55 protein-coding genes (1 of these 55 only partly in view) are annotated in these 55,646 nt (G+C 68.6%); 21 read left to right on the forward strand and 34 right to left on the reverse strand.

All coding sequences use genetic code 11. The features are described 5' to 3' along the window. Positions 1-240: 240 nt before the first annotated feature. The 3 genes from rpsN to rpmB are packed head-to-tail and all read right to left on the reverse strand — an operon-like array spanning position 241 to position 954. Complete coding sequence (rpsN, locus tag AR539_RS00805) at positions 241-546, reverse strand: 30S ribosomal protein S14 (RefSeq protein WP_026266887.1); 306 nt, start codon at positions 544-546, stop codon at positions 241-243. A gap of 4 nt (positions 547-550) precedes the next feature. Continuing rightward, positions 551-718: a 50S ribosomal protein L33 gene (gene rpmG, locus AR539_RS00810; RefSeq protein ID WP_011693743.1), complete on the reverse strand. Its 168-nt coding sequence runs from the start codon at positions 716-718 to the stop codon at positions 551-553. After that, positions 718-954, reverse strand: a complete 237-nt coding sequence (gene rpmB, locus AR539_RS00815) for a 50S ribosomal protein L28 (RefSeq protein ID WP_011693744.1) — start codon at positions 952-954, stop codon at positions 718-720. Before rpmB ends, rpmG begins: the two co-directional genes overlap by 1 nt. Before the next feature lie 471 nt (positions 955-1,425). On the opposite strand from rpmB, the gene AR539_RS00820 reads away from it, so the two are divergent. The 3 genes from AR539_RS00820 (at position 1,426) to AR539_RS00830 (ending at position 4,167) form a co-directional block, all read left to right on the forward strand. Then, complete coding sequence (locus tag AR539_RS00820) at positions 1,426-2,679, forward strand: ferredoxin reductase family protein (protein WP_231728441.1); 1,254 nt, start codon at positions 1,426-1,428, stop codon at positions 2,677-2,679. 170 nt (positions 2,680-2,849) lie between these two features. Then, positions 2,850-3,320, forward strand: coding sequence for an FMN-binding protein (locus AR539_RS00825; protein ID WP_066431387.1), 471 nt, complete (start codon positions 2,850-2,852; stop codon positions 3,318-3,320). Continuing rightward, entirely contained in the window at positions 3,304-4,167 is an 864-nt protein-coding gene (locus AR539_RS00830) for an FAD:protein FMN transferase (RefSeq protein ID WP_442854384.1), read from the forward strand. Before AR539_RS00825 ends, AR539_RS00830 begins: the two co-directional genes overlap by 17 nt. Here the strand turns inward: AR539_RS00830 and AR539_RS00835 are convergent. The 3 genes from AR539_RS00835 to AR539_RS00845 are packed head-to-tail and all read right to left on the reverse strand — an operon-like array spanning position 4,154 to position 7,329. Further along, a complete protein-coding gene (locus AR539_RS00835; RefSeq protein WP_066431399.1) occupies positions 4,154-4,915 on the reverse strand; it encodes an SGNH/GDSL hydrolase family protein in 762 nt (253 codons plus the stop codon). The two genes, AR539_RS00830 and AR539_RS00835, sit on opposite strands and share 14 nt — an antisense overlap. A 47-nt stretch (positions 4,916-4,962) precedes the next feature. Beyond that, a complete protein-coding gene (gene glsA / locus AR539_RS00840) occupies positions 4,963-6,780 on the reverse strand; it encodes a glutaminase A (protein ID WP_066431403.1) in 1,818 nt (605 codons plus the stop codon). A gap of 54 nt (positions 6,781-6,834) precedes the next feature. Beyond that, positions 6,835-7,329: a MarR family winged helix-turn-helix transcriptional regulator gene (locus AR539_RS00845; protein ID WP_066431406.1), complete on the reverse strand. Its 495-nt coding sequence runs from the start codon at positions 7,327-7,329 to the stop codon at positions 6,835-6,837. A gap of 102 nt (positions 7,330-7,431) precedes the next feature. On the opposite strand from AR539_RS00845, the gene AR539_RS00850 reads away from it, so the two are divergent. After that, positions 7,432-7,719, forward strand: a complete 288-nt coding sequence (locus tag AR539_RS00850) for a YciI family protein (RefSeq protein ID WP_066431408.1) — start codon at positions 7,432-7,434, stop codon at positions 7,717-7,719. Between the two features lie 26 nt (positions 7,720-7,745). Here AR539_RS00850 and AR539_RS00855 read toward each other — a convergent pair whose 3' ends face one another. The 6 genes from AR539_RS00855 to AR539_RS00880 form a co-directional block, all read right to left on the reverse strand. Then, positions 7,746-8,582: an SGNH/GDSL hydrolase family protein gene (locus AR539_RS00855; RefSeq protein WP_066431410.1), complete on the reverse strand. Its 837-nt coding sequence runs from the start codon at positions 8,580-8,582 to the stop codon at positions 7,746-7,748. A gap of 396 nt (positions 8,583-8,978) precedes the next feature. Further along, complete coding sequence (locus tag AR539_RS00860; protein ID WP_066431413.1) at positions 8,979-10,040, reverse strand: siderophore-interacting protein; 1,062 nt, start codon at positions 10,038-10,040, stop codon at positions 8,979-8,981. Then, entirely contained in the window at positions 10,037-10,873 is an 837-nt protein-coding gene (locus AR539_RS00865; RefSeq protein ID WP_066431415.1) for an ABC transporter ATP-binding protein, read from the reverse strand. Before AR539_RS00865 ends, AR539_RS00860 begins: the two co-directional genes overlap by 4 nt. A gap of 1 nt (position 10,874) precedes the next feature. Continuing rightward, the gene (locus AR539_RS00870) at positions 10,875-11,930 is read right to left on the reverse strand and encodes a FecCD family ABC transporter permease (RefSeq protein WP_066431628.1); all 1,056 of its coding nucleotides are present in this window, start codon (positions 11,928-11,930) and stop codon (positions 10,875-10,877) included. A 77-nt stretch (positions 11,931-12,007) separates the two neighbouring features. Beyond that, positions 12,008-13,093 carry a FecCD family ABC transporter permease gene (locus tag AR539_RS00875; protein WP_066431418.1) on the reverse strand — a complete coding sequence of 362 codons (1,086 nt, stop codon included), beginning with the start codon at positions 13,091-13,093 and terminating at the stop codon, positions 12,008-12,010. 28 nt (positions 13,094-13,121) lie between these two features. Further along, the gene (locus AR539_RS00880; RefSeq protein ID WP_066431420.1) at positions 13,122-14,210 is read right to left on the reverse strand and encodes an iron-siderophore ABC transporter substrate-binding protein; all 1,089 of its coding nucleotides are present in this window, start codon (positions 14,208-14,210) and stop codon (positions 13,122-13,124) included. Between the two features lie 476 nt (positions 14,211-14,686). Here AR539_RS00880 and AR539_RS00885 point away from each other — a divergent pair, with 476 nt between their 5' ends. Then, a complete protein-coding gene (locus AR539_RS00885; protein WP_066431421.1) occupies positions 14,687-15,181 on the forward strand; it encodes an FBP domain-containing protein in 495 nt (164 codons plus the stop codon). Between the two features lie 24 nt (positions 15,182-15,205). Here the strand turns inward: AR539_RS00885 and AR539_RS00890 are convergent, their stop codons facing one another. From AR539_RS00890 to AR539_RS00900, 3 genes are read right to left on the reverse strand one after another with little or no spacing between them, the layout of a single operon-like run. After that, positions 15,206-18,718: an ATP-binding protein gene (locus tag AR539_RS00890; RefSeq protein ID WP_066431425.1), complete on the reverse strand. Its 3,513-nt coding sequence runs from the start codon at positions 18,716-18,718 to the stop codon at positions 15,206-15,208. After that, on the reverse strand, positions 18,715-19,599 hold the full coding sequence (locus AR539_RS00895; RefSeq protein ID WP_066431427.1) for a DUF4194 domain-containing protein: 885 nt from the start codon (positions 19,597-19,599) through the stop codon (positions 18,715-18,717). Before AR539_RS00895 ends, AR539_RS00890 begins: the two co-directional genes overlap by 4 nt. A gap of 2 nt (positions 19,600-19,601) precedes the next feature. Continuing rightward, on the reverse strand, positions 19,602-21,050 hold the full coding sequence (locus tag AR539_RS00900; RefSeq protein ID WP_066431428.1) for a DUF3375 family protein: 1,449 nt from the start codon (positions 21,048-21,050) through the stop codon (positions 19,602-19,604). A gap of 260 nt (positions 21,051-21,310) precedes the next feature. On the opposite strand from AR539_RS00900, the gene AR539_RS00905 reads away from it, so the two are divergent. The 3 genes from AR539_RS00905 to AR539_RS00915 all read left to right on the forward strand — a co-directional run bounded on the left by AR539_RS00905 (position 21,311) and on the right by AR539_RS00915 (position 24,644). Beyond that, complete coding sequence (locus tag AR539_RS00905; protein WP_066431430.1) at positions 21,311-21,637, forward strand: hypothetical protein; 327 nt, start codon at positions 21,311-21,313, stop codon at positions 21,635-21,637. Between the two features lie 64 nt (positions 21,638-21,701). Beyond that, complete coding sequence (locus AR539_RS00910; RefSeq protein WP_066431432.1) at positions 21,702-23,726, forward strand: acyl-CoA dehydrogenase family protein; 2,025 nt, start codon at positions 21,702-21,704, stop codon at positions 23,724-23,726. Between the two features lie 78 nt (positions 23,727-23,804). Next, positions 23,805-24,644, forward strand: a complete 840-nt coding sequence (locus tag AR539_RS00915) for a TIGR04086 family membrane protein (RefSeq protein WP_066431434.1) — start codon at positions 23,805-23,807, stop codon at positions 24,642-24,644. Here AR539_RS00915 and AR539_RS00920 read toward each other — a convergent pair. Then, the gene (locus AR539_RS00920; RefSeq protein ID WP_066431436.1) at positions 24,641-25,075 is read right to left on the reverse strand and encodes a YchJ family protein; all 435 of its coding nucleotides are present in this window, start codon (positions 25,073-25,075) and stop codon (positions 24,641-24,643) included. The genes AR539_RS00915 and AR539_RS00920 overlap by 4 nt on opposite strands. 223 nt (positions 25,076-25,298) lie before the next feature. On the opposite strand from AR539_RS00920, the gene AR539_RS00925 reads away from it, so the two are divergent. From AR539_RS00925 to AR539_RS00940, 4 genes are all read left to right on the forward strand, one after another. Beyond that, positions 25,299-25,937 carry a hypothetical protein gene (locus tag AR539_RS00925; protein WP_066431438.1) on the forward strand — a complete coding sequence of 213 codons (639 nt, stop codon included), beginning with the start codon at positions 25,299-25,301 and terminating at the stop codon, positions 25,935-25,937. 40 nt (positions 25,938-25,977) lie between these two features. After that, the gene (locus tag AR539_RS00930) at positions 25,978-26,982 is read left to right on the forward strand and encodes an aldo/keto reductase family protein (RefSeq protein ID WP_066431440.1); all 1,005 of its coding nucleotides are present in this window, start codon (positions 25,978-25,980) and stop codon (positions 26,980-26,982) included. Between the two features lie 3 nt (positions 26,983-26,985). Continuing rightward, positions 26,986-27,840: an SDR family oxidoreductase gene (locus AR539_RS00935; protein WP_066431443.1), complete on the forward strand. Its 855-nt coding sequence runs from the start codon at positions 26,986-26,988 to the stop codon at positions 27,838-27,840. Positions 27,841-27,982: 142 nt separating this feature from the next. After that, entirely contained in the window at positions 27,983-29,101 is a 1,119-nt protein-coding gene (locus AR539_RS00940) for a sulfite oxidase (protein ID WP_066431631.1), read from the forward strand. A 6-nt stretch (positions 29,102-29,107) separates the two neighbouring features. Here AR539_RS00940 and AR539_RS00945 read toward each other — a convergent pair whose 3' ends face one another. From AR539_RS00945 to AR539_RS00960, 4 genes are read right to left on the reverse strand one after another with little or no spacing between them, the layout of a single operon-like run. Beyond that, complete coding sequence (locus AR539_RS00945; RefSeq protein ID WP_066431447.1) at positions 29,108-29,584, reverse strand: RpiB/LacA/LacB family sugar-phosphate isomerase; 477 nt, start codon at positions 29,582-29,584, stop codon at positions 29,108-29,110. Continuing rightward, entirely contained in the window at positions 29,581-31,323 is a 1,743-nt protein-coding gene (locus tag AR539_RS00950; protein ID WP_066431450.1) for a dihydroxyacetone kinase family protein, read from the reverse strand. The genes AR539_RS00945 and AR539_RS00950 overlap by 4 nt, the downstream gene beginning before the upstream one ends. Positions 31,324-31,351: 28 nt before the next feature. Next, positions 31,352-32,128 carry an SDR family NAD(P)-dependent oxidoreductase gene (locus AR539_RS00955; protein ID WP_066431453.1) on the reverse strand — a complete coding sequence of 259 codons (777 nt, stop codon included), beginning with the start codon at positions 32,126-32,128 and terminating at the stop codon, positions 31,352-31,354. A gap of 38 nt (positions 32,129-32,166) precedes the next feature. Further along, positions 32,167-32,991 carry a sugar phosphate isomerase/epimerase family protein gene (locus tag AR539_RS00960; RefSeq protein ID WP_066431454.1) on the reverse strand — a complete coding sequence of 275 codons (825 nt, stop codon included), beginning with the start codon at positions 32,989-32,991 and terminating at the stop codon, positions 32,167-32,169. Between the two features lie 223 nt (positions 32,992-33,214). Between AR539_RS00960 and AR539_RS00965 the strand changes: the two genes are divergently transcribed. The 4 genes from AR539_RS00965 to AR539_RS00980 all read left to right on the forward strand — a co-directional run bounded on the left by AR539_RS00965 (position 33,215) and on the right by AR539_RS00980 (position 37,259). Further along, positions 33,215-34,552: an MFS transporter gene (locus tag AR539_RS00965; protein WP_066431455.1), complete on the forward strand. Its 1,338-nt coding sequence runs from the start codon at positions 33,215-33,217 to the stop codon at positions 34,550-34,552. Beyond that, on the forward strand, positions 34,552-35,454 hold the full coding sequence (locus AR539_RS00970) for a transketolase (protein ID WP_066431465.1): 903 nt from the start codon (positions 34,552-34,554) through the stop codon (positions 35,452-35,454). The genes AR539_RS00965 and AR539_RS00970 overlap by 1 nt, the downstream gene beginning before the upstream one ends. After that, on the forward strand, positions 35,451-36,470 hold the full coding sequence (locus AR539_RS00975; protein WP_066431467.1) for a transketolase family protein: 1,020 nt from the start codon (positions 35,451-35,453) through the stop codon (positions 36,468-36,470). Before AR539_RS00970 ends, AR539_RS00975 begins: the two co-directional genes overlap by 4 nt. A 129-nt stretch (positions 36,471-36,599) precedes the next feature. Next, complete coding sequence (locus tag AR539_RS00980; RefSeq protein ID WP_066431469.1) at positions 36,600-37,259, forward strand: GntR family transcriptional regulator; 660 nt, start codon at positions 36,600-36,602, stop codon at positions 37,257-37,259. A gap of 19 nt (positions 37,260-37,278) precedes the next feature. On the opposite strand, the gene AR539_RS00985 is transcribed toward AR539_RS00980, so the two are convergent. From AR539_RS00985 to AR539_RS01025, 9 genes are all read right to left on the reverse strand, one after another. Continuing rightward, positions 37,279-38,058: an SDR family NAD(P)-dependent oxidoreductase gene (locus AR539_RS00985; protein ID WP_066431472.1), complete on the reverse strand. Its 780-nt coding sequence runs from the start codon at positions 38,056-38,058 to the stop codon at positions 37,279-37,281. A 102-nt stretch (positions 38,059-38,160) separates the two neighbouring features. Then, a complete protein-coding gene (locus AR539_RS00990; RefSeq protein WP_066431474.1) occupies positions 38,161-38,967 on the reverse strand; it encodes an anti-sigma factor in 807 nt (268 codons plus the stop codon). Continuing rightward, on the reverse strand, positions 38,954-39,580 hold the full coding sequence (locus AR539_RS00995; protein WP_082699137.1) for a sigma-70 family RNA polymerase sigma factor: 627 nt from the start codon (positions 39,578-39,580) through the stop codon (positions 38,954-38,956). The genes AR539_RS00990 and AR539_RS00995 overlap by 14 nt, the downstream gene beginning before the upstream one ends. Next, positions 39,580-40,341 carry a class F sortase gene (locus tag AR539_RS01000; RefSeq protein WP_066431475.1) on the reverse strand — a complete coding sequence of 254 codons (762 nt, stop codon included), beginning with the start codon at positions 40,339-40,341 and terminating at the stop codon, positions 39,580-39,582. Before AR539_RS01000 ends, AR539_RS00995 begins: the two co-directional genes overlap by 1 nt. Before the next feature lie 78 nt (positions 40,342-40,419). Beyond that, positions 40,420-41,256 carry a DUF4397 domain-containing protein gene (locus AR539_RS01005; RefSeq protein ID WP_066431476.1) on the reverse strand — a complete coding sequence of 279 codons (837 nt, stop codon included), beginning with the start codon at positions 41,254-41,256 and terminating at the stop codon, positions 40,420-40,422. 191 nt (positions 41,257-41,447) lie between these two features. Continuing rightward, positions 41,448-43,259, reverse strand: a complete 1,812-nt coding sequence (locus AR539_RS01010; protein WP_231728443.1) for a DUF4389 domain-containing protein — start codon at positions 43,257-43,259, stop codon at positions 41,448-41,450. 79 nt (positions 43,260-43,338) lie between these two features. Further along, the gene (locus tag AR539_RS01015; RefSeq protein WP_066431478.1) at positions 43,339-43,785 is read right to left on the reverse strand and encodes a flavodoxin family protein; all 447 of its coding nucleotides are present in this window, start codon (positions 43,783-43,785) and stop codon (positions 43,339-43,341) included. Then, entirely contained in the window at positions 43,782-44,837 is a 1,056-nt protein-coding gene (locus tag AR539_RS01020) for a zinc-dependent alcohol dehydrogenase family protein (protein ID WP_066431481.1), read from the reverse strand. The genes AR539_RS01015 and AR539_RS01020 overlap by 4 nt, the downstream gene beginning before the upstream one ends. Further along, on the reverse strand, positions 44,834-45,205 hold the full coding sequence (locus AR539_RS01025; RefSeq protein WP_066431485.1) for a hypothetical protein: 372 nt from the start codon (positions 45,203-45,205) through the stop codon (positions 44,834-44,836). The genes AR539_RS01020 and AR539_RS01025 overlap by 4 nt, the downstream gene beginning before the upstream one ends. A 329-nt stretch (positions 45,206-45,534) precedes the next feature. Between AR539_RS01025 and AR539_RS01030 the strand changes: the two genes are divergently transcribed. Then, positions 45,535-47,037 (forward strand): amidohydrolase, encoded by a 1,503-nt coding sequence (locus tag AR539_RS01030; protein WP_066431492.1) that lies wholly within the window; start codon positions 45,535-45,537, stop codon positions 47,035-47,037. A 7-nt stretch (positions 47,038-47,044) separates the two neighbouring features. On the opposite strand, the gene AR539_RS01035 is transcribed toward AR539_RS01030, so the two are convergent. Then, on the reverse strand, positions 47,045-47,554 hold the full coding sequence (locus AR539_RS01035) for a hypothetical protein (RefSeq protein WP_066431494.1): 510 nt from the start codon (positions 47,552-47,554) through the stop codon (positions 47,045-47,047). A 98-nt stretch (positions 47,555-47,652) separates the two neighbouring features. On the opposite strand from AR539_RS01035, the gene AR539_RS01040 reads away from it, so the two are divergent. Then, on the forward strand, positions 47,653-49,269 hold the full coding sequence (locus AR539_RS01040) for an HNH endonuclease signature motif containing protein (protein WP_082699126.1): 1,617 nt from the start codon (positions 47,653-47,655) through the stop codon (positions 49,267-49,269). Here the strand turns inward: AR539_RS01040 and AR539_RS01045 are convergent. From AR539_RS01045 to AR539_RS01060, 4 genes are all read right to left on the reverse strand, one after another. Then, positions 49,218-51,350 (reverse strand): beta-glucosidase family protein, encoded by a 2,133-nt coding sequence (locus AR539_RS01045; RefSeq protein ID WP_197410520.1) that lies wholly within the window; start codon positions 51,348-51,350, stop codon positions 49,218-49,220. The genes AR539_RS01040 and AR539_RS01045 overlap by 52 nt on opposite strands. Positions 51,351-51,581: 231 nt before the next feature. Continuing rightward, positions 51,582-52,271, reverse strand: a complete 690-nt coding sequence (locus AR539_RS01050) for a hypothetical protein (RefSeq protein ID WP_066431498.1) — start codon at positions 52,269-52,271, stop codon at positions 51,582-51,584. Continuing rightward, positions 52,268-53,200: an ABC transporter ATP-binding protein gene (locus AR539_RS01055; RefSeq protein WP_066431500.1), complete on the reverse strand. Its 933-nt coding sequence runs from the start codon at positions 53,198-53,200 to the stop codon at positions 52,268-52,270. The genes AR539_RS01050 and AR539_RS01055 overlap by 4 nt, the downstream gene beginning before the upstream one ends. 2 nt (positions 53,201-53,202) lie before the next feature. Then, positions 53,203-53,601, reverse strand: coding sequence for a GntR family transcriptional regulator (locus tag AR539_RS01060; RefSeq protein WP_231728444.1), 399 nt, complete (start codon positions 53,599-53,601; stop codon positions 53,203-53,205). Between the two features lie 204 nt (positions 53,602-53,805). Between AR539_RS01060 and AR539_RS01065 the strand changes: the two genes are divergently transcribed. The 3 genes from AR539_RS01065 to AR539_RS01075 form a co-directional block, all read left to right on the forward strand. Beyond that, positions 53,806-54,423, forward strand: coding sequence for a uracil-DNA glycosylase (locus AR539_RS01065; protein WP_066431506.1), 618 nt, complete (start codon positions 53,806-53,808; stop codon positions 54,421-54,423). Positions 54,424-54,590: 167 nt separating this feature from the next. Then, a complete protein-coding gene (locus AR539_RS01070; RefSeq protein ID WP_066431511.1) occupies positions 54,591-55,334 on the forward strand; it encodes a glucose 1-dehydrogenase in 744 nt (247 codons plus the stop codon). Between the two features lie 17 nt (positions 55,335-55,351). Continuing rightward, positions 55,352-55,646 carry the start of an L-lactate dehydrogenase gene (locus AR539_RS01075; RefSeq protein WP_066431514.1) on the forward strand. 662 nt of this gene lie beyond the right edge of the window, so 295 of the gene's 957 nt are visible here — the first part of the coding sequence; it begins with the start codon at positions 55,352-55,354; its stop codon lies beyond the right edge, outside the window.

A 55,646-nucleotide genomic window follows, 5' to 3' on the forward strand; every position in this document is an offset into this window, starting at 1 on the left:
CCCACACCCCCAAAAACCCCGCCAACACGCGGGATCCCACCACAACAACCGCCCACCCGGACCGAAAACCCCTCCACCCCGGTTCTGTGCCGTGCATCACCCCATGGGACGCCAGCCCGCCGCGCGTCAGTCCATCCCGCAGGGGCGGGCTGCCGCCGTCGGGCGTTAAACGCAGAAAGGGCCGGCAACCATAATGGTTGCCGGCCCTTTCCCTAAGCCACTGGCTTCAGGAGTACTGAATTACCAGGAAGACTTCGTGATGCCCGGGAGCTCACCGCGGTGAGCCATGTCGCGGAAGCGAACACGGGAGATACCGAACTTCTGGAAGGTACCGCGCGGGCGGCCATCGATGATGTCGCGGTTACGCAGACGTACCGGTGAGGCGTTGCGGGGCAGCTTCTGCAGGCCGAGGCGTGCGGCTTCGCGAACTTCGTCGGTCGAGTTGGGGTCAACCAGAGCCTTCTTGAGTTCGAGACGCTTCGCGGCGTAGCGCTCGACGATGACTTTACGCTGTTCGTTCTTAGCGATCATTGACTTCTTAGCCATGTGTTTAGCGCTCCTCTCGGAATTCGACGTGCTTGCGGATGCGGGGGTCGTACTTCTTCAGAACCATACGGTCCGGGTCGTTACGACGGTTCTTGCGCGTCACGTAGGTGTAACCCGTGCCCGCGGTCGACTTGAGCTTGATGATCGGACGTACGTCCTTGTCCTTTGCCACTAGAGCTTCACTCCTCGTGCAAGGATGGCGGCGACGACTACGTCGATGCCGCGTACGTCGATGGTCTTGATGCCACGTGCAGAGACCTGCAGCGTGACGTTACGGCGCAGGGACGGAACCCAGTAGCGCTTCTTCTGGATGTTCGGGTCGAACCGGCGCTTGTTGCGACGGTGCGAGTGCGAAATGCTGTGTCCAAAGCCCGGCTCGGCTCCGGTCACCTGGCAGTGTGCTGCCATGACGACTCTCCTCAAAAAATAAACGAAACGGTTGCAGAGTTCCCGCAGACCGTGCGGCAGGCGGCGTCCGCATCCAGCACCCACAGGCAGGTCCGTAACGATCGGACAGACGGCGTGAACCGGCTGCATTTCACATTTCGGCGAAGATTGTGGGCCACGGTTGCCGGGCGGCTGGACCTTTCGGAGAGCCACTGCAAAGCACCGGGATGCTGGGCGAATACAGGAGTGCACGCAACTTGAGCCCCTAACTACCGGCCTTTGGGGCTGTCATATTGCAGACAGATCCCGCCAACCGGAGCAATTGCACACGCTCCGCGCCACCTAGCGCCTACCAAGTCTACGAGCTTGACGAATTAAAGGCCAATCCGGTAACTGGGAGTCCGTTGCCGGCGCCCGCGTCCGGCACCAAGTCACATCGGCACCCCAGCCCATTCACAGCCAATTGATAGGCCACGGGCGGACGGTGGAGCCATGAACTCTTCATCCCGGCTAACCATGCCGGCCACCACCCGGCGGACGCCCGTAGAAGGGTTCCGTTCGCAGGCCCGGAGCCGCTTGCTGCGCGCGGATCTGCTGACGGTGCTCGCATGGTCCTCGGTGTCCTTGGCCGTGGCGCTCTGGCTGGCCGACGGCGGCGCCTCCGGGTTCTCGACACTCGCCGGCTCGTTCACCGCCCTCGGCATCGTGGCGGGACTGGCAGGCATGGACCTGGTGCTGCTGATGCTGCTCCTGGCGGCACGCATCCCGTTGATCGACGGCGCTGTGGGCCATGACCGGGCCCTCGGGTTCCACCGGAAACTCGGCAAACCCTCGCTGTACCTGCTGCTGGCTCACGGAATCCTGCTCGCCATCGGATACGGCATGGCCGAGGGGCTGAACCCGGTGGCTGAGCTTGTGGCCCTGTGGGTCCAGGTGCCCGATATGTGGCTCGCCATCGTGTCCCTGGGGCTGTTCGTCGCCGTCGTGGCCACGTCTCTGGTTGCCGTCCGACGGCGGCTCCCTTACGAGTTCTGGTACGCAGTCCACCTGCTCACGTACGCCGCCGTATTGACTGCGATCCCGCACCAGTTCAGCGCCGGCGGTCTCTTCGCCGAGGGCACCTGGCAGCGCTGGTACTGGCTGGCCATCTGCATTTTCACCGGTGCAGCGCTGGTCCACTACCGCGTCCTGGAGCCGCTGGTGGCCACGTTCCGGCACCAGCTGAGCGTGAGCCGCGTCGTCCCGGTGGCTCCCGGCGTCGTCAGCATTGAACTGGCCGGCCGCCACGTCGACGAACTGTCCGGACACGGCGGGAGGTTTTTCATCTGGAGGTTCCTGTCCCCGGGCGCGTGGTGGCATCCGCACCCCTTCAGCCTCTCCGCGGAACCGGCATGGTCCGACGCCTCGGGACACGGCACGCTGCGGATCACCGTGCGCAACCTCGGCCGGGGCTCGGCGCAGCTCTCGCGGCTGAAAGTTGGGACCCGGGTGGCCATCGAAGGTCCTTACGGTCTTTTCAGCACAGCAGCCCGCACCCGAAGCCGGGTTGTGATGATCGGAGCGGGGATCGGCATCACGCCCCTCCGGGCGCTGCTGGAACGCACCCCCTTTGAACCGGGCCAGGCAACAGTGCTGCTCCGCGGCCATTCCGACGCTGACCTCTACCTGGGCGACGAGATCCTGGCCCTGTGCCGGAAGCGCGGCGCCACGCTCTACCACCTCACGGGCCCCCGGAGCGCGGGTTGACTGCCGGAATCGGCGGTCCGAGCCGGGCACCGGCTCGCCAGCTTCGCGCCGGACATCGCGGACGCCGACGTCTATATCTGCGGCCCCGACGCCTGGGCGCAGAGCGTCATCAGCGAGGCCCGGGCCTCCGGCGTCCCCAAAGACCAACTCCACTACGAAAGGTTCGACTGGTGAGAACACGCGCAGCGATATCAGCAGCGCTGGCCTCGGCCGGGATTCTCCTGGCCGGCTGGCAGTCCGGCGCCCACGTCGCCGGTACGGGGAGCCCGGTAACTGCCGCAGCGTCCGGGTCCAGTTCCTCCAGCGGATCCACCGGCGCCGGCGGCGCCGCGACGACAGCCGGAGGAGGCGCCGCAGCGCAGGCGGCCGGGACCTACACCGGCACCGCCGTCCAGACCCGGTTCGGGGCGGTCCAGGTGCAGATCACCGTCAACGCCGGCACCATCACGGATGTCACTGCCCTCCGGCTGACGGACGAGGACCGCAAGTCCGTGCAGATCAGCAACCGGGCCGCGCCCCTGCTCCGGGCCGCCGTCCTGAAGGCCCAGTCCGCGGATGTCCAGACGATCAGCGGCGCCACCGTCACCAGCGACGCCTACCTCACCTCACTCCAGGCAGCTCTCGATGCAGCGAACCTCTGAATCCGCGCCCGCCGGGCAGCCGGTGCCGCGCCCTGCCACCCGGCGCAATCCCGCCCTGCGCAGCAGGACGTTCCGGTGCATGGGCACCGTCATCAGCCTCGCCCTGCCGGATCGCGGAGCACCGCGCACCGTCCCCGTGCTGGAAGGCGCCACGGCCGCCGTCGAGCGCGTGTTTACCGAACTGGATGCCATGTTCAGCCTCTACCGCCCTGATTCGGAGGCCAGCCGGCTGGCCTCCGGCGAGCTGACGCTGCGGGACGCCTCGTCGGCTTTCCGGGCCCGCTTTGCTGACGCCACCGGCTGGCGGCTGCTGACCGAGGGATTTTTCACCCCGGAGCGGCCCGACGGCGTCCTGGACCTTTCCGGAATCATCAAGGGCCACGCGATCGGCCAGGCAGCCGCGGCCCTGGAAGCGGCCGGCGTCGAGGACTGGTGCCTGAACGCCGGGGGCGACGTACTGGTGGGCGGCTCACCCGTGCCGGGGAGCGGCACCCCCTGGCTTGCCGGGATCGTGGATCCACTGGACCGAGCATCGCTGCTGTCGGCTTTCCCGCTGGGCGGCGGGGGCCGCTTCGAGGCACTGGCGACGTCCGGAACCTCGGAGCGAGGGGACCACATCTGGCGGGCCGGGGCGGGCCGCACGGAATTCCGTCGGACCGAATTCCGCCAGGCGTCGGTGGTGGCGGCGGATATTGTCACCGCGGACGTGCTGGCGACGGCCATCGTTGCCGGCGGGAGGGCCATGGTGGACTGGGCAACGGACAGCTGGGACGTCGAGGTGCTGGCCGTCCTGGGCAACGGCGAGCTCCTGGCGACGCCCGGGTTCAACGCTGCTAGAGGTGCGTAAGGCGCGGGTAGCGCGGGGCCAGCCCGTCTCCTGAGGACTTTCCTGTCACCCGGCGGACCACCCACGGGCCGGCGAACTCGCGCACCCAGCGGGCGTTGGCCCGGAGCGCCTCGGCCCGGCTGAGCTCCGGAACCGGCGTCATGGGCGGGACGTCAATCGAGTGGTCGTGTTCCAGGACCGTGAGGACGCGCTTGGCCATGTTGGCGTGGCCGGCGGCGGACATGTGCATCCGGTCGGTCGCCCACATTCCCCAGTCGTAGTACTCGCTGAAGCGCCAGTAATCCACCAGGAGGGCGCCGTGGTCTCCGGCGATGCCGCGGACCAGCTCGTTGTAGATGGCCGTCCTGCCGCGCGTCGTGCCGAAGATCTTCGAGCCGCGGGAGTCGAAGCCGGTGAACATCACAATCGTGGCGCCGGTGGCTTTGAGCTTGCGGATGCCGGCGTCGTAGTCCACCAGGAGGTCGTCGATGTCGACCTTGGGCCGGAGGATGTCGTTGGCCCCGGCGTAGATGCTCACCAGGGTGGGCTTGAGTGCGACGGCGGCATCCACCTGCTCGGCCATGATCTGGCGGATCTTCCGTCCGCGGATGGCGAGGTTCGCGTAGCCGAAGCCCGGATCGGCGGCGGAGAGCTGCTCGGCCACCCTGTCCGCCCAGCCGCGGACGCCGTTGGGGCGGGCGGGATCGTCGTCGCCGACGCCTTCCGTGAAGGAATCGCCGAGGGCAACATAGCGGGACGTGAAATCCATGGATCCAGTCTGCCAGCAGTTGCCCCAAGCAAACAAAGTGCCGCGCTCTACTCCCGGATCCGGACCGCCGACTCACGCAGGTACTGCTCCACCCGCGTGTAGGCGTCCCGCGTCAGGGCTTTCCAGAGCGCGATGGCGAGGCGCGGATCGTTCCGTTCCAGCGCCGAGATCGCGTCCGCGCTGAGCACCATCACTTCCACCGGCCCCACGGCTCGGACCGTGGTCTCCTGCCGGCTGCCGCTGCCCAGCGCCAGCTCGCCGAACGTCATGCCGGCGCTGAGGGTGTTGAGCTGGACCCGCTCCGCGCTGGGGCCGGAGGAGGTGCTGCTGACCTGCCCCGAGGTTATGAAGTAGACCCCGCCGAAGCGCAGCCCGACGCGGCGGATGACGTCGCCGTCCGCAAAGGACTTCGGCGTCATCAGCGCCTCCAGCGCCGCCGCGTCAGCTTCGTCCAGCGGCGCCAGGGCGGGCGATGCCGTGACCGGCACGTGGTCCGGCAGCAGCAGCTGTTCACCGTAGCGTTTCAGCAACCGGTTCTCGCAGTACTCGACGGCGGCGTTCCGGCTTCCGAAGGACGCCACCGGCCCCTGCTTGGACGAGCCCAGGCTCTCCGCCACCGCACCGCCGGCCTCGATCAGCACCAGTTCGCGGCCGGCGCCGGCCAGTTGCTCCCGCGACCTTTCCAGCATGCGCACCGCCACGTCGCTGACCTGGTCGGTGCGGCGCAGGTCCAGCACCACCAGTTCGACGTCGTCTTCGAGGTTGCTGAGCTCGCGGACCATGGACTCTGTGCCGGCGAACAGCAGGTCACCGTTGAGTTCGATCACCGCGGCCCGATGGCCGTGGGCGCGGAGGACGTCGGCCGCCTCGTCGTTGCGGCGGATGCCCGACGGCGTCTCGGTCACGTCGTACGCGGCGAGGATAGCCGACCGGCCGGTCCGGGCCGCACGGACGAAGTGCAGTTCCATGTCACGGGACAGCCGCTGGGCGGTGGCCACGCCGCGGACGCTGCTGCCGTGCTGGTCCAGCGGGGGTGAATAGACGGCCAGGCCCACCTGGCCCGGCAGCACGGCGATGATCCCGCCGGCCACGCCGCTCTTGCCGGGCATGCCCACGCTGCTGATCCACGCGCCGGCGTCGTCGTACATGCCGGACGTCATCATGACGGACAGGACGCGTTCCACCGGGCCGATCCCCAGGACCTGTTTGCCGCTGAGCGGGTTCCGGCCGCCGTTGGCGAGGGTCGCGGCCATGATGGACAGGTCGAAACTGTTCACCAGCACGGAGCACTGGCGGAAGTAGTCCTCCAGGACCGGTTCCGGGTCATCCTCGATGATGTTGAAGGAGCGGAGCAGGTACGCGAGCGCGGTGTTGCGGTGGCCATGCTTGAGCTCGGACTGGTAGACGTCCTCGCTGACTGAGAGCTGGCGGCCCGCGAAGGCGGAGTAGGTGCTGAGGATCCGTTTGAACCCTGTTTGTCCGCCGGAGCCGCGGATCAGCGAGGTGGCGGTGAGGGCGCCGGCGTTGATCATGGCGTTGGCAGGCCGGCCCGTTCCCTCGGCCAGGGAGATCTCGTTGAAGGAATCGCCGGACGGTTCCACGTCCACTTTTTCGTCCACCGCTTCGGGCCCGAGGTCCTCGAGGGCAAGACCGTACGTGAACGGCTTGGAAATGGACTGGATGGTGAATTCCTCGCGGGTGTCACCGATCTCGTAGACCGTGCCGTCCACGGTGGCGAGGGCAATGCCGAAGTTGTCCGGATCCACGGCGGCCATGGCCGGAATGGTGCTGTAGGGCTTGCCGTCCCTGAGCTCGGCGATCTCGGCGTGGATCTGGCGCAGGTAGCTTTCGATCGGCGATTCCATACCGCCAACACTAGGCGACAGGGCGCCGGGCCGACTGCTGTGTGAGCCGTTGTGTCAGCTCTTGGGCTGCTGGCCCTCCCGCAGGATCCAGTGGTCCTTGTCCAAGCGGCCCACGATCTTCTCGCCGATCCGGGCGAGATCGGCGACGTCCTCTTTAGTCAGGGCGTCGAGGAACAGCGACCGGACGGCCTCGACATGGGCCGGGGCGAGTTCCACGATGGTTTCCATCCCGGCGTCGGTGAGGTGCGCCGTCGTCACCCGGGCATCCCCCGGGTGCGGACGGCGCTCCACCCAGCCGCGGTTCTGCAGTTTGGTGACCACGTGGGACAGCCGGGACAGGGACGCGCTGGTGCGTGCGGCCAGCTCGCTCATGGGCAGGAAGCGGCCTTCTGCCTCGGAGAGCATCGCCAGGACGTTGTAGTCAAAGAGGGACAGCTTGCGCGCGTGGTGGAGCTGGGTGTCCAGGGCCGCCGGAAGGAGGGTGTTGATGCTCACCTGGGCCAGCCAGGCCCGGCGTTCGTCGGCGTTCAGCCAGCGCGGTTCAGTCATGCGTACAGTTTAGGAGCATTGAAGCTTGACGGTTCAACTGCGCCGGATTTCCCGCCCTAAGAATCCGGCCGGTCTGTGCCGGTCAAACTGTAGGCTGGCCCTATGTATGTAGTCTCCTTGACCTACAGGGTCCCCGAAGAGATCGTTGACTTCCATCTCCCGGCGCACGTGGCGTGGCTGCAGGACGCCTTCGACCAAGGCATCTTTTTGGTCGCGGGCCGCAAGATTCCGCGCACGGGCGCGCTGCTGCTGTCCACCGCGGACCGCGCCGCCCTGGACGCCTCGCTGGCCAAGGACCCGTTCTACGTCAATGGGGTGGCAGAGTTCGACGTCGAGGAATTCCACGCGAGCCGCGTCGCCCCGGGATACGAGAACCTGCTGGACAGCTGACGCCGGCCGCGCAGCTGCTTCCGTCTCTAGCCTGCGGGGATTTTGGCGGCCAGCTTCTTTAGCCCGGCCTTCGGCGGGACCCTGACCGGCGCAGGCCAGCGCGGGCTGAGCTGGTCCCCCAGGGTGACGCCGCGGATCTTGCGCCCAAACAGGGGCAGCACCCAGTCGTGGACCCAGCGCCGCTGGCGGCGTTCCCAGTCGCGGAACCCGGCTTTCGGCGCCGGCGCCCATTCCTTGGTCTTGACCTTGTGCGGGACCCCGAGCTGGTCCAGCACCTGGCCGGCGAGGTACTTGTGGCCCGCCGTCGACATGTGCAGACGGTCCGCGTCCCACATGCGCGGATCGTAGAAGGCATCGAAACACCAGTAATCCACCAGCACGGCCTCGTACCGTGCCGCCACCTCGCGGACCCGCCGGTTGTAGATGGCGTTGCGCCGCTTGAGCGGTTCCAGCAATGCGGAGACCCTGACGTCGAAGCCGGTGAAGAGCACCACCGTGGCGCCGCTGGCGGACAGCCGGGCCACGAGGAACTCGTAGTCCTTCATGAGGGCGTGGATGTCGGTCCCGATGTCGAGGATGTCGTTTCCGCCCGCGTACAGGGTGACCAGCGTCGGCTCCATGGCCAGCGCGGGGTCCAGCTGTTCGGCGATGATGTGCCGCAGCCTCTTGCTGCGGATTGCGAGGTTGGCGTACTCCCACCCCGGATCCGCCCTGGCCAGCTGCTCCGCCACCCGGTCCGCCCACCCGCGCACCCCGTTGGGCAGCCGCGGACTGTAATCCCCCACCCCTTCAGTGAAGGAGTCCCCCAGGGCAACATAAACCCGCCGCCCATGAGCCCCCGGAGCCAGAAGATCCTCAACCATCCGGCCACAATAAACCCGCCAAACAACGCCCCGGTTAACAACCCGCACACAACAAAAGACCACCCACAGAGCCGCCGCGGGAGACGGTCAGAGAAACAAGGCGAGGTCACCTCCAGCCCATCCCGGCGGGGACTATGGGCGGCAACTGACCCCGCGTTGCAGTCGACGAAACCGTATCCCTAAAGGTGACCTGACCACACAGACGGTGACCTAACCCCAAGGCCGGTGCCGGTGCTTTGCAAAGGAGCGCATCGCCGACCAGAGCCGAAAGAGGCCGCCCGCGGCCGAAGGAGGCGGCGGGAGGTGTCTAAGCGACGGCAAAGCAGCGGTTGCGGCCGAAACCACGGCAGGAACTGCGGAAGCGTCACAACGAAAGCGACCAAACCTGAGGGAGCGTCAGAGTTCGGCCTTTCCCTTCCTCCAATACCCCATAAAGGCAACCTGCTTCCTATCAATCCCGACGTCCCGCACCAGGTACCGGCGCATCTCCTTGACCACGCCGGCTTCCCCGGCAATCCAGGCGTAGAACGGCATCGCGCCGGCGGGCTTGTCCGGGTTCCGGCTGGCGCTGATGGCCGCGGCGTCCATCCTGGCCGGGGTTTCCCAGAGGATGTCGCGGTCCACATTGACCTCTTCCGGTTCGGGGCCGGCGGCCGGCTCCGGGGACGTGAGCCCCACCCAGCCCGGACGCGTAACGGCGGTCCGCACCGCTTCCTGCAGCAGCTGGCCGTGCGGACGCGACCGGCCGATCGCGGCGCCGCGCGCCAGCCAGGTGATCTCGACGTCGGCGGCGGTGGTGATGCCCTGGAAATCGCCGGCTTCCGGCACCTCAAGGATCGCGTGGCCGCTCACGTACGGCGGCAGGCTTTCGAGGATGGCGCTGATGGCCGGGACGGCGGTCTCGTCGCCGGCCAGCAGGACCCGCTGGGCCAGGCCGGGGCGCCATTCGATGCCGGAGTATGTTTCCGCGGTGACGCAGTGCGCGGCCCGGTTGTTGGGCCCGATCAGTGTGAGGGTGTCCCCTGGTGTGGCGTTGAGGGCCCAGTTGGCGGCGGGGCCGCCGTGGCCGTCGTCGTCGAAGTGCAGCACGAAGTCGACATCGATTTCCGGGTAGACGGCGTCGAGGCGTTCCTGCCGGACGGTGTAGGTGCGCATGGAACCGCGGGTGTGGGGGTCCATGGCCAGCCATTCGTGGTACCAGCCGCTTTCCTCCATCCGGAACTCGGGCAGCGGCAGCGCGGTGCCGTCCGCGGCCAGCGAGGGAATCATCAGTTTGATGCGCAGGTCCAGGGTGTTGCCGCTGACGCCGAAGTTCCGCAGCGAGTAGCCGCCCAGGGTGATCCGCCGGAAGTTGGGGCCCAGCTGCTGGACCGCCGTGACCTGCACCTCGAAGGCCAGGGTCATGGGTTCGGTGCCGGGGGCAGTCCTGAGGGCCGTGGTGGTTTTCTTGGCAGTCATGGGACCAGCTCCAGGGTGGTGGTTGGCGGGGCGTCGGCGTGGTGCCGGCCCAGGGGGATGATCAGGGGTGCGCCGGACACCGGGTCCGGGAGCACCCGGGACTCCAGGCCGAACACGTCGCGGACCAGCTCCTCTGTGATCACGGTCCGGGCAGCGCCCTCGGCCGCGATCTGTCCGCTTTTCATGGCGATGATGTGATCCGCGTACCGCGCGGCGAGGTTGAGGTCGTGCAGGACGATCGTCACGGTGGTGCCGCGCTGCCGGTTGAGGTCGGTGATGAGGTCCAGGACTTCCACCTGATGGGTGAGATCCAGGTAGGTGGTGGGCTCATCCAGCAGCAGCACGTCCGTTTCCTGGGCGAGGGCCATCGCGATCCAGACGCGCTGCCGCTGCCCGCCGGAGAGCTCATCCACGTTCCGTTCGGCGAGTTCCAGGGTGTCGGTGGCGGCCATCGCTTCGTGCACGGCGCGCTCATCGTCCAGGGACCCGCCCGCGGGCCGGGACCGGAAGAAGCCCTGGTGCGGGTAGCGCCCGCGGCCCACCAGGTCCCGGACAGAGAGGCCGTCCGGCGCCGTCGGATGCTGCGGGAGCAGCCCCAGGGTGCGGGCCACCTCGCGGGCCGGGCGGCTGTGGATGTCCCGCCCGTCGAGGGTGACGGTTCCGGCCACGGGCTTGAGCAGCCGGGCGAGGCCCCGCAGCAGGGTGGACTTGCCGCAGGCGTTGGCGCCCACGATCATGGTCACCTTGCCCTCGGGGATCTCCGTGCTGAGGCCCTCGATGACGGTCCGCTGGTCGTACCTCAGCCGCAGGCCGGAGGTCTGGAGTGTCGCCATCTCAGGCGTCCTTTCGGTTGGAGGTCACAAGCAGCCACAGCAGGAACGGCGCGCCCAGGGCACCGGTGATGACCCCGACCGGCAGCACGGTTCCATCCAGCAGGAGCGGCGCGATGTTGGCGGCAACGAAGTCGGCGGCCAGGACAATAAGCACCCCGGTCAGGGCCGCCGCCGGCAGGCTGGCCCTGCGGACGAAGCGGCGCGCGATCGGCCCGGCGAGGAACGCCACGAACGCCACAGGCCCTGCAGCCGCCGTCGCCGCAGCCGCCAGCCCGACGGCGGTGATCACGATGCCCAGCCGCGCCGCCCCGACCCGGACGCCGAGGCCCGCGGCGGTGTCGTCGCCAAGCTCCAGGATGCGCAGCGGGCCGGAGAGCAGCGCGGCGGCGGGAACCAGCACCAGCAGGGCGGCGCCGAGGACGCCGGCCCGGTCCCAGTTCGCGGAGTTCAGGGAACCGTTAAGCCAGACCAGGACGTCGGCGGCGGTGCGGATGTCCGTCCTGGTCAGCAGGAAGCTGACCAGGGCCTGGAGGGCGGCGGAGATGCCCACGCCGGCGAGGATCAGCCGGCTGCCCGCGGCGTCGCCGCGCTGCCCGCCGGAACCCAGCGATCCGCTGCGGGAGATGGCGTAGATGAGGGCGGCCACGCCCAGGGCCCCGGCGAAGGCGGCGCCCGACACCGCTGCCCCGGTGGCGCCGAAGACGACGATGGCGGTCACTGCCGCGGCGCTGGCGCCGTAGCTGATGCCGATCACGTCCGGACTGGCCAGCGGGTTGCGGAGCATGGTCTGGAACAGGGCGCCGGACAGCCCGAAAGCAGCGCCGATCAGGGTCCCCAGGACGGCGCGCGGCAGTTTGTGTTCCATCACGATGAAGCTGGCGCCGGGGATCTTCTCCCCACCGGTGAGGTGCGCGGCCAGGATCCTGAAGAAATCGGGGATGGTGACGGTGTAGCTGCCCAGGAGCACGCTCACGGCGAAGACCGCGACGGCGGCCAGGGCCAGCGCCGCTGTCCTGTTAAGTAGAGTCCGGTTGGGCAGCCTCCCGCGAGTTGGCAGATCACGCCAATGCGGGCGCGGATTATTGCCGCGAAGTGCCAACTCGGCGGCGGATGTCCGGGTCTGCAGGCGGGCATTCACAGTCCGGCCCCCTTGCTGCGCCGCACTAGCCACACGAATACGGGGGCGCCCACCAGCGCGGTCATGATCCCGGCGGGAACTTCACCCGGGAGGAGGATCACGCGGCCGGCCACGTCCGCGGCCAGCAGCAGGGCCGGTGCCAGCACCAGCGAGAACGGCAGGATCCAGCGGTAGTCGGGGCCCGTGAGGAAGCGGACGGCGTGCGGAATGACCAGGCCCACGAACCCGATGGGGCCGGCCAGCGCCGTGGCTGACCCGCAGAGCAGCACGATTCCCAGGGCCGTGGCGGCGCGGGCCCGTCCCACCCGCTGGCCCAGGCCTCGGGCAATGTCGTCGCCGAGGGCAAGGTTGTTGAGGATGCGTCCGGTGGCGAGCACAATCGCGGCGCCGAGCAGCAGGAACGGCAGCGCGGGGAGGATCGCGGACCAGTCGCGGCCGGCGATTCCGCCCACCTGCCAGAACCGGAAGCGGTCCAGGGTGTCCCGGCTGGACACCAGGATCACGTTCATCAGGGAAAACAGCCCCGCGCTCAGGGCCGCACCCGCTAGAGCGAGCTTCACCGGCGTCGCCCCGTCCCTGCCCAGCGACGCGATCAGGTAGACCACGGCGGCGGCGGCCGCCGAGCCGATGAACGCGAACCAGATGTACCCTGCCAGCGAGGCCACGCCAAAGACGTAGATGCCAGTGACGACGGCCAGCGCGGCACCGGCGTTGATGCCGATGATGCCCGGGTCCGCGAGGGGGTTCCGGGCCACGCCCTGCATCGCTGCACCGGCGAGTCCCAGGGCGCCCCCGGAGAGCAGCCCCAGGGCCGTGCGGGGAATGCGGGAGTGGACCACGGCGTGGTCGCCGTTGGCGGGATCGAACTGGGTCAGCGCCTGCCACACCGTGTCCAGGCCCAGGCCCCGGGCCCCGATGGCCAGCGATGCCGCGGCCACTAGCGCAAGGACGGCGACGGCGGCCAGCAGCCAGGGCGCGCGGGGACCCCGGGCGGGGGCGGCAGGACCCGCGGGTGTTGCCGGCGCGGGTGTTGCCGGCGCGGTCTGTGCGGCGGGGGCCGCCGTCGTCGTCAATGGGCTCATGGTTCTTCAGCTGCCAGCGCGGCGGCTTCTAGGCTGCCTTGTCCGCTGCCGCGGCCAGCTTCGGCAGGAAGGTGTCCAGGGACCAGGGCAGGCTGAGCGGCGAGGACGCGGAGATGGACAGCGTGAGCGTGTTGTCGGGATCGGCTACCAGGGCGCCGCTCTTGACTGCCGGGATCTGCGACATCAGCGGGTCGGCCTGGACGGCCTGGGCCGCGGCCTCGTCGGCCACCCAGGTCACGAAGATGTCCGAATCGAGCTCGTTGGCCTTCTCTGCGGACCACGGGATGAAGAACTCTTTGGATCCCTTGGAGTTGTCCTCCACCACGGACGCCTGGGTCATGCCGATGGAGCTGAGGAACCGGGGGCGGTTGTCATTGGCCGTGTAAAGGCTGATCTTGTCGGTGGCGGCGGGGTCCAGGTTGCCGTAGATGAAGGTCTTGCCGGCCAGCTGGGGGTACTCCGCGGCCTTGTCCTGCACGGCGGACTCGGTGTCGGCCACCAGCTTGGCGGCCTCGGCTTCCTTGCCGAGGGCCTTGCCGATGATGGTGGTGGAGTCCTGCCACGAGGTTCCGTACGCCACCTCGGGGTGGGCCACCACGGGGGCGATCTCGCTGAGCTTCTTGTAGTCCTCCTCGGTCAGGCCGGAGTAGGCGCCGAGGATCACGTCGGGGTTCAGCTTGGCGATTTCGGTGAAATTAACCCCGTCGGCCTCGGAGAACTGGGCGGGTGCCTTGTCCGAACCGAACCCGGCGCCGAGCTTCTCGAGGGCGGCGTCCTTCCAGGGGGTGGAGCCCTGGCTGTTGCCGCCCCATTCGTTCTTGGGAACCCCCGCCGGGACCACGCCGAGGGCGATCGCCACGTCGTCGTTGACCCAGGACACGGTGACTACCCGCTGCGGCTGCTCCGCGATGGTGGTCTCGCCGAACGCGTGCTTGAGGGTCACCGGGAAGGCGGAGCTGGCCGACTGGCTGGGGGCATCTGCCGCGGTGGAACTTGCCGGGCCGGTGGAGCAGGCGGTCAGGGAAAGTGTGACGGCGGCCAGGACGGCAGTCGCTTTGCCTGTGGCGCGGAGGAAGCGGCGCCGGGGCAGGGCGGGGCTCGGGGCAGGGAGAGGCATGGGGATTCCTTAGGTCAATGATGCGAACCTAAGTAAGGCTAGCCTATCCTTCTGATAATTACGCAAGATTTCAGTGCCGTAATTGTTCGCTGGGCCTGCAGCCCGGAAAACGGCCTCGAACTGGACACGGCGTCGAACTGGACAGGCCCTCGAATTGGACAGGGTTCAGCGGGTTTGCAAGGATGGGCCCGCCGGTGCATTGAAACCGGACGTGGAATTGGAAACCGATAGGGGAAGTGAGCATGCGCATCGCAATGATGACAGCGGCCACGGTCAACGGGGTGGCCTCATTGGCCTGCTACGCGGCCGCGCAACTGCCTGCCCTTCCCCGGCAAGACCGTCCCACCGCGGACTGAATCCCCGGGAACACCCGTTCCGAACCGGAGTCGAAGGCTGGCAGTTTCCTGCCCGCTTGCCGGACTTGGTGCGCTGCCTGCCCGCCGGTCCGGAACCATCCGATTCCGAAAGATTCCGTCATGCAAGAACTCACTGCACAGCAGATACGCTCGTCCTTCATCAACGCCAGCCGGTCAGAAGCCGCCAAACTCAACCTGCCCAAGAACTTCGACACCCTGGACTGGGAGAGCCTGGACTTCCTCGGCTGGCGCGACGGGAAGATGCCGTTGCGCGGCTATCTGGTGCTGCCCGGAGCGAACCGTCCCACCGGGATCATGCTCCGTGCCCCCGAAGGCGGCGCCAAGAAGAACCGCTCAGTCCTTTGCGAGCTGTGCCGGGACATTTTCTCCGAGGACGACGTGCTGCTCTGGGTGGCCAAGCGTGCCGGGCAGTCCGGCCGCAACGGCAACACCGTGGGTACCTTGATCTGCGCCGAGTTCGGCTGCTGCCGCAACGTGCGGGTTGAACCTCCGGTAAACGAGATCAACCCGGACCCGGCCGCCGTCGTGCTCCGCCAGATCGCCGGCCTGGCCGACCGGACCGCGCAGTTCCTGGACCGGGTCCGGGGAAGCTAGCTCAGGCAGGTCAACGCGCGAACGTCAGCGCAGGACGATGTCCACCGGGTTCGCCTCGGAGCGCCACGTGCCCTCCGGGGCGGACCCGGGGGAGATGACCGGGGCCGTCAGCACTCCGGAACGGTTGGTGCGCTTGTCGCGCAGGATCTCGGTGACGGAGCCGAGGTGCCGGGACAGGTCGATCACGTTTTCCGGAGCCGCCAGCAGCAGCTGGAAGCCGAACTCATGGAGGGCCTTGATGCCGGCGCCGGCGAATTCCTCCGAGGCCAGCACAAAGGCCTCGTCCATCATCACGGTGCCGTAGGTGGTGAAGCCCTGCTCGGCGATGCCCAGCTGGTAGCTCAGCGCCGCGGCCATGATGAACGCGGTGAACCGCTGCCGCTCGCCGCCGGACATCGAACCGGTGTCCGCGTGCATAAAGACCTCGGTTTTGACCGCGCCGGCCTTGCCGGCTCCGTTCTTGCCGGCCTGGCCGGCCTGGCCGGCCTTGGCCGATTGGACCTCGCGGTGCTCCTTGCACTGGATGAAGAGGTGCCCGCGGACGTCCAGGACTTCGGCGCGCCAGCGCCGGTCCTCCGGAGTCTGCGAACCGAGCCGCTTCACCAGCGTTTCGAGGGACTTGTAGCGGTTGGTGAGCTCGGCGTCGTCGTCCGCCTCAGCCCCGGGAGCCGGGGGGCTGGCCGTCTTGCCCGGGCGCGTGTGCCGCACCTTGAGCGCGTTCTGGATGGCGTCCTTGAACTGCTTGGCGGTGGCGGGCAGCGTCTGCTTGATGTCGAGTTCCAGGAAGCTGCCCTCATGGAAGTTCACCTCGGAGAGGATCCCGTTGAGCGGGAGGATCCGGCTGGTGATGGAGCGGCGTTCCTCGTCCAGCAGGTGCAGCAGGGTGCTGAACGACTCGTGGGTGCGCTGGTTGAAGAACTGCCGGAACTCGGCCTCCTGCGCGGGCAGGCCGTCGCTGACAATGGCGTGGTAGCGGGCTTCGAACTCCCCTGCGGCGCCGATCGAGGTGCCGTGGTCCGCGGAGATCGAGGTGCCCCACTCGCGCACAAAGCCCTCGAAAATCCGGGTGAGCCGCTCCGAGGTGGCCTGGCCGCGGGATTCGGCGGTGTGCAGCTCGGCGAGGAGCCGGGCGCGGACCTGGTTGGCCAGGTTGTCCAGCTCGTGCATTTCCGTGACGTCGCCGACGCCGCCGAAATCCGCAAAGTACTGTTCCAGCGCCGTGGCGGTGGCGTCCGACGGCGGCGACTGGGCCAGGCGGGCCCGCGCGGCGTCCAGCAGCGAGTCCGCAGCCGACAGCTGCGAGTCGAGGGCCTTGTATTCGCTCTGCAGCACGGCCGCGGCTTCGGTGCTGGACTGGTGCTTGGAACGGGCCGCCTCGATGCCGGCACGCAGCGGTTCGAGGTCCGCCTGCGCGGCGAGGGCGTCCTTGAGGCGCTGCTCGATCCGGGCCAGTTCGTCCGCGGCCACAGCGGCCGAGACCTGCTCCCAGGGCCGGTGGTCCTCGGCCACCCGGCGCAGGGCCTCCAGCTGCCGGGTCATCCCCTGGTGCGATTCCTCCCGGCTCTGGGCAAGTTCGGCGGCCTTCGCCAGTTCCTGCTGCAGGTCCTCCACCTGGGCCGCGACGAGCTCCAGCTTGGCGGCGTTGTCGAAGCCGAGGACGTAGTCCTGCCGGCTGGTGAAACGGTCGTCCTTTTCCACCGTGTGGCGGTTCCGCTTGACCACTCCGCCCAGGCTCAGGCCCTTGTCCAGGCCGGCGAGCTGGTCCGGGTCTTCGACGCACGGGTACGCGAAGTCCAGGGCGATCCGCTCCCGGATCCACTCGCCGGCGTCGGCGCTGGGCCCGGTGCTGAGGATGTCCAGTTTGGTGAGCAGGTCGCCGTCGGCCACATCCTCCACGGCCAGCGCCCCGCCGGCCAGGGGCTTGGAGACGTCCACGGCGCGCAGGGCGCCGCGCACCGAGTGGTCGTTGAGGTACCGGGTGACGGCGGCGAAGTGCTCGCCCGGGACCAGCAGTGTGGTGGCGAGGCTGCGCAGCGCGCGCTCGGCGGCCGGGCGCCACTGCTCCTGCCCCTCGGCGAGGTCGATCAGCTCGCCGCCGAACGGCATCCGTTCCTCGGGAATCCCGGTGGCCGCCGCGATGGCGCTGCGGTTTTCAATGCTCGACGGCGGCAGCAGGGACTTGCGTGTTTTCAGCGAGACGAGTTCCTGCTGGGCCGCCGCGAGCTCACGCTTCCGGGTCGCGTGGCCGTCGAAGGCCTCGAACCGCAGCTCCTTGAGGGCCTCCGAGTCGTCCTGCAGTTCGGCCGAGCGGGCGGCCGCGTGCTCGTGCGCCAGCTCCCAGCCGGCCGCGGTCCACTCCAGTTCCAGGCCGGCGTCGGAGAGCGCCTTGCGGGCGGATTCCTCCACCTGCTGGCGGAGCTTCAGCCCCACCCGGGCGTTCTCCAGCGACTGTTCGATCGCGGAGATGGCGTTGCCGCCCTGGTTGTTGTAGTCCGCCTCGAGCTGGCGCAGCTCCTTCGCCAGGCCGTCGCGGATGCCGCGCTCGGCGCCGAGCTCCCTGGCCTTGGCCTGGGCGAGGTCCTTGAACCGGGCCAGCGTCTTCTCGTGGACGGTGACCGCCAGCTGCTGCCGGTAGGCCTCGAACTCCTCGCCGGCCAGCTCCCGGAGCCGGTTCGCGTCAAGGAGGGACTGGGCATAGTCCTTGTTCAGCCCGGGAACCGGCGCCAGCTGGTCGCGCTGCTGCCGGACGTCCTCCAGGCGCTGCCGGATGGACATGAGGTTGCTGAATTCCTCGACGACGTCGTCCGCGGCGGCCAGCGTGGCGGGCGCGTCCAGGACCTGGTCGCGGAAAAAGTTGTTGACGCTGCCGCCGAGGCCCTTGCCGGCCTGGATGACGCGCAGCAGTGGAAGGGCCTGGTCCGAGTTGATGCCCAGCAGCCGCCGGAAGCGTTCCGCGAAGGCCTTGTGCACGTCAAAGACCTGCGCGTCCGGGAAAATCGCGTCCAGCGCCGCCTTGGTGAAGCGCTTCTCCGCGATGCCCTCCAGCGCCGCCAGGTCCAGCGGCTTGTTGTCGATCAGGTAGTACCGCCCGACGCTGGACTCCGTGCCGTTCTTGGGCAGGTCGAACAGCGCCGACACAGTCACCCGCGTGCCCGCGGCGTTGTCGAAGGTCAGGGCGACGGCGGACCAGGTGGCGCCGGGGCGCTGGAACGCGCTGGCCGAGCCCTCGCCCACCGCCTTGTCCCCCACCTTGCCGCGCATGTACGTGAACGTGGTGCGCTTGTCCTCCACAGCGCCGCCGGCGCGCTGGGCCGCGGCCTCGTTGGAGCGCGGCCGCGCATCGAAGACCCGCAGCATGGCGTCGAACAGCGTGGACTTGCCGACGCCGGAGTTGCCCGTCAGCAGGGTGCCGTTGCGGTCCACGTGCATCGTGTGGGCGCCGTGGAATGTGCCCCAGTTGACCACCTGGACCAGGGCGAGCCGCATCTGGCCGGGGTTGGCGAGGTCTCCCATGGGGAGCATTGAAGCGATGCTCACTTGGTGTCCTCCGCTTCCGTGGTTGCGTTCGACGCCGACGGCGATGCCGCCCCGGCGTCGTCGTCCGTGTCATCGTCAGCCGGAGTTGTCGCGTCGCCGTCGAGTTCCAGCAGGGGTTCCGTTCCTGACTGGTCGGTGGAGGCTGCGACGAGGGCTTCGATTTGGGCCGGGATGTCGCCGATGTTGTCGAAGGGCAGGGCCAAGGGAAGGGCGTTGGAGATCGTGTAGACCTCGTCCAGCCCGGTGGCGAGGAGGAGCTGGCGGGCCAGGAGCTTGGTGATGGCGCGGTTGACCACGTCGGAATCTCGCAGGGCGTCCTGGTGGCCGGCGGGCTGGTAGTGGGCCACCAGGTCGGCGATCTCCTCGCGGGTGATGGTGGGGTCGGTCTGGGCCGTGACGTGGCGGTCCAGGAGCAGCCGGAGGCGCAGCAGCACGATCGTCTCCACCCGGCTGAGCGCCCGCTGCTGGCGCAGGATGCTGGAGCGGGTGTTGCCGCCGATGGCCTCGGGGTCCACCGGGCGCAGCACTGCCACCTTGCGGTCGTGGTCCAGCTGCAGGGTCAGGAAAAGCTCGGACAGGCGGCTGCGCAGGATCAGCTGGTTGTCCAGCAGGGTGGTCCAGAGCTTTTCGTCCCGGCCGCCGTCAATGTACGGGCCCTTGAGGAGCTTCACCAGGGCCTGCCGGACTTTCATCGGGAGCACGCCGGTGTCCCCCGGGAACAGGGCTGCGCCGTCGACGAAGGTGTCCCGCGGGGTGACCGTGAACGGGTCGCTGTGGATGTGGCCGACCTGCTGGGGCCCCGCGGGCTGCGCCGCGCCGTCGGCTGCCTGGTCCGCGTCTTCCACGGTGCTCTCCGCCGTGTCGTGGGAAAGTTCAGTCATCTTCAGTCCTTCTTGAGCGTGACCACTGGCAGGTACGCGGTGCGCGTGGAGCCGTCGATCTGTTCGAACTCGACGGTGTCCCAGGCGGCGCGGTCAAAGCCGGCGCCGCCGTGCAGGGCGTGGGACAGCAGGGCCCGGATCGAGTTGATGTGGCGTTCTTCGGCCGGAAGCTGTTCCCAGGCCTCGGGCAGTGTCGTGGCGCCGGCGAGGGCCGCGCGGATGGCCTCGGGCCGGGCCTTGCCGGTCCGCGGCGAGCGCACCCGGTCCGAGTCGCTGAACGCGATCGGGTCGGCCAGTTTGGGCGGGGCCGCGAATTCGTCCGGGTCGAACAGCTTGACCATGGCCAGGGACTCGAAGCCGGCATTGAACAGGACAGGACCGCGGACCAGGCCGGGGCGTTCCCGTTCGTACGGCAGTGACCGGATGGCCTGTTCCGCCTCCCGGAGGACCTTGCGGAGCCGCACCGACTGGCGGAAGTCGTCGCTCTGGACGTAGGTGTTCAGGCTTTCGCTGAGCTTGCCGTAGATCCGCTGGATCTGGCTGTGCTGGGCGCGCAGTTCCGCCACCAAGTTCTTCAGGGTCTCGCGTTCCTCATGGCTGAGGTCGTCCGCGAACTGACGGCTCAGCACCTCGCCGATCGCCGACCGGAACCGCAGCTGCTGCTGCGGGTCTTCCAGGAACGCCGTGAAGGAACGGAAGGTCCTGCCCTCGGGGCTCTGCCGGAGGCGTTTGTCCGCGTCCAGCACCTGGGCCATTGTGGCGCCCTTGCTCAGGGATTCCTCGATGATCTGGTTCCGGAGCTCTCCCACCAGCTCCTCGATCCGGTCGCGCATCTTTTTGTAGTCCGCGGGCAGGCTGGCGGCGAGGTCCAGGATGTTTCCGGCGGCTTCGACGGCTTCCTCGTCGTCGAGCAGGCCGTCGAAATCACCGGAGCTGATGTCCTCGATCAGCTGGCGCCGCTCGCCGATTTCCTCTTCGAGTGACTCCAGCCGGGCACTCTGGTCCGGGTTGGTCTCGTTGGCCAGCTTCTCGACGTCGCCCAGCAGCGTGCCCAGGCGCGAGCCGTTGAGCGTGGAACGTTCGCTGGAGAGGCTGTCCAGGAAGGCCAGCACGCGCGCCGCCGGTTCGGTGACCTCATACACGATCTGCCCGGACTGGTTCCGTCGGGTCAGGAAGTTCTTCCGGGTCCATTCGTCACCAAACGATTTCCCGTTCGCCGAGCCGCCCAGCCCCGGGTCTTGGCGGCGGAGCTGCTCCAGGAAGGCGTCGACGTCGGCGTGGAACTGTTCCAGCGGCAGCTGCGGCCGGGTCCGGGTGAAGGACGCCTGCAGCACGGCGATCACCCAGGGCGCAGAGCGCGTCAGCGCCCAGGCGGGCCCCTTGGTGAGGAGTTCGAGGTCCCGCAGCCGGGCGCTGATGGCGTCGGCGGAGGACAGGGCGGAGCGGGACACGCACTCTCCTTCAGCTGCCGTGGGGTGTGGATGGGGCAGCGGATAGGTAAAAACTGCCAGGTACAAGGTTAACGCAGGCCCCGGGTGTCCCCGCAGTCCGGGCAGGTGAGGTTTCCGCGACCACGCCGTGACCTACGCCCCGGTAGCATTTCGATCCCATATCAAGGGGCGCGGCGCGCGTGTCCGGCGCTGGCTGGCCCAATCCCCGCACCCTACGCTCGGGCTACTGATTCAACCGAAGCGATGTTGCAGGGGGAAGAATGCAGTTCGACCTAAGCGCAGTGGAAACCGCCACGCTGGTGTTCATCGGAACGCTGGTGTTTGCCCTGGTAATCACAGTCTTTCTGATGACGGCGTCGTTCCTCGCCCTGGTGCTGGTGGGCGTCGGCCGCCTCGCCTGGATCGTGGCGTCGAATGTCCTGCTGGGGCTGGTGCACGGCATCAATTACGCGTGGGACCGGCTGGTCCACCACGCCTCGTCCGTGGAGCTTTCCGGTGACTTCGCCGGGGACATCGCGGCCGAAATTATGGGCCAACCGGCCCCTAGTACAGGCACTTACCCGCGGGTAGTATTGCGGGACAGCTGAAGGGTCCTCCACCCGCGGCGGATCCAGGGCTCGAGCCGGTAACCCCGGTCAGAGGAGATGCCCGATGAGCTCCGCCGTTGAAAACCCAGCCACCGACAACTCAGCCGGCGCCGCGTCCGGCGGCACCGCTACCGAGGTTCCCGTCCCGCCCGAGGCGCTGGGTCCCGACGCCACCGCCGCCGACGCCCGGGCCCTGAGCGAGGCAGCCCGTGAGACCAGCTGGGACCGGCCCAGCTTCGCCAAGGGCCTGTACCTTGGCAGCTTCGACCTCAGCCTGATCCACCCGTGGCCGGAAGCCCCGGCGGACGACGTCGAGCGCGGCGAGGCGTTCATGGCCCGCCTCACCGACTACTGCCGCACCTTGTCCGGGCGCACCATTGAGCGCGATGCCCGCATTCCGGATGAATACATCCGCGGGCTGGCCGCGCTGGGAGTTTTTGGGATGAAGATCCCCCGCGACTACGGCGGACTGGGCCTCTCGCTGGTGTACTACGGCCGGGCCCTGTCGCTCCTGGGTTCCGTCCACCCCAGCCTCGGCGCCCTGGTCTCCGCCCACTTGTCCATCGGAGTTCCGGAGCCGGTCAAGGTCTTTGGCACCCCCGCGCAGAAACAGGAGTACCTGCCGCGCTGCGCCGCCGGGGCCATCACCGCGTTCCTGCTGACCGAGCCCGACGTCGGCAGCGACCCCGCCCGGATGGGAGCCACCGCTGTCCCGTCCGAGGACGGCGAGTCCTATGTGCTGGACGGCGTGAAGCTCTGGACCACCAACGGTGTGATCGCCGAACTGGTGGTGGTCATGGCCGTGGTTCCGTCCCGTACGGATGCGGACGGTACGGTCCATAAGGGCGGGGTCAGCGCCTTTGTGGTTGAGATGGATTCCCCCGGCATCACCGTGGAGAACCGCAACGCCTTTATGGGCCTGCGCGGCATCGAGAACGGCGTCACCCGCTTCCACCAGGTCCGCGTGCCCGCGGCGAACCGGCTGGGCAGGGAGGGGCAGGGCCTGAAGATTGCCCTCACCACGCTCAACACCGGCCGGCTGGCGCTGCCCGCGCTCTGCGTCGGTTCCGGGCGGTGGAGCCTGAAGATCGCCCGCCAGTGGTCGAACGCCCGCACCCAGTGGGGCCGCCCTGTGGGCCGGCACGAAGCCGTGGGCAAGAAGATCGCGTTCATCGCGGCCAGCGCCTTCGCGCTGGACGCCGTGTTTGAGCTGTCCGCCGAAATGGCCGACGCCGGCCAGAAGGACGTCCGGATCGAGGCGGCCCTGGCCAAGCTGTGGTCCACCGAGATCAGTTGCCGGATCGCCGACGAACTGGTCCAGATCCGCGGCGGACGCGGCTTCGAGACGGCGGATTCGCTGGAGGCCCGCGGCGAGCGTGCCGTGCCGGCCGAACAGCAGCTCCGCGACCTGCGCATCAACCGGATTTTTGAGGGCTCCTCGGAAATCATGAAGCTGCTCATCGCCCGCGAAGCCGTGGACGCGCACCTCGCGGCCGCCGGGGACCTCGCCTCGGAGGATGCCACCCTGTCGGACAAGGCCCGGGCCGCCGTGGGCGCGTCCGGTTTCTACGCGCGGTGGCTGCCCAAGCTTGTGGCCGGGGCCGGCCTGGACCCGCGGTCCTACAGCGACTTCGGCCGGCTCGCGAAGCAGCTGCGTTTCGTTGAACGGTCCTCCCGGCGGCTGGCCCGCCAGACCTTCTACGGGATGGGGCGCTGGCAGGCGAAACTGGAGCACAAACAGGCGTTCCTGGGCAGGATTGTGGACATCGGCGCCGAACTATTCGCCATGGCCGCAGCCTGCTCCCGGGCTGAAATGCTGCTGCGCACCTCCCCCGAGCGGGGCGCCTCCGCCTACGAACTTGCTGAGGCGTTCTGCGAGCAGGCCCGCGTGCGTGTGGATGAGTACTTCGACCAGCTCTGGCGCAACACCGACGACGGCGACCATGTGCTCGCGCGCAACGTCCTGGCCGGAGACTACGAATGGCTGGAGGCCGGCGTCCTGGACCAGTCCGAGGGCACGGGCCCTTGGATTGCCGATGCCAGCCCCCGCGCCTCGGTCAAGGAGAACCTGCACCGCAAGTACCGCTGAGCAGCGCTCGGCGGGGCGCGACCAAACACATAGTAAGCATCCTTGCTACCTTGTGGTGCCCGTGGTTATGTGTACCTCATGAGCACCCCAGCAGGTCCTGAGGACCGCACCCCCCGATCCCCCGCCGGCACCAACGCCGACAGCCAGAACGCACGGATCCACGACGCCCGGCAGGACACAGCACACACCGACACGGCGCACACGGATACTGTCCGCCCGGACACCGCGCGCACCGATGCCGTCCGTACCGACACGGTCCGCACGGAACCGACGCGCAGCCAGCCGGTGACGGCCGTGCGCCATGAGGAACCGGTGCGTGAGACGGTCGTCGAGGAGGTCCCCACCCGGGAAACCGTAGTGGCCCGGGAGAAGGAGCAGTTCGGCGGCATCAAGGTCGGCTCTGCGTTCTTCGGCTGGCTCGCCGCCACCGGCATGGCCGTGCTGCTGACCGCGCTGGTCGCGGCCGCCGGCACCGCCGTCGGCCTCGCCACCAACACGGACGTCAACGAGGCTGTGAACTCCGCCGATCAGACGGTGGGAATGGCCGGGATCATCGTGCTGCTGGTCATCCTGTTCGTGTCGTACTTCTCCGGCGGTTACGTGGCGGGCCGGATGGCGCGCTTCAACGGAGCCAAACAGGGCTTTATGGTGTGGGTCTGGGCACTCATCGCCGCGGTGGTCGTCGCCATTCTCGGCCTCGTGGCCGGCCAGCAGTACAACATCCTGGCCCAGCTCAACAGCTTCCCGCGCATCCCGGTCAACGAGGGCGAGCTGACCACCACCAGCATCATCGCCGCGGTGGTGGTAGCCGCCGTCGCCCTGGTGGGCGCGGTCCTCGGCGGAACGGCGGGCATGCGCTTCCACCGCAAGGTGGACCGTGCAGGCTTCACCCCGGTGGACACTGTCGAGGAACGCTAGGCGGCTTCATCCAGGTAGTACCAGCGGCGGCTGACACGCCGGAAGCGGCTGGTCTCGTGGTGGACTCCGCGTTCGCCGTTATGCCGGAAGTGGGCTTTGAACTCCACGGTGCCCTCGGTGTCCAGCGGGCCGCCGCGCACGGTGGAAAGGATGTCCAGGCGCCGCCACTGCATGTCCGGGTCCAGTTCCAGTGAGGCCGGCCGGGTGTCCGGGTGCCAGGTGCGCAGCAGGTAGCCGGCGTCCAGCACCACGAAGGCGCTGTACCGGGACCGCATCAGCTGCTCCGCCGTCGGGGCGTCCGCTGCGCCGGAGTGGAATCGGCCGCAGCAGTCCGCGTACTGCTCCCCGGACAGGCAGGGACAGTTGCCGCGGAACGGCGGCTGGTCCGGCCGGGCATCCGGGCCGGGACCGGAAACAGATCGGGGCGTCACAATTGTCCTTTCAGCGGGCCGGGCTTCCCCGGCGGCGTTCTTCCAGACTATAGGCGCAGGGCCCGGCGGGCCGGGGCTCCGGAGCCCCGGCCCGAGGCAACATGCCCCGGCGTGGACACCCGATGGCGGCACGGCGGCGGAAAAAGTCCGTATGGTTAAGGGGTGCTGTTGCCCGCCGCTCGTGGCGGGCGGCGTCGCTGCAAGGCCGGCCAGGAGAGGTGAAATGGAAGATCCGACAACCATTGCCCTCAACCTGACCTTCTTTGGCACCCTCGCAGTGGCGCTGGTCATGTTCTTCGGTCTTTTCCTGGTCTTTGTGGCCACGCTGGTGATCGCCGGCCTCGGCCGGCTCGCCGCCGTGATCATCATGGCCGCGGGGCGTGTGCTGCTGAAGGCCACCGGCCGTTCAGCGCGGCCCGCCCGGCCCGCCCCCGTGGCGGCGACGCCCGCGCCGGCCGTGAAGGCTGCGAAGCCCGGGAAGCCGGCGAAACCCGCCAAAAAGGAGCCGGCGCTGTCCCCGGACTGGGCCGCCGCCGTCGCGCAGGCCGATGCCCGCGCCGCCGCACGGGCCAAGGCGGAGGCGGCCCCCGCCGTCAATGTGTCCGTCCGCGAACTCCCCAGCCCCACCGTTCCCGCGCGGGACGTGACCGCGGTGGCGCCCCTCGTTGAGTCGGCCACGGACCGCAACGGCCAGCTCGGAACAGTCCCGCCCGCCTTCAAAAAGGCCGCGATGCCCGCCGCACAATCCCTGCTGGACACGGGCTCGCTGGTCTCCCTTCCCGGCCGGTTGCCGCTGCCGCAGAAGCCGCACCAGACCCAGCAGCGGCCCGCAGCCCAGGCCCAGGAACGCAAAGCGGGCTGAACCCTTACCCCGGGCAAGCATGTCGGCTACGTTGGAACCCATGGAATTCAGATACCTCGGGAACAGCGGCTTCAAAATTTCGGAAATCACGTTCGGCAACTGGCTGACGCACGGCTCCCAGGTGGAGAACGACGTCGCCACCCAGTGCGTCCGGGCCGCGCTCGACGCCGGGATCAGCACCTTCGATACCGCGGACGTCTACGCCAACACTGCCGCGGAGACCGTCCTCGGCAAGGCCCTCAAGGACGAGCGGCGCGAGTCGCTGGAGATTTTCACGAAGGTCTTCGGCCCCACCGGACCCAAGGGCCACAATGACCTGGGCCTGTCCCGCAAGCACATCATGGAGGCCATCAACGGCTCACTGACCCGGCTCCAGACGGACTATGTGGACCTGTACCAGGCCCACCGCTACGACTACGAGACGCCGCTGGAGGAAACCATGCAGGCGTTCGCCGACATCGTGCGGCAGGGCAAGGCCCTCTACATCGGCGTCAGCGAATGGACCGCTGCCCAGATCCGCGACGGGCACGCCCTCGCCAAGGAACTGGGTTTCCAGCTGATCTCCAACCAGCCGCAGTACTCCATGCTGTGGCGCGTCATCGAAGCCGAAGTGGTGCCGACGTCCGAGGAGCTGGGACTCTCCCAGATTGTGTGGTCGCCCATTGCCCAGGGTGTGCTGAGCGGCAAGTACCACCCCGGCAAGCCTGCCCCGGAGGGCAGCCGGGCCACGGACGCCAAGGGCGGCTCGAAGATGATCGAGCGCTGGATGTCCGATGAGGTCCTTACCGGCGTGCAGAAGCTCAAGCCGATCGCCGACGAGGCCGGGCTCACCATGGCCCAGCTGAGCATTGCCTGGGTGCTGCAGAACCCGAACGTGGCCTCGGCCATCATGGGGGCGTCCCGGCCCGAGCAGATCGAGAAGAACGTGGCGGCCGCCGGCGTGAAGCTGGACGCCGGGATCATGGCGAAGATTGACGACGTGATCGGCCCGCTCGCGGAACGGGACCCGGCCCAGACCAAGTCTCCCGCTTCCCGGGAGGCGTAGGGCATGGCTGCGGCGCCCGCACTCGCCGTCACCGGGTCCACCGGCCATCTGGGCGGCATGGTGGCCCGGCTGCTGGTCGAGGCGGGCAGCCCGCAGCGGCTGCTGGTCCGCGACGCCGGCCGCGCGCCGGAACTGGAGGGCGCCGTCCCGGCGGTCTGCAGCTACGCCGACGCGGTGCTGGCCAAGGGGGCACTGGAGGGGGTGAAGACGCTGTTTATGGTCTCCGCTTCCGAGGCGGAGGACCGCCTGCAGCAGCACTACTCTTTTGTGGACACCGCGATGGCCGCCGGCGTGCAGCACATCGTGTACACGTCCTTCTTCGGGGCCGCGCCCGATGCCACCTTCACCCTGGCCCGGGACCATTACGCCACGGAGGAATGGATCAAGGCCTCCGGCATGGATTACACCTTCCTGCGGAACGACTTCTATCTCGATTTCCTGCCCCTGCTGGCCGGTGCGGACGGCGTCATCCGCGGGCCGGCCGGAGACGGTGTGATGGCGGCCGTCGCCCGGGAGGACATCGCCCGCTCCGCCGTGACCGTGCTGCGGGACCCCGCCCTGCACGTCGGCCGGACGTACAACCTCACCGGCCCCGAGGACCTCTCCCTGGCCACGGCCGCCGCCCTCCTCACCGCCGGGACCGGGCGGACCATCTCCTTCCACAACGAGACCGTTGAAGAGGCCTACGCCTCCCGCGCGTCGTATGGCGCCCCGCCGTGGCAGGTGGACGCCTGGGTGAGCACGTACACCGCGATCGCCGCCGGCGAACTGGCGGGGCCGACGTCGGCCGTGCACGAACTCACGGGCCGCGAACCCCTCAGTCTTGCCGAGTTCCTGGCCGCGTCGCACACCATCTAGCCCGGGCGCACACGATCCAGCCCGGGCACTGCCGGGTCTGGTGTTGACGGTTTCCGGGCCGCGGCGTAGACCTGATTAAAGGTCACACCGGTCCACCACCGGGCTGGTCCTTCAGGAGAATCGCAGTGCCATGCCCAAGCAGATGTCCCGCCACTCCACCATCCTTAAAAGCCCCCGCCACGGCCGGACACCCGCGCCGCACGCCGGGGAACCGAGCCACGGCCCGCTGACGGCGGAGGAACTCCAGCTCGCGGCGCGGAACCACTCCATGCCGCTGGAAGCGCTGCAGAGTGACACCACCCCTGCCGGGCTGCACTACCTGCTGAACCACTTCGACATCCCGTTCATCGACGCCGAGCACTGGCACCTGCGGATCGGCGGCGCCGTGCAGCGGTCCCTGGAACTGAACCTCAAGGCGCTCCGCCGGGCGCCGCGGATCAGCATCCCCGTGACCCTCGAATGCGCCGGCAACGGCCGCTCGCTGCTGCGGCCCCGGCCGCTGAGCCAGCCCTGGCGGCTGGAAGCGGTCGGCACGGCCGTGTGGACGGGGGTCCCGCTCGCCTACCTGCTGGCGCAGGCCGGGGTGGAGGACGACGCCGTCGAGGTGGTCTTCACCGGCGCGGACAGCGGGCTGCAGGGCGGCGTCCGGCAGCAGTTCGCCCGCAGCCTCCCGATCAGTGAGGCGCTGCGGCCGGACATCGTCCTGGCCTACCGGATGAACGGCAATGACCTGCCCCCGCAGCACGGCTACCCGCTGCGGCTGGTGGTCCCCGGCTGGTACGGCATGGCCAGCGTGAAGTGGCTGTCCTCCATCAACGTGCTGACCCGGCCGTTCGACGGTTTCCAGCAGGCGGTGGCCTACCGCTACCAGCGGGACGCGGACGACGCCGGCACTCCGGTCACGTGGATCAAGGTCCGCTCGCTGATGGTCCCGCCGGGCGTGCCGGACTTTTTCACGCGCAGCCGGGTGCTGCCGGCCGGGCCGGTGATGCTGACCGGCCGGGCCTGGTCCGGGGAGGGTGCCGTGGAGCGCGTCGACGTGGGGATCGACGGCCAGTGGACCCCGGCGCACGTGGAGCATCCGGCCGGACCGTTCGCCTGGTGCGCGTGGTCCCTGCCGTGGGTGGCCGACGCCGGCGAGCATGAGCTGGCCTGCCGGGCCACGGACGCCACCGGTTCCGTCCAGCCGCTGGAGCAGGCCTGGAACTACCAGGGCATGGGCAACAACGTGGTGCAGCGGATCAAGGTGACGGTGGAATAGCCCAGCTCAGCACCCCTCGAAGTCCGTGAGCACCCTGACCTTGTCCGCCGACGCCGACGCCGGGTCGAAGGTGTACCCCAGCCATTCCCGGGCGAGACGGCGGGCCAGTTCCAGTCCCACCACCCGCTGGCCCATCGTCAGGACCTGGCAGTCATTGGACAGCACCGACCGTTCCACGCTGAAGGAGTCGTGGGCGGTAGTGGCCCGGATGCCGTCCACTTTGTTGGCCGCAATGGCCACACCGATTCCCGTGCCGCAGAAGAGGATGGCCCGGTCGGCGTGGCCGTCCCGGATCAGTTCCCCGGCCGCGATGCCCACGTACGGGTAGGGCCGGGTGAACTGCTCGGGCGCGTCACTGCGGTTGACGCCGATGTCGATGATCTCGCCCACCCGCGGATCGGAGCGCAGGTCCTCGAGGATGCGGTTTTTGTAGTCGACGCCGGCCTCGTCCGCGCCGAGGACCAGGCGGATGCCGGCGCTCATGCCCGTGCCCCGGCCGGCTGGCGGACGGCGGCCAGGTGCGGGCCCACCACATCGAAAACCATCGCCAGGGACGTGGCTCCCGGATCCGGGGTCCCCAGGCTCTTTTCCGCCAGGGGACGGGCGCGTCCCTTGCGGGGGCGCAGGGCGGCGGTGCCTTCCGCCGCGGCGGCGGCCGCGGCGGCCGCCTCCGCCCACGCCTGCGCGGGCGGTGACCCGGCGGAGGCCAGCAGGCCGAAGGATTCGGCGAACGGAACCAGCGCATCCACCATGGTCTTGTCCCCCACCTCGGCCCCGCCCAGTTCGACGATCCGGGCGGCGAAAGACCGCACCCCGGCCACGAGGTCCTCCGTGCCGGGCGCGTCCTCGTCGCCGAGGGATTCTCCGAGGGCCCGCAGTCCGGCGCCCCAGAGCACGCCGGATGTTCCGCCGGCCCTGTCCGCCCAGGCGTCACCCGCCGCGGCCAGCACGGACCCGGCCCCGGCCCCGCGGGCCAGCGCGTCGGCGGCGGCCGCGTGGGCCGCATCGATTCCCCGGACCATCCCCCGGCCGTGGTCGCCGTCCCCGGCGACGGCGTCTAGGTCGCCCAGCCGCTGCTCGGCGTCGTGCAGGGCGGTGCGTGCGGCCCCCAGGGCGGCGACGCAGCTGTCCGCATAGGCGCGCGAGCCCTGCCCGGCGTCGAAAGTCGCGGCGCCGGCGTCGTCCTTCGGCGCCTGCTCGGCGGCGGTGTCCCCCGCGGGCAGGGCTGCCGTGCCGCGCCGGTAGGCCGGCGTCTCGGCCGGGGCCGTCCAAAGCGGCTCCAGCTCCTCATCCAGCCAGGTGACGGTCAGCGAAACGCCGGCCATGTCCAGGCTGGTGACCAGTTCCCCGACTTCCGGCATGACCAGCGTGTAGCCCGCCTCCCGCAGCAGCGGGGCCACGGCCAGCCACAGGACAAAGAGCTCCTCGTGCTTGGTGGAGCCGAGGCCGTTGAGGAGCACGGCGATCCGGCGGCGGGCGCCCGGCGGCGTCTCCGCGAGCACGCGGGACACCAGTTCCTGGCCCAGTTCCCGGGCCGGGGGCAGTTCGGTGTCGAAAAGCCCGGGTTCGCCGTGGATTCCCAGGCCAAGGCCCATTTTGCGGTCATCGAGGGTGAACAGCGGCGACTCTGCGCCCGGGAAGGTGCAGCCGTGGAAGGCGCTTCCGATGCTTCGGGTCAGCCCGTTCGCCTTCCGGCCGAGCCGGACGACGTCGGCCAGGCCGGCCCCCGCCTCGGCGGCGGCCCCCATGATCTTGAAGACGGTGAAGTCCCCGGCAATGCCGCGGCGTTTGGCGGATTCCGACGGCGGGGCGCTGGCGATGTCGTCCGTCACCAGGACGTTCTCCACGGCGATCCCCTCCGCGGCCAGCCGTTCGCTGGCCATGCCGAAGTTCATGACGTCACCGGCGTAGTTGCCGTAGGCGAAGACGACGCCGGCGCCGTTTTCCGCGGCCTTCGCCACGGAGTAGGCCTGCTGCGCCGAGGGCGAGGTGAAGATGTTACCCACCACGGCGCCGTCGGCCAGCCCTGCACCAATGAGCCCGGCGAAGGCCGGGTAGTGGCCCGAGCCGCCGCCGGCCAGCACGGCAACCTTGGGGCGGGCGGACCGGCGGCGGCGGACGGCCCCGCCCGGCACCTGCCGGACCAGGCCGGAGTGGAGGTCGCAGAACCCGGCGAGGGCTTCCTCGGCGAAGTCGGACGGGTCGTTGAATATTCTGGTCATGGTGGGCTCTCTCGGCTGTGGCGGGCTGCTAGTGGAGGTGGCTTCCGCCGTTGATGTCGATGGTGGTTCCGGTGAGGTACGCGGATCCCTCCGAGGACAGGAAGGCGATGACGGAGGCGATCTCCTCGGTGGTGGCGTTCCGGCCCAGCGGGATGCCGGCGTTGATGGCCGCTTCCTGCTCTTCGGTGCTGCCGACGCGGATGTTGGTGTCCACGGCGCCGGGGGTGATGGCATTGACGGTCACGCCGCTGTCGCCCAGTTCGCGGGCCAAGGCCTTGGTGAAGCCCAGGATTGCGGCCTTGGCGGCGGAGTAGGGGACCTTGCCGAAGACGCCGCCGCCGCGCTGAGCCGAAACGGAGGACATGTTAACGATCCGGCCCCAGCCGCTGGCGATCATGTCCGGGAGGAAGGCCTTGGTGACGAGGTAGGTGCCGGTGGCATTCACTGCCATCACCTTGTTCCACAGATCCAGCGTGGTTTCCAGGAACGGCACCGGCGAAGTGATCCCGGCGATATTGGCCACGGCACCCACCGGAGGAAGGTTGCCGGAGCGGACTTCGGTGGCCACGGCCTGGTAGGCGGCGTTGACGGAGTCCTCGTTCGCGACGTCCACCTCGTGGCCGAAGGCCGGGACGTTGAACTCGTTGCCGATCTCTGCGGCGACCTTGGCGGACTTCTCGCCGTCGAGGTCCAGGATCACCACCGCCCAGCCGTCATTGGCGAAGCGGCGGGCGGTGGTGATGCCGATGCCCCGGTCCGAAGTGGCTCCGGTGAGGACGGCGGTGCGCTGGATGGTGGTGCTCATGATGCTCCTAGGGTGTGCGGGGTGTGACTGTTGGCTGGTCAGATGAGGTCGGTGATGAAACTGGCGGCCTTCGCGGCCGCGGCCGGGCGTTCGTCGTGGGTGACGTCCCGGGTCTCGAGTTCGAGGGAGAAGTGTCCGGTGTAGCCCTGCGCCGCCAGGCCGCGAAGTCCCGCGGCGAAGTCCGCCTGGCCGTTGCCGATGCTGAGGTTGATGTTGCCCGGCACCGCGTCGCGCAGGTGGACGTGCGAGATCCGCCCCTCGTGCCGCCGGAGGTACTCGAGCGGGTCCTCGCCGGCGGCCACGATGTGGCTGAAGTCCATAACAATCCCGACGCCGGACCCTGCCAGCCGCCGGGCGAGCTGTTCGGCCCGCTCAAGGTTCCAGCAGAACCGGAGGAAGTGCAGCGACTCGGTCCAGACCTCGACGCCGAACTCCGCTGCCCGGGCCGCGGCGTGGATCAGTCCGGCAGCGACGGCGTCGAGGTCCTCCTCAACGCTCCGCACCGGATCGTGGTCCAGCGCGCCGCAGGGAAGGACCAAGGCTTTCGCCCCGGTGGCGGCCGTCAGGGTGAGCAGCGCGGTGAGGTGGCGTTCGCGGGCCGCCTCCGCACCGGCGTCGAGCACGGCGTTGAGGTCCCCGATGTCCCCGTTGACCGAGCGCACCCGGAGGCCCGAGGCCGCGACCTGCCCCGCCACAACATCGACGGCGGCCAGGTCCAGCTCGTACGGGACATGGTCGCAGACCCCGGGGAGGGCGCCAAGGTCTATTTCCTCGAAGCCGAGGCCGGCCATGGTGCGGAGCGCCGCGGGCAGGTCCTGGTGCCGGAAGCTGATGGATGAGCAGCCGAGCCGTGGGTTGAACATCGTCGTTGATCCTCTGGTTGCGCCTGATGCGGTAATGATGCAGTGCGGTGGTGATGCGGTGCGGTGGTGATGCACGCCACACTACTCACGTCGACTGTCAACAGTCAACCTTTGAAGTTGACTGTTGACATTGGGCTATGGCGCGGGTCACACTGGCGTATCATTTGTTAACAGTCGACAGTGATGGCGTTGCGGCGCCAGCCACTCTTCGAAAGGGATTCACATGAGCAACGAAGCTCTGAGCATGCGGGGGCCGGTGCATGGCACCAAGGACGCTAAGCGGGTCGCCATCGGCTCCGGCGTCGGCGCAGTGATCGAGACCTACGACTTTATTGGTTTCGGCACAGCTGCCGCCCTGTATTTCGGCACCGCATTCTTCCCCACGGGCGACCCCGTCACGGGCACCCTCGCCGCCTTCGCCACCCTCGGCGTCGGCTTTGCTGCCCGGCCCATCGGCGGCATCATCGGCGGCCACCTGGGTGACAAGCTCGGCCGCAAGCCCGTCCTCGTGGCATCACTGATCCTCATGGGCGTGGCCACCTTCATGATCGGTCTGCTCCCCACCTACAGCCAGGTGGGCCTGCTGGCCCCGGCGCTGCTCGTCTTCGTCCGCATCGTCCAGGGCCTGGCCTTCGGCGCGGAATGGGGCGGCGCCATCCTGATGAGCTACGAGCACGCCCCGTGGAAGGCCAAGGGCAAGTACACCGGCATCGTCCAGGCCGGCTTCCCGGTAGGGCTCCTGCTGGCCAACCTCGTGTTCCTGTTCAGCGTCCAGCTCGGCGGCGAACTTGCCTGGCGCATCCCGTTCCTGGCCAGCATCGTGCTGGTCGTCGTCGGCCTGATCATCCGCTCCAAGGTCCCCGAGTCTCCCGTTTTCGACGAGGTCAAGGACAGCGGCACCATCGTGAAGTCCCCGATCGTCGAGGTCATCAAGACCGACTGGCGGAACATCGTCAAGGGCATCGGCCTCCGCATTGCCGAGACTGCGGGCTACGCCGTCTCCATCACCTACATGATTTCCTACCTCCACACACAGGAACTGGCGGACAAGTCCCAGACCCTGATCGCGCTCTGCATCGCGTCGGCGGTCGGCATTTTTGCCACCATGGCCTGGGCCCGCCTGACGGACCGGGTGGGCCGCCGCCCCCTCTACGTCTGGTCCTGCGCCTTCGCGGCCTTGTTCGGCATCCCCATGTTCCTGCTGGTCAACACCGGACTGTTCGTCCTGATCATCGCCACGCTGGTGATCTCCTACGCCGTATGCCAGAACTCCCTCGCCGGCGCCCAGGGCGCCTGGTTCCCGGAACTGTTCCAGGCCAAGACCCGCGCATCGGGCGCCTCGCTTGCCTACCAGATTTCGGCCATGGTCTCCGGATTCACCCCCTTCATCACCACCCTGCTGTTCGTCAGCTTCGGCTGGATGGGCCCGGCCCTGCTCTTCAGCCTCTACGCCGCAATCGGCCTCTGGGCTGCGATCGCCACCCGGGAAACCTGGGGCAAGCGCGAGCGCCGGCTCGCGGACGAAGCCAGCAAGAACACCGCCGAGTCGGTGAACGTCTGATGGCAGCCACCGACGCACTGCAGACGGCCGGCCGCACCGCCGTCGAAACCTCGGCCGAGCGGAACGAGCGGGTAAGCGCCGCCGCCTACCGGATCCGGCATCACGCCCTGAACATGGGCGAGGTCCAGGGCCAGGGCTATGTGGGCCAGGCCCTGGGCGCGGCGGACATGCTGGCCGCGGTCTACGCAGACCAGCTCCGGTTCCGCGCGGCGGACCCGCACTGGGAAGCCCGTGACCGGTTCCTGCTCTCCACCGGCCACTACGCGATCGGGCACTACGCAGCCCTGGCCGAAGCCGGGATCATCCCGGTCGAGGAACTCGACACCTACGGCTCGGACGATTCCCGGCTGCCGATGTCCGGGATGTCCACCTACACCCCCGGCATGGAAATCTCCGGCGGTTCACTGGGCCACGGGCTGTCCATCGCCGTCGGCATCGCCCTGGGCCTGCGGCATCAGGGCTCCGCGGCGCGGGTCTACAACTTCCTCTCCGACGGCGAACTCGATGAGGGATCCACCTGGGAGGCCGCGATGGGCGCCCACCATCACCAACTGGGAAACCTCACCGCGATGGTGGACATCAACGCCCTGCAGGCTGATGGCAAGACCGACACCGTGCTCCGCACCGAGCCCGTCACCCAGAAGTGGGAGGCCTTTGGCTGGTACGCCCAGCGTGTGGACGGCAACGACGTCGGCGCGCTGCTGGCAGCGTTCGACAACGCCGCCGCCCAGGCCGCCGTCACCGGGAAGCCCTCGGTGATCCTGTGCGACACGAAGGTGGGCCGCGGCGTTCCGCTGCTGGAAGACCGGGAAAAGGCGCACTTCATGCGCATCGAGGAACACGAATGGCAGACCTGCCGCGAGCAGCTCACCGCCGGCTACGAAGGAAAGGCTTCAGCATGAGCACCACCACCGAGGCCCCGGACACTGCGGCGGCCGCGAAGCCGAAACTGAAGACCTCGGCCATGATCGCGTCCTTCGCGGACCCCGGCCAGAAAACCGCGTCCGCCCCGTTCGGGCACGCCCTGGTCAAGGCAGCGCAGGAGAACGACAAGATCGTGGGCCTGACCGCGGACCTGGGCAAATACACCGACATGCACATCTTCGCCCAGGCCTATCCGGAACGGTTTTTCCAGATGGGAATGGCCGAGCAGCTGCTCTTCGGCGCCGCGGCCGGCCTGGCCGAGACGGGGCTGGTGCCGTTCGCGTCCACCTATTCGGTGTTCGCCGCCCGGCGCGCCTACGACTTCCTCTGCCTGGACGCCGCCGAGCCCAACCTCAACGTCAACATCGTGGGCGGGCTCCCCGGCCTGACCACCGGCTACGGACCCAGCCACCAGGCCACCGAGGACATGGCAATCTTCCGAGGCATGCCCAACCTGACCATCGTGGACCCCTGCGACTCGCTCGACATCGAGCAGGCCGTGCCGCAGCTCGCTGCCAGCGCAGGGCCCAGCTACCTGCGCCTGCTGCGCGGCAACGTCCCCACGGTCCTGGACGAATACGACTACACGTTCGAGCTGGGCAAGGCGAAGGTGCTGCGCGGCGGCAACGACGTCGTGTTCATCTCCAGCGGCCTGATGACCATGCGGGCCTTGCAGGCCGCCACGGCCCTCGCGGCCCATCACGTGGACGTCGCCGTCGTGCACACGCCCACCATCAAACCGTTCGACGCCGAGACCGTCCTCGCTGAGATCAACACGGACCGCCTCGCCGTCACCCTGGAGAACCACTCCGTGGTGGGCGGGCTCTTCGAAACCGTTGCCTCCGCCGTCGTGGGTGCTGGCCTCGGCAAGCGGGTGGTCCCGGTCGCGCTGCCCGACGAGTTCCTGGACGCCGGCGCCCTGCCCACCCTCCACGACCGCTACGGACTCACCGTCGACAAAATCGTCGCGAAGGTCCTCGCCGAACTCGGCTAGAGCGCCCAAGGCAGAAGCGCGGCGCAGGCACCGGCCTGCGCCGCGCTTCTGCCGTAAGATCAACAGTTAACACGCCAACGGTTGACAGTAGATTGTCAACCGGAGCCCGCAATATTGAGGACACACGCCATGGCCGGACTGACAGCACCGTTGCTGGGACTCGAAAAGAAGAGTCTCCGTGAGCAGGCCTTGTCCGCGCTGCGCACCGCCATTACCAGCGGCGAACTCGAGCCCGGACGCCATCTGGTGGAGACCGAACTCTCGGACATGCTGCAGATCAGCCGCGGCACCCTGCGTGAGGCCCTGCGCCAGCTGGAGCAGGAAGGCCTCCTCGCCGCCGGTCCGCGCGGCAGGCTCTCGGTGCGCCACCTGGACGCGAAGGAAATCCGGGACATCTTTGCGGTGCGGGCCGCGCTCGAATCGCTCGCGGCCCGGTCGCTCTGCGAGCTCCCCGACCGGGCGCATGTCACCTCCTCGCTGCGCTCCGCGATCGAGGCCATGGCCGCCGCAGCCGAGGGAAGCCTGGAGGGCCGGATCGAATCCGACCTCGAGTTCCACCGGACCCTGTGCCGGCTCACCGGCAACGAGACCCTGCTGCACTCGTGGGAGTCCCTGGAAGGTTCCATCCGCATGTCCATCATGTACGCGGGCGTGGAGCGGGCCGTCAGCAACATGAGTGTCGACAGGCACTACGACATTGTGCGGGCCATCGAGTCCGGGGACGCCACCCTCGCCCGGCAGACCATCCTGGAACACATGGATGGCGCCGCCGCGAACCTGGTGGCCTAGCCCCTTTGGGTTTTCGCGTTCAGTAGTCCACGATCGCGCCGGCGGAGATGTTGACCGTGGCGTCCGTGATGGCACCGGCCTTGTCCGAGGCCACAAAACAGGCAACGTTGCCGACGTCGGCCAGCGTTGCGGTGCGGTTCAGATGGGCTGCCCGGGCGATCTCGACGACGATTTCCTCCCGCCCCTCGGCCTGCCACGGAATGGTTTCAATGATCCCCCCGGACACCAGGGTGACCACGCGGATGCCGCTTTTTCCCAGCTCCAGCGCCCACTGCCGGCGCAGCCCCTCCATGGCATCGAGGGCCACCTTGAACCCGCCAAGCCCGGGCACTGTCTGCGGGCCGGAGCCGCCGAACATCAGCACCACCCCGGAGCGTTGCTTGACCATATGCGCCGCCGCCGCCCGGGTGGTGAGGAAATGGGTGCGCGTGGCCAGGGTGATGGGCTGGGTGAAATCGTTGACATCGATCTCCATGAGCGGCTGCTGGATGTCGCCAAAGGAGATCACATTGAAGGAGATGTCGATCCGCTTCGATTTCTTGGCCACCCGGTCCACGAAGGCGTCTACCTGTTCCTCGTCCAGGGCATCAACGACGGCGGTCTCGGCCCGGCCGCCCTCCTCCTCGATGTCGCGGGCAACCTTTTCCAGCCGCGACTCCGTGCGCCCGGCGAGGTGGACAAAGGCGCCCTCCGCGGCGAAGGCCCTGGCAACGGCGCCGCCGATCGAGCCGCCCGCGCCATAGATCAGCGCCGTCTTGCCCTGCAACAGGCCGTTTCCCGGCACCTCATTGTTCAGCATGGTCGCCTGCCTCCTGCCGTGGAGTGGTGAATTCCCTCAACTATGTTCTTGCCGGGGGTTACTGGCAAGAGGCCTGGTTCGGTTCAGGAGGCATGGATCAGTTCAGGTGGCGAGGGTTCCGCGGACAATGCTCACGCTGGAGTGCGCGGGGTTGCCGTCCACCGGCTCGTCGGACACGTCCACAATCGGGTACTCGGACAGATCCAGTCCGGCCGGGAGCGCGAACGTGCCGGACTCCGAGGTCATAACGCCCAGGCTCACCAGCCGGGACAGATCCGGTGCAATCAGCCAGACCTCCTGGTAACCGCGGGCCTCGTTCTTGTCCACCTGGACCTCCAGTGTGCGCTGCCCGTCCGCGGCTTCCACGACCCGGGCCGAACCGGTGGCGGAGTGCTGGTCCACGGGAGCGAGTGCGGCCTGGGCCAGCGGGGTCACCGCAGGCTGGTTCTGCTGCACGGACCACACCACGCCTGCCGCCAGCAGGACCGTGGCCGCCGCGGCCGCCAGCCACACGCCGGGCCGCCGGATCCAGCCGGCGCCGCCGCTGCGGTCCTGCTTCTTGCGTCCCTCTTTCCAGCGCGCCCCCGCGTCCGGGGCCGGGAGTTCGGCCGGGACCCCGGAGGGCGACGGTGCCGCCGGCCGGAAGGGCGATTCCGGCGGAGGGCCCAGCGGGTCGGCGGCAACGGCGCTGCCCAGCCCCAGGGCACTGTGGATTCCGGCCCAGACGTGCGGCCCGGGCTGTGCCAGGGCAGCGTCCTCCGGTCCGGGCCGCGCCGCCACCACAACCCGGCGCAGGCCCTCAAGTTCCGCTGCGCAGTCGGCACAGGAACGGAGGTGGTCCGCGGCGTCGTCTCCGAGGTCTTCGCCAAGGGCCAGCAAGCTCAAGGACTCCTCGTCAAGATGTTGCACGGTCTACCTCCAATCGGCTTCTGAGCTGGGACAGGCTGCGGCGGATATGGCTTTTGACCGTACCCAGCGGCAAGTCCAGTTTTTGGGAAATCTGCGAATGCGTCAGGTCATCGTAAAAGGCGAGCTTCAGGATGGATCCCTGCGGCTCGCCCAGCTTCTCCAGTTCACCGTCGAGCAGCAGGCGGTCGGCCAGTTCCTCTGCGGTTGCGTGCCCGGCGGATACTTCCGGGGCCGGGGCGAGCTCGACGGCGGCCAGCACCTTCCGGGTTTCCCGCGTCGAAGCCGCCTGGGCGTCCGTGACCACGTTCCGGGTGATCCCGACGATCCACGCCGGGAGCCGCGCCTTGGCCGGGTCGAACGCGGACCGCGAGCGCCACACCCGGATGAACACCTCCTGGGTGACGTCGTCGGCCGCGGAACTGTCGCGCAGCGTGCGCAGGGCGAGCGTGTGCACCAACGGCGAGAACTGCCGGTACGCCTCTGCCAGCGCGGTTTCGTCGCCGGCCGCGAAGGACTCGTTGAGCTGCGCGTCCCACGCGGAGGAGTCCGTGAAAGGTGCCAAGCCCGGCTCCTTCCCGCTGCTGGAGGCGACGATGAGCGCTGCATCCTGCATCATGCAGGCACCGCCGTGACAATGACATTGTCGCCGTAGTCCTGCTGTTCGTCCAGCCATCGGCCGCCGCAGGTCACCAGCTTCAGCTGGGGCGGGCCGTCACGCCGGAAGAGGGACGCGCCGTCGAACGCGTCCTTGGCCATCAGTTCGACGCCGGTCACGCGGAAGGTGGCGGGACCCGCCCCTTCCCGCTGCACCGTCACCAGGGTGCCTGGCGTGAGCGATTTGAGCTGGGAAAAGGGCGCCGAATCGGACGTTGTGTCCACGTGCGCCGCGATCACGGCAGTTCCGGCAGCCGCTCCTGGCGCCGGTCCGAACCGGTACCAGCCGGCCTCCTCAAAGGGTTCCGGGATCTCCATCTGCCCGTCCGGACTGACTCCCACCTCGACAACCGGCATGTTGATGGTGGTCCCCTCCACGGTGAGGTTCCGCGGGGCGGGGTCCCGGGGTGTCGGTGCCAGCGGCGTTGCCGGCCGGACCGGGATAGAGGAGGCCCCGGCCTGGGCCGGCCGTTGCGGGGCCGCCGTGTCCTGCGGGGCGGCAACCTCCGGGCTGGAGGTGACTTGAGGTGCACTGTCCTGGGAGGCGGTGTTCTGGGGAGCGGTGTTTTGGGGGGCCGTGCAGCCTGCGACCAGCAGCGCTGTTGCCAGGGCGGCAGCGAAGCGTGCCGCGGAGCTGCTGGCGGAGCTCCGCGAGCTCGTCCGCGGACCGGCGGACGAGCACACAGGGTTCCGGCCTGCCGGCGCCGTCGTGATCTTCATGCCTGACCTCCTCCTGTGGACCAGCCCAGGGCCCGGCCGCCCGGCGGGATGCCGGGCGGCCGGGCTAGGGGTTATTGCCTAGCGGATGCGGCGGAGTGCCGGCCGCCTGCGGGACGCGGCGATCCCGCCGGCCAGGAGCAGGAGAGCCGCGGCCCCGATGCCCGCTGCGGCGGCCGTCTGGCCGTTGAGGCCGGCCCCGGCGTCAGCGGCGCCGGACCGTGCGCCGGGAACACCGGCGGGTGCGGAGTGCAGGCCCTCAATGTTCTGCACAGCCACCTGCAGGTTGTTGTCCGCGAGGCTGCCCCAGGCGTACACCACGGTGTGCGTGCCCTCGGCGACCGTCACATCGGCCGGGCCGATCACCGGGTCCGTGGTACCTGCGGCGGCAACCGCAACGGACAGGGTGCCGGGATCAAGCGTGAGCGTCTCCTCGTTGGGGTTGGCCAGGCCGGAGATGACGGGCGAACCGCCGGCGAGGACGTCCACGGCCGGAGCCGCAGCCGTGTGGCGCACGGTCAGTTTGCCCTTGCCTGCGTCAATCTGCGAAACGTCGTTGGTGAAGAAGTTGGCGGTCGGCTTGCCCTCTGCGTCGAGGTTGGCCACGGCGGTGTAGTTGCCGCTGGCCGCGAGCGTGACCGTCACCGGTCCGATCACGGGGGCCGAGGCATCTGCGGCGTCGGCGGCTGTAATGGCCAGGTCGTAGCTTCCGGCGGGCAGGGCCAGGGGGCCGGCCAGGGTGCCGGGGGTGAAGTCGTCGAGGGTGCGTTCGCCGTTGACCCAGACATCGACCGTGAGTCCGGGAACGCCATGGAGGACGGACAGTTGGGCGTCTGATTCGGCCGCTTGGGCGGGGCCGGCAAGGGCGAGGGAGGCCGCGATTGCCACGGCGCCTGCGGTGAAAAGGCTGGTACGCATTTACATCTCCTTCAACGGCCCGCCATGCGGGCGATTTTTGCTGACACCCCTACTACCGGCGGGGCATAGCATTTGGATGCAAATGCATGAAGAAAAGTTTTTTGGGTGCAGGCAGCGGGACGTTCGGGCACCCTCTGGGGGCAGCCCGGCCTTCCTGCCCGGTCAGGGTTGGATGGCTTGCGCTGCTGGTCCTAGGTGCGCGGCGGGGTATCCGGGCCCGGCGGGTTGTCCGGGCCCGGCGGGTTGTCCGGGCCCGGCGGGTTGTCCGGGCTGCCCGTGCCCGGCGCGGGCTCCTGCGCACCCTGGCCCGACGCTGCCGGCCCGCCGATCCCGTAGAAACCCGGCCGGCCGGCTTCGCCTTGCGGCGGGCTTCCGGGGAGCACAGGGTAGCCGGGACCCGGCGGTGCCAGGGCGGGACGGGCGGAGAGGTCTCCAGGGTCCTGCGGGCCCATGTCGAGGTGGAACGGCGGGTACTCGTCACGCATCAGTGCCACATAGGCGCTGACCCGATAGATCCAGCGGTTCAAGCCCATCAGGAAGTTGAAGAGGCCCCTCGAGTACACGCCGGTGAACAGCAGGATGACCCCAGCGATGAAGACCAGCAGCCCGAACAGGGACATCCCGGTGCCCACCTGCACCCATTCGTCGTCGTGGTACACCCAGGTCTGGGCGGTGCCGGTCAGCAGCGCGATGATCAGCAGGTGCGGAAAGGCCAGCAGCCAGGATTTCACCAGCACCAGGCCGTGGGAGAGCTTCTCGGGGTAGTCGACGTCGAAGTCGGCCGGGTATTCGGTGCGCTCCAGCGTAAAGGGCGGGTAGCGGTCGGTGCCGAGCGCGGCGTAGCAGTAGAACGCCACCCGCCAGCTCCAGCGCATGACCCCCACGTTGAAGTTGAACAGCGAGCGCGGGTAGTGCCCGGTGAACAGGATGGCAAACCACGCCACGATGGTGACCACGCCGAAGGCGAACCACAGGAAGAAGAGCACGATGAAGTGCGGGATGGCCAGGAACCACTTGACCAGCCACTTCCAGCGGGACAGCTCAGGGTCCAGGTAGCCGCTGAGCCGGGCCGGATACACAACACCCCCGTCCGGCGGTGCTCCCGCCACGGTGCCGGCCGCATAGGGCTGGGCAAGGGAGGTCTGCTGGCCCGGACCGGGCTGGCCTGGATAAGGCTGGGCGGGATACGGCTGGCCAGGTCCAGCCACGCCGCCGGGCCCGGCAGCGCCTGCCGGACCTTGGATGCCGGGGCCCGGCGGTCCGTAGCCCTGCGCCGGATAACCGGGTCCGGCCGGCGGCACGCCCTGCTGCTGCGCCGGGTAACCGGGCCCCGCCGGCGGTCCGCCCTTGCCGCGGCCCAGCCCGGCGGCGCCGAACACGATCAGGGGAACACCAATGACCAGGAACAGGATTCCGCCGACCAGGAGACCAATAAAAACGGGCCACAGGAGATCGGAACGGGCTCCGGCCCGCAGGTCCACGGCCACCGGCGTGGCGGGCTCGGCATTCATGATGACCACGGCCCACGAGCCCGGCCGCAGGTCCCACTGCAGTTCCTGGGTGCCCGGCCCGGTGGCCACGGCGGTCCAGAATGTCTGGTCCGCAGGCGGTGCCGGAGCCGCCGTGCCGGGAATATCCCGGTACTGCGCCCTGAACGGCGCGAATCTGACGTCGACGATCTCGGAGTGGTTGACGCCGGCGAGGTATGCCGACACCTCGGACTGCGGGGCGATCCCGATGAAGATTGCCTGCGCCGGGTCGGCTGCAGAACCTCGGATCAGGATGCTTCCGGGCACCACCACGGGGGCCGTTTCCGGGAAACTGCGTTCCGTCATGATGTCGAGTTGCGGCGAGGTGAGGGCATAGGAATCCGCGGTGAAGCGCTCCACGGGGGTGGTGAAGAATCCGTTGTCGCGCTGCTGGTAGTTTGCCCAGCCCACGGCCCCGGCACCGGCCAGCAGCCCCAGGCCAAGGAGTGCGCTGAGCGTGCCTAAGACGAGCATTACGATCCGGCCTGGTCGCATGAGCGCCGTCCTTTCACATGGTCCCGGTCAGGACCTCCGGTTCAACGTGGCCGCCGGGTCAGCGTCCCAGCGAGGTCAAAAGGCTCTGGGCCCAGCTCTCGGCCTTCTCGATTTCGCCGTCGCGTAGTGGCCCTTCGCTGCCTTTGACGTAGAACGGCATGGGTTCGGCGATGATGTCCGCGCCGCCGGCTTTGAGCGCATGGGATATCTTTTTCGCGGCGTCGCCGTGGATGAACATCCGGACGCGGGTGTCGAACGCCGCTGCGTTCACGCCCCGGAGGGAACCGCTGCCCAGGGACGAAAGCAGCGTGGTGATTTTCGGCGTCGGGCGCCAGCCGTTGATGGGGCTGCCCACCACCAGGAGGTCCCCCGCCGCGAGCGCCTCGGGTTTGAATTCGCCCACGGGCACGGGTGTCGCCTCGAGCCCGTCGAGCGAGCCGGCGATCGCTTCGGCGACGGATTTGGTGTTGCCGTAGGCCGAATCGTAGACAACCACAGCTTTCACGCCGTGATCACCACCTTGAGCGCTTTGGTCTCGGCTGCCCGGGCGAAGGTGTCGTACGCCTCCAGGAACTGGTCGAAGCTGAAGTGGTGGGTGGCGAACTTCTCCGCGGGCACCTTGTTCTGGGCCACGAGCTTGAGCAGCATCGAGGTGGTGTTGGCATTCACCAGGCCCATGCTGATGTTGATGTTCTGGATCCAGAGATTTTCCACATGCAGCTCGACGGGCTTGCCGTGCACACCCACGTTGGCCACGTTGCCGCCGGGGCGCACCACCTCCGTGCACATGCTGAAGGTCGCCGGGATGCCCACCGCCTCGATGGCCACGTCCACGCCCTGCCCGTCGGTCAGCGCCAGCACCTGGTCCTTCCAGTCGGCGTCGCTGGAGAGGACGACGTCGGTGGCCCCGAACTCGCGCGATTTCTCCAGCCGGTTCGCGTCAAGGTCGACGGCGATGATGGTGGCCGCTCCGTAGAGGCCGGCCGTGGCGATCGCGGCGAGACCCACCGGGCCTGCACCCACGACGGCGACTGTGTCACCGGGCTTTACGCGGCCGTACTGCACCCCGATCTCGAAGCCGGTGGGCAGAATGTCGGAGAGCATCACCGCCCGTTCGTCGGGAACGCCCTCGGGGAGCAGATGGAGCGAATTCTCGGCGTACGGCACCCGCACATACTCGGCCTGGGTGCCGTCTATCAGGTGGCCGAAGACCCAGCCGATGCCGGAAGCCCCTTCGTCGCCCATGCAGTGCGAGTAGAGCCCGGTCTTGCAGTTGGCACAGTGGCCGCAGGACTTGATGCAGGAGATGATGACGCGGTCGCCCACTTTCAGGCTGGTCACCGAGGAGCCGACTTCGGTAATGGTCCCGACGCCTTCATGGCCCAGGATCCGCCCCTTCGTCACGGCGGGAACATCCCCCTTGAGGATGTGGAGATCCGTGCCGCAGATGGTGGTGGTGTCCACTTTCACGATCGCGTCGCTGGGGTTTTGGATCTTCGGGTCGGGGACGTCTGTCCAGGATTTCTCTCCGGGACCGCCGTAGACGAGCGCTTTCATGCGTGCTCCTTGACTCTGAGGATGGTGGGCGGGTCTACGATGCGCAGCCGGCAGGGCGTCACGGAGGCGTCGATGCCGGAGGACATGACGGACCGGCGGGCGTGCTCGTGGAGTTCTTCGATGGCGTCCGCTGTCACGCGGGCGTGGGTTAGGTCCACTACGATTTCGTAGCCGGGCAGTTTGGCGGCCACCCGCCGGCACACGACGTAGAGGGCGCGGATGTTGGCGGGCGTGACCACTCCCCTGACGTCCACCCGGGCCTGCTCCGCCAGGGTGTCGATGCGGATGAGCACTTTGATCTTGGGATCACCGTGTGAGGGATGGGCGTAGTAGGCGCTGCTCCGGGTGCCGTGGTGTCGGTGGGTCACAGGGCATCAGAGCTCCCGTTGTGCCCGTGGGCGGCCTGTGGAGTGTACAAATCGCTGTGGACAGTCATGGTGGCTGCGGTCTCCCGCCCTGGGCCCGCAGACGCGGGCCAGCGCAGGATGCCCTTTTCCTTCCCCAAGGTTCGAGCGAGACCGTACATCTGATCAAACAGGCGATTCATCCCCCAATGGCGTGCAGGAACCGCCCCAGAATTTAGCTTGGATGGTGTGCGTTGCCGGGGCAAGGGGCGAAAGTCCCGGGTGGGGCGGCCGGCCGCTGCTCCGGCGCGTCCGGATTGGCGCTGCAGCTGCCGGCCCCTAGCCTGTTTCGTATGCCTGCGACTGATGCCGATCCTGCGAACCACCTCCTGCTCGCCTCAGTGCGGCTGCCCGGCGGGACTGCCCTGTACGACGTGCACGTGGTGGACGGCGTGGTGGCGCGGATCGCGACGGCGGGTGAGGCGGCGGGCACGGCGGCGCCGGGCGCGCAGGTGCTGGACCTTGACGGCCGGTACCTCATTCCGGGTCTGTGGGATGAGCATGTCCACATGACGCAGTGGGCCCTCGCCGCCAACCGGATCGATCTCTCCGGCGCCGGATCGGCGGGCGAGGCGGCCGCCGTCGTACATTCCCAGATGGCGGGGCGCGACGGCGGCGACGGACTGACAGTGGTGGGCGTCGGCTTCCGGGACGCTGTCTGGGCCGATGTTCCCAGCCTGGCGCTGCTCGACGGCGCCACCGGCGGGGTGCCGACGGCGCTGCTGAGCCATGACCTGCACTGCGTCTGGCTCAACAGCGCGGCCGCCTCGCGGTACGGCGTGGCAGTGGATTCCTCCGGGCTGCTGCGCGAGGAACCGGCCTTTGCTCTGACCCGGGAGCTGGGAAAACTTCCGGACGAAGTGGTGGACGAATGGGTGCAGGAGTCCGCGCAAACGGCCGCCGCCCGCGGGATCGTGGGGATTGTCGATTTCGAAATGACATGGAACCGCGACGTGTGGCTGCGCCGCGTGGCTGGCGGCTTCGAGGCCTTCCGTGTGGAGGCAGGGGTCTACCCGCAGGACCTGGACCGCGCCGTTGCGGCCGGCATGCGGACCGGTCAGGAGCTCGACGGCGGGGCGGGGCTGCTGCGGGTGGGGCCGCTCAAGGTGCTGATCGACGGCTCGCTGAACACCCGCACGGCGTATTGCGTGGACCCGTATCCGCATGGCGGCCGCGGCCTGCTCACTGTCAGTGAGGCGGACCTCCTGGAGCTGCTGGTCCGGGCCCGGGAGTCCGGCTTCGTGCCGGCGGTACATGCGATCGGCGACGCCGCCAACGAGGTGGCGCTGGATGCGTTTGCGGAGGCGGGGATCGCCGGCCGGATTGAGCATGCCCAGTTTGTCCGGAGCGAGGACTTCGCCCGTTTTGGCCAGCTGGGCCTGACCGCCAGCGTCCAGCCCGCCCACGCCCTGGACGACCGCGATGCCGCCGATTCCAATTGGGCGGGCCGCACGGACCGGGCGTTCCCGCTGCGGTCGCTGCTGGCGGCCGGGGCGACACTGGCGCTGGGCTCCGATGCGCCCGTGGCGCCGCTGGAGCCGTGGACTGCGATGTCGGCGGCCACCACCCGGTCGCGCCAGGACGGGCGCGGGCCCTGGCACCCGGAGCAGGCCCTCACCCGGCAGGAAGCCTTGACGGCGTCAACGCGCGGGCGGGGCACAGTCCGGGCGGGCGATCCGGCGGACCTCGCCGTGCTCGACGCCGACCCGCTGGCAGTTTCGGACGCACGGTTCGCGGCTATGCCGGTGGCCGCCACGCTGGTGGCGGGGCGGTTTACGTTCCGGGGCGGACTCTAAGCCGTACCTAGCTGCCTTTGATCCGCGCTTGGACAAGGTTGGCAAACGGCAGCCTGCCGTACTCCTCCACGAACGCTGCGTGGCAGCCGGCTTCGGCCGCGTTCAGCTGCTCGACGGGCAGTTCTTTCCACGCGATGACCAGCTTGTTGGCGGCGGCGAGCTGCCAGATGAGCCGGCCGTCCCAGTGGCCGGGCGGCTTGCCCTGGCCGAAGTCGACGAATTCCTGGATCTGGCGGCGGAGGCCGCGGTTGCCCTTGCTGCCCGGGCCTGCCTTGCCCACGTAGAGGATGTCGGCGCCGTCGACCCATTCAGCGGCGAGGATATCCGGCTTGAGGGTGGGATCCTTTTTCTTGAAGACGCCGGCTGTGCTCCGGGCCAGGAACTGCGGCTGGAAACCCTCGGGCTGCAGCACGGCGAAAATCCCTGGCTTCTGCGGGATCCGGTTGATCTCCAGGTCCCCGAGCGCCCGGAATCCGGTAAACCCGTCCTGTTTCAGCGACAGTCTGTTGATGGGCATGGGGTCCTTGGGTCGAGCGGAGCGTTCCTACAAAGCTTACGGAAGAACCGGTTCCGGCGGCCGCGAAAAATGTCGGTGGTGCCCGATAGTTTGAATCCATGAACGGCGAGCAGGAGCCCGGATTGGCTCCCCGAGCGGTACCAGATACGGCGATCGCGGACGTGCCGGGGGTGGCCGTCATCCGTCCGGACCCGACGGGTCCGGGAGCGGGCGAGCCAAGCGGGGTTTGGCCGGAAGACCCTCAGCTGCCGGGGCTGGAAGGGGCCCAGTCGTCCGGGGCTGGGTTGATTGCTGAGATCCGCGAACTCGAGGATGAGAAGTCTGCCCTGTCGGCCCGGCAGGCGCGGCTGTCTGTCGAGTTTGACCTGCTCCAGCGCCGCGAACAGGCCGCCGCCGGGATGCCGGCGGACGAACTCGGCGCCGGAGTCGCGGCACAGATTGCGCTGGCCCGGCGCGAATCCCCGGCCAAGGGCGGCCGGCTCCTGGGCCTGGCCAAAGCCATGGTCACCGAAATGCCCCGCACGTTGGCGGCGCTGGAGACCGGGCAGGTCAACGAATGGCGCGCCACCCTGATCGTGAAGGAAACAGCGGCGCTGACCGCGGCGGACCGGGCCGCCGTCGATGAGGAACTCGCCGCGGACACGGGCACGTTCGACGGCGCCGGTGACCGGACGATCATCGCCGCGGCCCGGGCTGCGGCGTACCGGCGGGACCCGCGCACCGTCACCCAGCGTGCCGCCCACGCCGCGACCGAACGGACCGTGACCCTCCGCCCGGCCCCGGACACCATGTGCTACCTCACCGCCCTGCTGCCCGCCGCCGCCGGGGTCGCCGTGTACGCCGCCCTGACCCGGCATGCCGACAGCGCCCGCGCCGCGGGAGACCCCCGCACCCGCGGGCAGCTCAAAGCCGACGCCCTCGTCGAACGGACCACCGGCACCCCCGGCGGGATCACCGGCATCGAAATCCAGCTCATCATGACCGACCGCACCCTCCTGAAGGGAGACGCGGAACCCGCCCGCCTCCCCGGCTACGGCATCGTCCCCGCCGGCTGGACCCGAAAACTCCTCGCCGGCGCCCAACCGGAAGCGGGACCCAACGCTGCACCCCCACCGGGAACGGAAACAGGAACCGAGGCGGGACCGGAAGCCGGAACCGACGCGGGACCGCCGACGCAAAACGGCGCGGACCTGACCCTCTGGCTCCGGCGACTCTACACCGCGCCCGGCACCGGGGAACTTGTCGCCCTCGACTCCCGGGCCCGGCTCTTCCCGCCAGGGCTCCGCCGCTTCATCACCGCCCGGGACGACACCTGCCGCACCCCCTACTGCGACGCGCCCATCCGGCACCTGGACCACATCGTCCCCTGGCACAACGGCGGCCCCACCAACGCCGGCAACGGCGCCGGACTCTGCGAAGCCTGCAACCACACCAAAGAAACCCCCCGCTGGACCGTCAGGCCACGCCCCGGCCCCAGACACACCCTTCAAGTCACCACCCCCACCGGCCACACCTACCACTCCACCGCACCACCCCTCCCCGGCACACCCCTGACCGGCACCCCACACACCGGCCCGGCCCTGCCTGACACGGCTGCGCCGATGCCAGGCACCGGAGATACGAGCCGTCACCGACGCAGACTCCGGCACCGCGCCAAGGCACGCTACCTCCCGAACCACTTCTCCGGCAGGGTCACGTCGGCCTCTAAGGCGTAGTTGCCGGCGGAGTGGCCCAGCGCCAGGCGGTAGCTGCCGGCGGAGATGTGCCATTGCCCGCGGTCCGTGTCGAAGGAAGCCGGCAGCCTCGGATCAACATCCAGCGTGACGGTCCGTGATTCGCCGGGCTCAAGGTCCACGCGTTCAAAGCCGAGCAGGCGCATCCGGGGACCGGCAGGTTCCTCAAGGAGATACAGCTGCGGAACGTCGGCCCCACGCCGTTGGCCCGCATTGGTTATGGTGAACTCAGCCCGCACCACACCCCGGTGTGTCACCGACAGGTCTGCGTACTCGAAGCGGGTGTAGCTGAGTCCGTGGCCGAACGCGAAGAGCGGCCGGTGCCCCGTCCTGGCGAACCAGCGGTAACCGACGTCGGATCCCTCGTTGTAGGTGATGGTCGTCGGAGTCCCCCACGGCGTGCCGAGCCCCGGCAGCTCCGGCCGGGGTGTCTGGTCCAGGCCTACAGGGAAGGTCAGCGGGAGTTTCCCGGACGGGTTGACGGCTCCGGTGAGGATTTCCGCGATGGCCCGCCCGCCGCACTGGCCGGGATACCAGGCCGCGAGAACGGCGCGGACCTTCGGAAGCCACGGCATCGCGACGGGATTGCCGGTCTCGAGGACCACCACGGTGGCCGGGTTGGCGTCCGCGACGGCCTCGATCACGGCATCCTGGCCCCATGGCAGGGACAGGTCCGCGTTGTCGTAGCCTTCACCCTCCAATCGGATACCGAAAACAAGGGCCACGTCGCAGCGCCGCGCCAGCAATGCTGCCTCGGCCGGGCTCATCCCGGGGTCGTATTCAATCGCGGCATCGGGCAGCAGCCGCTGCAGTTCTGCCAGCGGCGAGGACGGCAGCAGGTAGAGGTTCCGCATGCTGCCCATGATGCCCGGGCCGCCCACTGTGTGGACTTCGGCGTAGCCGCCTGGCGGCGCCACGGCACTTGATCCGGCCCCGATCGGAACTCCCAGCTGGGCATGTCCTCCGATCACCGCGATCTTGAGGGGCGCACCCCCGGCAGACGGCGGCTGCAGCGGGAGCACGCCGTCGTTCTTCAGCAAAACGATCCCCTGCCGTGCCGTCTCAAGCGCAATGTCGGCGTGGGCAGCCAGGTCGACGTCGGGCGTTCCCTCCCAGCGGTCAATGCCGACGTCGAAGATGGCGTAGAGAATGCGCCGCACCATCCCGGAGAGACGTTCCTTGGGGAATTCCCCTGCGGCGTAGGCGTCGCGCAGCGGGGAGGTGAATGGCTCCTTCCCCCACATCATGACGTCGATCTGGGCGCCGGATTCCTGGTCCTGGCCCTGCAGCGCGAAGTCCCAGCCCGGCGTCGCGCCCCAATCGGACATTACCCAGCCGGGGAAGCCCCAGGCGCCCTTCAGGATGTCCTGGAGCAGTGTCCTGTTGCCGCCGGCGTAGGTGCCGTTGACCTTGTTGTACCCCGTCATGACCGAGCCGGGCCGGGCACGCTCGATGGCGATCTCGAACGCGAGCAGGTCGGATTCCCGGTGCGCGGCGGGATCGATGACGGCGTCCAGCCAGTGCCGGTTCGTTTCGTTGCAGTTCAGGGAGAAGTGCTTGACCGTGGAGATGACCTGTTCGCCCTGGATGCCTTTGACCGACTCCGCGCCCAGCACCCCGGTGAGCCAGGGGTCCTCGGACAGGTACTCGAAATTCCGGCCGTTGCGCGGGTCGCGGTGCAGGTTGAGGCCGCCGGCCAGCTGGACGTTGAGTCCTTTGCTGCGGGCCTCCCGGCCCACCAGTCGCCCGGACCGGCGGGCGAGTTCAGGGTTGAAGGTGGCCCCAAGGGCAATCGACGCCGGGAGCGCGGTGGCGGTGTCTCCCTCCCGGTAACCGGGGTTGGTCACGCCCAGGCTCGCATCGCTCATCAGCAGCGCGGGGATGCCCAGGCGCGGGATGCCGGGCGTATAGCCGGCGCTCATCGGGACACCGTCGGGGATGCGCGGGTCCTTGTCTTTGAGGACCTCGTTGGTGCCCATGACACTGATGAGAAGCGAGAAACGCTCATCGTCCGTCAACTGGGCTTCGACAGCCCGGGCCCGTTCCATCGCTTCAGAGTTCACGCCTGGCCTGCCTTCGGGCAATTGTCCGCGCACACAAAGCCTGCAGGTACCTTCGCGATCTCGCTATGAGCTGGCCCGGACAACTGAATGTCCTGAACGACCCGAGCAAATCTGACGGCTACCTGCAGGCGCTTTAAGCGTACGCCCGGGCGGCGGACATGGGTAGGGCAAAGGTCCCGGTTTCCGGGACCTTTGCCCTACCGCGGACCTGCCGGCCCCGGCCCGATCCTGTCAGGGGGTTGCCCGGCGCAGGGTCAGGTACGAGCCCACAGCGAGCGCTGCGCAGAGGAGCGCCGTCCAGCCGCTGACGCTCAGTGGCGTCTGGGCCGCGAACCAGGCACCCACCTGCGGCCACCAGCCCTGCCAGCCAGCGAGTGCGATCAGGCCCACCAGCACTACCGCGATGATGCTCCAGGCCACCAGCATCCCCGTGGCCCGCCACCGCTTGTACACGGTGGCAAACCAGAAACCGGTCATGTAGAGGGCCAGCATCACGAGGAAATTGAACAGGATTTGGACGGCGGCCGGGCTCTCAGCCGCCCACCCCAGGAAATAGAGCTGCCCGTTCTGGCCCCAGCCGTTGGTCGCCAGTTCCACACGGCCCAGCACAAAGTAGAGCAGGCTGATGCCCAGGGCCACGACGGCGAACAGCCCGGTGGTGCCGATGAAGAACGTGCGGCGGCTGACGCTCATGGCCTGCGAGAAGGGGAACGTGTAGGTCAGCGACTGGATGCCGAGCGCCAGGAAGTACCAGACCACTGACTGCGCGGCTCCGGAAACGCGGGTGTCCGCATCGCTCGGAAGTATGAGCCAGATGGCATATGTCAGGGCAAAGCTGCCGGCGATGATCAGCGCCGGGATCCCCAGGAACGTCCACTTGTTGATCAGCTGCATGCGGGCGACACTCACGGCGCGGTTCATGGCGCCACCTCCAGTTCTGATGGCTCCGTTACTGTGCGGGGTTCGACGCCGGCTCGGCCGGCCGCCGCGGTCGTCTTCCGGACGACGAACTGCTGCAGGGACACCGGGGACAGTTCCAGTCCCAGATCCGCGGCCCGGGCACGGTCCGCGCTGCCGAGACGCGCCTCCATGGTCACGGACGCCAGCGATCCCAGCCGCTCCCGGTGCAGCACAGTCCGCCCGGCGGTGAACGCGGCCACGTTTGTCTCCTCGCCGGTGACGGTGACGGCCGAGCCGCGGATGTTCTCGGCGTCGTCGTCCAGGATGATCCGCCCCTGGTCAATCAGGAGGACGTGTTCGAGCAGGTTGGCCACCTCGTCGATGAGGTGCGAGGAAAGGATGATGGTGCGCGGGTGGCGCGAGTAGTCCTCGACCAGCCGGTCATAGAAGATCTGCCGGGCGAAGGCGTCGAGCCCCAGATATGGCTCATCGAAGAATGTCAGCTCGGCACGCGCCGCGAGTCCGATAACGACGCCGACGGCGGACAACTGCCCGCGGGAGAGCTTCTTGATGCGGCGCTTGAGCGGCAGGGCGAATTCCTCCACCAAACGGTCCGCGAAATCCTGGTCCCAGTTGGCGAAGAACAGGGACGCCGACTTGAACGCCTGGGCGGGTGTGAAGTCCCCGGGGTACTTCTGCGATTCCCTGATGAAGCACATCCGCGACAGGACGGCGTCGTTTTCGTAGGGGTGCTGGCCGAAGACCCGGACGGTGCCCGACGTCTCCGGGTCCTGGGCGGTAAGAATGGACATCAGGGTTGTCTTGCCGGCGCCGTTCCGCCCCAGCAGGCCGTAGATCTTGCCTCCGTCGATGCGGAGGGTGACTCCGTCAACGGCCTTTGTGTCTTTGTAGCGTTTGGTGACGCCCGTCAGTTCGATGACCGGCGGCAACGTTAGTGCATCCACCGTCCCGCGCTCCTTTCCGTTAGTACGGGATCTGAGTTACTGCGGTTGATCATGTCGGCCAGCGCGTCGGCGCTGATGCCGAGCCTGCGCGCTTCCCGGGTGAGCGGCTGGACGAAGTCGTGGAAGAACTCTTCCCGCCGCCGTTCCAGCAACCGGGTCCGTGCTCCTGTGGCCACGAACATGCCGATCCCCCTTTTCTTGTAAAGAATTCCCTCGTCGACGAGTTTGTTGATCCCCTTGGCCGCAGTGGCGGGGTTGATCCGGTAGAACGCGGCGAATTCGTTGGTGGACGGCGCCTGGGCCTCTTCCGCCAGGGCGCCGGCCACGATGTCACCCTCAATCAGCTCTGCGATCTGAAGAAAAATCGGACGGGAGTCGTCAAGCACCGCGGGCCGCCCTTTCGTGGATGGCCGGGCAACCCGGCCTGTTGGTTCATTACTCATGTAGCTAACCACATAAGCCAGCTGTCCGCAAGGATCCGGACCCCAGACCCAGCGCCGCAATCCGACGCCGAAAAACGCCGTCCCGGCCGGAAGCGTAGAGTGGAACGAGACGCCTGATTCTGGACGCCAAGTGCTGAGGGAGAAATCGTGACGATTGACTGGGACGAGAAGAAGACGCTGCTGCAGGAACCGAACATCGCCGCCGTAACGCAGCTTTGCGACGAACTGATGGAAAAGAAGCCGGGGTCGGTTGTTCCGTACATCGATCCCGTCCATGACGAGGACGAATGCCGGATCGTCAGCCTGCACATCGCCCCGGGCAAGGGCTGCGAGTCGGGCTTTGTCTCCCACTTCAACGAGGACGAGACTGCCCGCCGTGCCACCTCAATCTACGAGGCGGTGGAGCTGGACCCCCGCTACGTGATGCCGTGGAACGCCTACCCCTGGGTCCGCGACGCCGATCTTCCCTCCGCCCTGAACGTGCAGGAAAAGACCGACGGCCTGCGGCCCTTCCGCCAGTTCCTCAAGATCAACAAGCGGGTGTCCGCCATCATCGCCCACGGCGCCGACGCCCACTCCTTCCTCACGCTCTTCGAGAAGACGTACCACTCCTCCCTGAAGAACCGCGGCGTGAAGATCTACAAGGCCACCGCCCTGGGCGGCCGCGCTTTCGCCGTCTCCCCCGCCAAGCAGGAGGAACTCCTCGGCAAGAACGTCGAGGTCTACAAGGACGCCATGCAGCGGGCGGGCATCCAGCACCTCTGACCTGATGCACGCACGACGGCGGCTGCCAGGCCGCCATCGTGCTGTCCGGCCTGGAGCTACCCCGTAGGGTCCAACGGCCCTGCCCAAGCCCCGCTGTCCTTGGTGAGCTTGGAGCCGAGCCCGGACGTCCGCGTCCCCAGGCAGGCTCGCTCCCGAGAGGACCCGCGATGGGACGGTTGGACGGCAAGGTGGCACTGGTCAGCGGCGGTGCGCGCGGCATCGGCGCCGCCATTGCGCGGCGGTTCCTCGAAGAAGGTGCCAACGTTGTCGCCGGGGATGTACTGGACGACGACGGCCGTCAGCTGGCTGCCCGGCTCGGCGACGGAGTGCGCTACGTCCACCTCGACGTGACCAGGCCTGCGGACTGGGATGCGGCGGTGAGCGAGGCAGTCTCGGCTTTCGGCGGCCTCAGCATCCTGGTCAACAACGCCGGCATTGTGAACTTCGGCCGGATCGACGAGTTTCCGCACGAGGACTGGGCCCGGATCATCGATGTGAACCTCACCGGCGTCTTCAACGGCATCAAGGCGGCCGCGCCGGCGATGGCAAAGGCGGGCACCGCATCCATCATCAACGTCTCCTCGATCGCGGGCCTCCGCGGTTACGAGAACCTCTCCGGCTACACGGCGTCGAAATTCGGCGTCCGGGGCCTGACTAAGAGTGCCGCCCTGGACCTCGGCGGCTCCGGGATCCGGGTCAACTCGGTGCACCCCGGCGTCATCGAAACGCCTATGACCGCCGGCATGACCTTCGACACCGGACATGTCCCCCTGCACCGGACCGGACAGCCCACGGAGATCGCGGACCTGGCGGTGTACCTGGCAGCCGACGAATCCTCGTTTGTCACGGGCGCCGAGTTCGTAATTGACGGCGGCGAGACGGCCGGCTCCGTTGCCCCGCCCCCGGCCTGACAAGAAAGCACAAGCCCATGTCCCAGAATCCCGGCTCAAAACTGGCCATCGTCGGCGCCGGCAGCGTGGGCTCGTCCCTCGCCTACGCGGCCCTGATCCGCGGCTCCGCCAGCAGCGTCGCCCTCTTTGACGTCAACGCGGCCAAAGCCGAAGCGGAGGTTCTCGACCTCGCGCACGGCACCCAGTTCTCGGCCGCGGCGGCCACTGTCACCGGCGGCGGGGACATCGCCGCGACGGAAGGGGCCGACGTCGTTGTCATCACCGCCGGGGCCAAACAGGCGCCGGGCCAGACGCGCCTGGACCTTGCCGGAA

Origin of the sequence: Arthrobacter sp. EPSL27 (assembly GCF_001512305.1) — a bacterium.
Taxonomy (GTDB): domain Bacteria; phylum Actinomycetota; class Actinomycetes; order Actinomycetales; family Micrococcaceae; genus Arthrobacter.

Bases quoted from the DNA above. Each gene is read 5' to 3' on its own strand.
- AR539_RS01000 (WP_066431475.1), bottom strand. From the start codon at position 40,341: ATGAAGATCACGACGGCGCCGGCAGGCCGGAACCCTGTGTGCTCGTCC.
- AR539_RS00875 (WP_066431418.1), bottom strand. From the start codon at position 13,093: ATGAGCCCATTGACGACGACGGCGGCCCCCGCCGCACAGACCGCGCCG.
- AR539_RS00960 (WP_066431454.1), bottom strand. From the start codon at position 32,991: ATGTTCAACCCACGGCTCGGCTGCTCATCCATCAGCTTCCGGCACCAG.
- AR539_RS00865 (WP_066431415.1), bottom strand. From the start codon at position 10,873: ATGGCGACACTCCAGACCTCCGGCCTGCGGCTGAGGTACGACCAGCGG.
- AR539_RS01020 (WP_066431481.1), bottom strand. From the start codon at position 44,837: ATGAAAGCGCTCGTCTACGGCGGTCCCGGAGAGAAATCCTGGACAGAC.
- AR539_RS00935 (WP_066431443.1), top strand. From the start codon at position 26,986: ATGGCTGCGGCGCCCGCACTCGCCGTCACCGGGTCCACCGGCCATCTG.
- AR539_RS00945 (WP_066431447.1), bottom strand. From the start codon at position 29,584: ATGAGCGCCGGCATCCGCCTGGTCCTCGGCGCGGACGAGGCCGGCGTC.
- AR539_RS01040 (WP_082699126.1), top strand. From the start codon at position 47,653: ATGAACGGCGAGCAGGAGCCCGGATTGGCTCCCCGAGCGGTACCAGAT.
- rpmB (WP_011693744.1), bottom strand. From the start codon at position 954: ATGGCAGCACACTGCCAGGTGACCGGAGCCGAGCCGGGCTTTGGACAC.
- AR539_RS00885 (WP_066431421.1), top strand. From the start codon at position 14,687: ATGCAAGAACTCACTGCACAGCAGATACGCTCGTCCTTCATCAACGCC.
- AR539_RS00980 (WP_066431469.1), top strand. From the start codon at position 36,600: ATGGCCGGACTGACAGCACCGTTGCTGGGACTCGAAAAGAAGAGTCTC.
- AR539_RS00995 (WP_082699137.1), bottom strand. From the start codon at position 39,580: ATGCAGGATGCAGCGCTCATCGTCGCCTCCAGCAGCGGGAAGGAGCCG.
- AR539_RS00915 (WP_066431434.1), top strand. From the start codon at position 23,805: ATGAGCACCCCAGCAGGTCCTGAGGACCGCACCCCCCGATCCCCCGCC.
- AR539_RS01035 (WP_066431494.1), bottom strand. From the start codon at position 47,554: ATGCCCATCAACAGACTGTCGCTGAAACAGGACGGGTTTACCGGATTC.
- AR539_RS00970 (WP_066431465.1), top strand. From the start codon at position 34,552: ATGGCAGCCACCGACGCACTGCAGACGGCCGGCCGCACCGCCGTCGAA.
- AR539_RS00930 (WP_066431440.1), top strand. From the start codon at position 25,978: ATGGAATTCAGATACCTCGGGAACAGCGGCTTCAAAATTTCGGAAATC.
- AR539_RS01010 (WP_231728443.1), bottom strand. From the start codon at position 43,259: ATGCTCGTCTTAGGCACGCTCAGCGCACTCCTTGGCCTGGGGCTGCTG.
- AR539_RS00905 (WP_066431430.1), top strand. From the start codon at position 21,311: ATGCAGTTCGACCTAAGCGCAGTGGAAACCGCCACGCTGGTGTTCATC.
- AR539_RS00895 (WP_066431427.1), bottom strand. From the start codon at position 19,599: ATGACTGAACTTTCCCACGACACGGCGGAGAGCACCGTGGAAGACGCG.
- AR539_RS00940 (WP_066431631.1), top strand. From the start codon at position 27,983: ATGTCCCGCCACTCCACCATCCTTAAAAGCCCCCGCCACGGCCGGACA.
- AR539_RS01050 (WP_066431498.1), bottom strand. From the start codon at position 52,271: ATGAACCGCGCCGTGAGTGTCGCCCGCATGCAGCTGATCAACAAGTGG.
- glsA (WP_066431403.1), bottom strand. From the start codon at position 6,780: ATGGAATCGCCGATCGAAAGCTACCTGCGCCAGATCCACGCCGAGATC.
- AR539_RS00985 (WP_066431472.1), bottom strand. From the start codon at position 38,058: ATGCTGAACAATGAGGTGCCGGGAAACGGCCTGTTGCAGGGCAAGACG.
- AR539_RS00975 (WP_066431467.1), top strand. From the start codon at position 35,451: ATGAGCACCACCACCGAGGCCCCGGACACTGCGGCGGCCGCGAAGCCG.
- AR539_RS00830 (WP_442854384.1), top strand. From the start codon at position 3,304: ATGCAGCGAACCTCTGAATCCGCGCCCGCCGGGCAGCCGGTGCCGCGC.
- AR539_RS00965 (WP_066431455.1), top strand. From the start codon at position 33,215: ATGAGCAACGAAGCTCTGAGCATGCGGGGGCCGGTGCATGGCACCAAG.
- AR539_RS01005 (WP_066431476.1), bottom strand. From the start codon at position 41,256: ATGCGTACCAGCCTTTTCACCGCAGGCGCCGTGGCAATCGCGGCCTCC.
- AR539_RS00925 (WP_066431438.1), top strand. From the start codon at position 25,299: ATGGAAGATCCGACAACCATTGCCCTCAACCTGACCTTCTTTGGCACC.
- AR539_RS00860 (WP_066431413.1), bottom strand. From the start codon at position 10,040: ATGACTGCCAAGAAAACCACCACGGCCCTCAGGACTGCCCCCGGCACC.
- AR539_RS00845 (WP_066431406.1), bottom strand. From the start codon at position 7,329: ATGACTGAACCGCGCTGGCTGAACGCCGACGAACGCCGGGCCTGGCTG.
- rpsN (WP_026266887.1), bottom strand. From the start codon at position 546: ATGGCTAAGAAGTCAATGATCGCTAAGAACGAACAGCGTAAAGTCATC.
- AR539_RS00955 (WP_066431453.1), bottom strand. From the start codon at position 32,128: ATGAGCACCACCATCCAGCGCACCGCCGTCCTCACCGGAGCCACTTCG.
- AR539_RS00910 (WP_066431432.1), top strand. From the start codon at position 21,702: ATGAGCTCCGCCGTTGAAAACCCAGCCACCGACAACTCAGCCGGCGCC.
- AR539_RS00855 (WP_066431410.1), bottom strand. From the start codon at position 8,582: ATGGTTGAGGATCTTCTGGCTCCGGGGGCTCATGGGCGGCGGGTTTAT.
- AR539_RS00850 (WP_066431408.1), top strand. From the start codon at position 7,432: ATGTATGTAGTCTCCTTGACCTACAGGGTCCCCGAAGAGATCGTTGAC.
- AR539_RS00835 (WP_066431399.1), bottom strand. From the start codon at position 4,915: ATGGATTTCACGTCCCGCTATGTTGCCCTCGGCGATTCCTTCACGGAA.
- AR539_RS00950 (WP_066431450.1), bottom strand. From the start codon at position 31,323: ATGACCAGAATATTCAACGACCCGTCCGACTTCGCCGAGGAAGCCCTC.
- AR539_RS00880 (WP_066431420.1), bottom strand. From the start codon at position 14,210: ATGCCTCTCCCTGCCCCGAGCCCCGCCCTGCCCCGGCGCCGCTTCCTC.
- AR539_RS01070 (WP_066431511.1), top strand. From the start codon at position 54,591: ATGGGACGGTTGGACGGCAAGGTGGCACTGGTCAGCGGCGGTGCGCGC.
- AR539_RS01030 (WP_066431492.1), top strand. From the start codon at position 45,535: ATGCCTGCGACTGATGCCGATCCTGCGAACCACCTCCTGCTCGCCTCA.
- AR539_RS00820 (WP_231728441.1), top strand. From the start codon at position 1,426: ATGAACTCTTCATCCCGGCTAACCATGCCGGCCACCACCCGGCGGACG.